A 42,033-nucleotide genomic window follows, 5' to 3' on the forward strand; every position below is an offset into this window, starting at 1 on the left:
CNNNNCCCGGATCTCGCCCGCCGGTACCGGGTGCCGATCGTGGTCACCGGCTTCGAGCCGCTCGACCTCCTCGAGGGCATCCGCCGGACCGTGATGCAACTGGAGGAAGGCCGCCACGAGCTGGACAACGCCTACCCGCGGGCCGTGCCGGCGGCGGGCAACCCGGCCGCCATCGCGATGCTGCGGGACGTCTTCACGGTGACCGACCGTGCCTGGCGCGGCATCGGGGTGATACCGGACAGCGGCTGGCGGCTGTCGGCGGCCTACCGGGAGTTCGACGCCGAGACTCGCTTCGCCGTCGGCGACATCCACACCGCGGAGTCCTCGGTGTGCCGTTCGGGGGAGGTGCTGCAGGGCCTGATCAAGCCGCATGAGTGTGCCGCCTTCGGGACTCGCTGCACGCCACGGACGCCGCTGGGCGCCACGATGGTGTCCGCCGAGGGCGCCTGCGCGGCCTACTACCTCTACCGGCGGCTCGGCCAGCCGGCCGCGACGGCCCCGGCGGACAACCAGCCAGCGCGGGAGGTGGCCCGTGTCTGACCTTGCCGACGCCGTGGACGCCGTGGACGCCGTGGATGCGGAGGATGCCGTGGATGCCGTGGACCTCGCCGCCTGGACCTGTCCCGCGCCGCTGGCGGATTCCCCCACGATCGTCATGGGGCACGGCGGCGGCGGCGCGATGTCCGCCGAACTCGTCGAGCACCTGTTCCTGCCGGCCTTCCGGGGCCCGGCCGCCGCGACCGAGCTGGCCGACGCCGCCGTCGTCGCGCTCGGCGGCGCGCGGGTGGCCTTCACCACCGACTCCTTCGTCGTCCGCCCGCTGTTCTTCCCCGGCGGCTGCATCGGCGATCTCGCGGTCAACGGCACCGTGAACGACCTGGCCATGGTGGGCGCGACCCCGTGCTACCTGGCGACCGCCTTCATCCTGGAGGAGGGCACCGAGCTGGCCGAACTCGCCAGGGTCGCCGAGGCCCTGGGCGCGGCGGCCCGGGTGGCCGGGGTCCGGCTCGTCACCGGGGACACGAAGGTCGTCGACGCCGGTCACGGCGACGGGGTCTACATCAACACGACCGGCCTCGGGCTGGTTCCCGACGGCGTCGACATCAGGCCGGGACGGGCCCGCCCGGGTGACGTCGTCCTCGTCAGCGGCGAGATCGGAGCGCACGGGGTCGCCGTCCTGAGCTGCCGCGAGGGGCTGGAGTTCGGCACGCAGGTCCGCAGCGACACCGCGCCGCTGAGCGGCCTCGTCGCCGCCATGCTCGCCACCGGTGCGGACATCCACACGCTGCGCGACCCCACCCGCGGCGGCCTCGCGGCGACCCTCAACGAGATCGCCCGCGGCGCGCAGGTCGGCATCGCCGTCACCGAACGGGCCGTCCCGGTGGCGGCGCCGGTCGCGGATGCCTGCAGCGTCCTCGGGCTCGACCCGTTCGCCATCGCCAACGAGGGGAAACTCGTGGCCATCGTTCCGGCGGCGGACGCCGATCGGGTACTGGAGGTGATGCGGGCGCATCCGCACGGCCGGGACGCCGCCGCGATCGGCACCGTCACCGAGGACAACGCGCCGATGGTGGTCGCCAGGACCGGGCTCGGCGGAAGCCGCGTGATTGATCTGCCGATGGGCTCGGAGCTTCCGCGTATCTGCTGAGACGCCACCGCGGCCGCGCCGGTTGCGCATCGCGAGGTACGCCGACCGGGAAAGGGCCCGGACGGTCGAGATGGGGAAACGTGGCCCGGTGGTTGTTTCTCGAGGAAGTGGTTGTGGCGGCGAAGAATGCGTCGCCGGATCGGCGATGAAGCCCGTGCGGCGCCACCTGGGCTGGCGGCCGATTTTCGCCGCCTGGTGTCGGGCTCGGTGGGTCGGGGTCCGCCTGGTGCGGCGGCGGGTATGATTGGCGGCCTGGTCCCGGTTCTGCCGTGTGGCGGTTGGGTGGACGGGGGCGTCATTGTCGAGATGATGGTCTTTCTGGTGCTGTTGAGGTGAGTCGTGAGTACAGGTAAGGTCCTTCGGTTCGATCACGTGCGGGGTTACGGTTTCATTGCCCCCAGTGACGGTGGCGACGATATTTTTCTGCACGCAAACGACCTGCTCGTCGAGAAGAATCTCGTCGTTCCCGGAACCTTCATGGAGTTCGAGGTGGAGGAGGGGGAGCGTGGCCTGAAAGCCAGTTCGGCGCGTATCGTCGGTTCCGCTTCCCCGGCTCCCTCCGCCGCACCGCGGGTGGCCGTGCACGCCGATGATTCCGACGGGCTCTGTGACGTCCTTCCGGTGGGTGAACTCACGCAGGAGGTGACCGAGACGCTGCTGCGGGTCGAACCCACCCTTACCGGGACGCAGATCATCCGGATCAGGAGTGAGCTCATCCGGATCGCCGAGAAGTACGGCTGGGTGGAGAACTGACCGGTGCGTGCGCCGGCGTCACAGCTCGGCGGTGCCTGACAGGCAGGTGACCGTTGCGCCGGCCACCCAGACCGTGCCGTCGGCGTCCGTCGAGAGGTGGATCCGGCCGGCCCGGTGCAGCACGGTGCCCTGGCTGGCCGTGTAGGGCGCGCTCGCCCGTCCGGTGCCCAGCAGCCACTGCGCGAGCGAGGCGTTCAGGCTGCCGGTCACCGGATCCTCGATCACCGCGTCGCCCATCGGCACGAACGCCCGCACCTCGAACGCCGTCGCCGAGCCGGGCGGCCACGGCCCGACCACCCCGAGGGGCAGGTCGACGCCGCGCGGTCGCAGCGCCAGGACCGACTCGGCATCGGCGAGCAGGACCGCGACCCAGCCCGGGCCGTTGTCCACCCATTCGGCCGCGACGACATCGTCGGGGGTGATACCGAGCATCGTGCTGATCCGCGCGACAAGCGGGGCCTCGACCGGCCCGGAGCGACGCAGCGGCGGCGCTGCGAAGGCGAGTCCGTCCGCCGTCCGCCGCAGGGGCACGAGGCCCACCCCGCACTCCTGGACGATCTCCGTCGGTCGAGCCGACGCCGGCCGCTCGGCCAGCCACGCGTGGCAGGTGCCGAGCGTGGGATGCCCGGCGAACGGCAGCTCGGACGACGGGGTGAAGATGCGGACCCGGTAGTCGGCCGCCGGTGAGGTCGGCGGCAGGACAAAGGTGGTCTCCGAAAGGTTCGTCCAGCGGGCGAACCGGCGCATCGCGTCGTCGTCGAGCCCCGTCCCGTCCAGCACCACCGCAACGGGATTGCCCTGATAAGGGGTGGCGGTGAACACGTCCACCTGACGAAACGGGCGGCTCATCCGCCTTCCCCCGGTCGTTCCCGGTCGGCATCGGCGTCGGCGTCGGGCTGCCCGGCGCCGGGGCCCGGGTCGAGGCCCTTGTGCCCGGTTCCCGGGTGCCCGATCGCTGTGTGCCCGGGTGCCGCGTGCCCGGGTGCCGCGTGCCCGGTTGCCGCGTGCCCGGGTGTCACGTGCCCGGGTGTCGTCGTCGGCCGCTGCGGCTTGCTGCGTACCTCCACGCCACCCATCACCGCGATCGCCCGGATGCGCACGACGGGCGTCCCCGGCCGCCGCGGCGTGTCGGCGACCTTGACCGAGCGGCCGCCCATGACCGACACGCCGGTCACCTCGACCTCCACCCCCTCGGGGACGATGATCTCGATGCCGCCCATCACCGCGACCGCCGTGATCAGCAGTGTGTCGGTGGGAAACGCGATCTCCCGCAGGTCCAGCTCGCAGCCGCCCATCACGGCGACGGCACGGGTGTGCCGGCTCGGCCGCCACCGCCCGGTGCGCTCGTTGCCGCTCATCACGGCGACCGTCCAGTCCACGCCGGCCGGCTCGCGCCGGGGCGGATCGAGCGCCCCGTCGAGTCCGACCGGGCTTACCGCGGCGGCGACGGCCGCGGTCGGGTCCGCGGGCGGCGACGGCTGGGCCACCGCGGCGAACAGGTTCGGCTGGCTTGGCAGGTCGATCGTCAGGGGGGTGAAGTCCGCGCGGGTCCGGGCGGCGTAGGCGGCACCGACCCGCTCGTCGTACTCGGTGAAGGTCAGCCGGCCCTCGGCGAGCGCCTGGCGCAGGAGCTGCGCGACCTCCTCCCGTTCCGCGTCGGAGACCCGGAGGTCCGGCGTCGGCGGGGGATCGGGGATCTCGGCGGTCATGCCCAGCAGCGTAGCCAGCGGGCAGACGAACCGGCAGTCCCCGGATGATCCCGCTGACCGTGGCCAACCCCTCGCCCCGCTCCGTCGGTGGCGATGTTCCCGTCACGAGCATTCGGCTTACGTGCTACTTTTCTTCCGCACCTGCGGAATAATGTGCCTCATCGGCTCCGCAGATTCGAATGTGGGTGCGGCCGGAGGGTGGGCGGGTCATCGAACGCGGACAGGGCGACGGCGTCGCGAATGACCTCCGGTCGCAGCGCCGGCGATCCGTCCACGGCGAGCGGGCCGTGCTCGGCCTGCTGCTGACCTGCGTCCTGCTGGCGTCCTCGGCCTACGGGGTGTTGCTGCTGCTCGGACCGTTCGTGAAGACGGTCGGCGGCAGCGAGGCGACCTACGGCGCGTTGACCGCCGCGGCGGCCGTGCCGACCGCCGTCGCGCTCGCCCTGCTCCTGCGGTTCCCGCGCACCGTGCCGCCGCATCTGCTGCTGGCCGGGTCGTGCCTGGTGTACGCGGGCGCCGCGGTGCTGATGACCGGGGTGCATTCCCGCAACGCCGCGCTCGTGGTCGCGGCAATCGTGCTGGGCACCGCCTGGGCGGTCACCTACACGGCGGCGCCGATGATCGCCTCCGATCTTGCCACGGACCGCAACCGGGCCACGCTCATCGGCTACGCGACCGGGACCATCCAGGCCGGCTTCGGCATCGGCCCCGTCCTCGGCAACGCCCTGCGGGACGCGGGGCTGAGCTACCAGCAGGTGTTCGCCGTCGGGGCCGCCCTCGCGGCCGCCGCAGCCGTGCTGGTCGTCCCGCTCACCGTCGAGCTGCGGCGCCTGCCCGGCGGCGGGTCGGCCGGCCCGCCGCGGGATCCCGCCGACGAGGAGCCCCTGCCCGAGTCTGAGCCAGGTGGCCCAGGTGGCCCAGGTGGCCCGGGTGGGCCTGGCCGCGCGGCGGAGACCGGCTGGCGCGGCGCGCTGCGATCACCCAGCGTGGTGCCGCTGGCGATGGTGCTGCTGAGCGCGTGTGTGTTCACCACCATGAACAGCTTCCAGACCACCTTCGCGGACAGCCGGCATCTCGACTTCGACGTCTTCTACGTGACCTACACGGTGGCGGTCATCGCGGTGCGCCTGGGGCTTGCCCGCATCCTGCCCGACAGCGCCTCCGACCGGGTGGTCGCCGTGACGACCGTCGGCATGACCGCGGCGGCGGTGGCGTTCGTGTTCGTCGGATCGAACCCGGTGCTGTACTGCCTGGCGTCGCTGCTGCTCGGATGCACCTATGGCCTGGGCCTGCCGGCCTTCCAGGCCCGCGCGGTCAACCTCGCCGGACCCGCGGAACGCATCCGGATGCTGCCGATGGCGGGCCTGCTGTTCGAGGTCGCGATCCTCGTCTTTCCGCTCGTCGCCGGCGCGGTCGTTCACTCCTCCGGCTACCGGGGGCTGTTCGTGCTGCTTATCGTGATCACAGGCGTGGTGATGGCGCTCGGCCAGGTTCGCGGCCGGCCCCGGCCCGAATCCCGGCCGGCAGGCGGCGACGTACCCGAGGCCCGCGCACCCGAGCACGGCGCCGAGGCGGCGGCGATGCCGGCCACGAGTCCATCGGAACACTGAACCAACCACGGCGCAGGGGGACGGATGTACTTCTCCGCGAACTACGGCGAGGCGCGGCAGCGCTTTCTCGCGGCGGCCCGCGATCGTGGCGCGCACCTCGAGTCGTTCCCGCTCGGGGAGTTGCGGGGCGCCCGGGGCGAGCCCCTGAGCACGGACGTGGCGCGCATCGGCGCCAGCCGTGGGCGGTCCGTGCTCGTCCTGGTCAGTGGCACCCACGGCGCGGAGGGATTCGCCGGGTCGGCCTGCCAGCTTCGGGCCCTGCACGAGGCCGCGTGGACGGGGCTGTCGGTCGTCCTGGTGCACGCGCTCAATCCCTTCGGCTTCTCCCACCGCCGCCGGGTGAACGAGGACAACATCGACGTCAACCGCAACTTCGTCGACCACGCGGCGCTGCCGCCGGACAGCGGCTATGGCGCGCTGCACCCCACGCTGCTGCCCGCCGACTGGGAGGGGCCCGCCCACGCCGAGGCCGACGCCGCGTTGCTGGCGCACGCCGGCCGGCTGGGGGTGCGGGAGGTGCAGCAGATCGTCACGTCCGGCCAGTACACCCACCCGGATGGCCTGTTCTACGGCGGATCGGCGCCGTGCTGGTCCCACCGGACCTGGCACACGATCATCGGCGAGTACCTGACGGGATACGAGCGGGTCGCCTACATCGACCTGCACACCGGACTCGGCGACCGCGGCGCCGCCGAGCCGATCTTCCGCGGCGGCGTGGACCCGGGCGCCCCGCGGCGGGCCCGGGCCTGGTATGGCGACGCGTTGACGAACTCCGAGGAGGGGACGTCGAGCTCGACGCCGATCGGCGGCAACTCCGCCCGTGCCCTGCTCCAGGACCTCGCCGACGCGGAGATCACGGCCATCACCTGCGAGTTCGGTACCCAGGACGGCCTGACCGTGCTGCGCGCCCTGCAGGCGGACAACTGGCTCTGGCAGCAGGGTGGCTCGGTGCAGCAGGCTGGCTCGGTGCAGCAGGCTGGCCCAGCGGATCAGGATGATCCGGAGCGGAGCGGTCCGGATCCCGAGCAGGTTGCCAGGATCGGGCTGCTCATGCGTGAGGCGTTCGACCCGCCGGACCCGCAGTGGCGCACCGACGTGCTCGACCAGGGGACGGCCGTGATCGCCCAGGCGGCAGCCGGGGTCCTCGCCGAGTCGATCGGGGGCTGACGGGTCGGCGCGCGCTGCCCCGGCAGCCCGCGCCGCACCGCCGCACCGCCGCGGCCGTCCTGCCCGCAAACCTGGGTTCCGGACAGATTGCGGCCAGATCGTGCCGAGGCTTCGGTACGGTTTTTCGGCCTGAAACCGTACCTACCCCTCGGCTCGATTCCGTTCATCTCTGATCACGGGGAGCTACGGGGGTGTGGTGGCTGGTGGGCTCGCCCAAGTCGGAGGAGACGCCCGCCACTCGATCGCCGACAGCGGTTTCGGCCGGGAATGCTGGAGCCCGATGACGGTCGGAGACCGGGCGGACCGGAATGAGTCTCCAGCATCTGCTGGCCGCTACGCGGCATCGATCTTGATGTTCCGCGGAACCGCGCCGCCCGCCATGGGGCGATCGCGACCCGCCAGGGCGACTCCCACCGATACAACTCTCGAGCGGCGCTCTACGCCACGACCAGGTCGTGCTCGGCGCGGGCCACGGCGGGCGCGTCGGCGGCGGGAACGAGGCGGTGGTGCAGCCGCCCGTCCGGGAACAGCGTGGTGACCAGGCAGAGGTCCGCCCGGTGGCGCAGACCCCGGGGACGCAGATCACGCGCCGTGTCGGCGAGCACGAGATGGGCGACGGGGCCGCCGGCCGCTTCGACGACGGCGCCCCCTGCCGCGACGACGCCGGTTGCCGCGGTGGCGCCGGTCTCGGAGACGGTGATGGTCTCCGGGACGGTGACGGTCTCGGGGACGGTGACGGTCTCGGGGACGGTGACGGTCTCGGGGACGGTGACGGTCTCGGGGACGGTGACGGTTTCGGGGACGGTGACGGTTTCGGGGACGGTGACGGCGTCCGAGCCGAGCTCGGCCAGCTCCGCCTGCGTCGCCCGCACCAGGTCCGGCTCGCCGGCCCAGACCGTGCCCGTGCCGTGCACCAGGACCGCGGCGGAGCTTGTACGGCCGGCGGCGACGACCGAGTACACCTGACCGTCCGGTAGCAGGGAACGGCAGCGGATCTCCACGCCGTGCCGCTGGGCCCAGGCGACGGCCGAGTGGTGCAGCACCTTCGCGCCGTGCCGCGACATTGTGATCATCGTGTCATAGTCGACCGTGGCCAGGGTGCGCGCGTCCGGCACGAGGCGTGGGTCGGCGGTGCAGATCCCCGGCGAGTCGGAGAAGATCTCGCAGGCCGGGGCCCCGACGGCGATCGCGGCGGCGATCGCCGACAGGTCCGAGCTGTTGCGGCCCAGCATGATCGGCCGCCCGTGGCCGTCCACGGCCTGCCCACCGGGGATGACGAGCACCGTCCCAGCGGGCTCGACGAGGCTCGCCAGCACGCTGCCGTCGATGCTGCGAAGGTCCGCGCAGTGCGGCTCGCCGGCGCCGACGAAGCCGGTGTCGGCCGCGGTCAGCGCCACCGCCGCGAGCCCGGCGTCGCGCAGCGCCGCCGTCATGAGCGCGACGTTGACCGTCTCGCCGGTCATGAGCGCCGCAGCGAGCAGGTCACGGTCGGGATCGGGGCTGACCGCCCGCAGGGCCGTCCCGAGCCGGTCGGTCTCGCCGGCCACGGCGCTGACGACGACGATGGCCCGGGTCGGCGCGCCGCCGGGCGAGGCGGACCCGTCGGCGCGCAGCCGGTCGGCGACGTGGCGGGCGATGGTGTGGTGGGCGCGGGGCGCCGCGAAGGCCGCCCCGCCGAACTTCAGAACGACGACGTCCCCGAGCCCCGTCAAAGCCCCGGTCACCGTCACATCTCCTGGCCCCATCAGAGCCAGGACTTCCCGGCGGCCAGGCTCACGATCTCCAGTGCGTTGAGCGCCGCGCCGACGGTGAGGTTGTCGGCGACGACCCACAGCCACAGGGCGCAGGGGTCGTCCTCGTCGGCCCGTACCCGCCCGACGTGCACGAGCCGGCGTTCGGTCGGCGACGCGCAGACCGGTTGCGGCATCGGGTAACCGTCCGCGGGGTCGTTGCCGTACACCCGCAGGCCAGGGGTGGCCCGCAGCGCGGCAAGGGCGTCGTCGGGGCTGACGGGGGCGGTGAAGCTGACGTGCACCGCCTCCGAGTGGCCGTTGACGACGGCGACCCGAACCGCAGTCGCCGCGACCCGCAGCTCCGGCATACCCATGATCTTGCGGGGTTCCCGGCGCAGCTTGCGTTCCTCGTGGGAGTGTCCGTCGGCGTCGCGCAGGCCGATTTCGGGAATCAGGTTGAACGCCAGCGGCTGGCCGAACTTCCCGGGCCGGGCGGCGGCGGGGTCGGCGCCGTCGAGCAGCGCCCGGGTGGTGTCGGCGAGCTCCTCGAGTCCCCGCAGGCCGCCGCCGGAGGCGGACTGGTAGCTGGACACGATCACCCGGTCGATCTCGCCGAGCGCGCGCAGGGGGTGCAGCGCCCGCACGAGCTGGATCGTGGAGCAGTTCGGGTTGGCCACGATGCCCCGGGCCGGGCGCGAGTCCAGCGTCTGCGGGTTGACCTGGGGGACGACGAGCGGGACGTCGTCCTCCATCCGGAACGCGGAGCTGTTGTCCACGACGAGCGCGCCCGCCGCAGCGAAGACCGGCGCCAGCCGGGTGCTGATCGGCGCGCCGGCGCTGAAGATCGCGATGTCGACGCCCGCCGGATCGACGTCCTCCAGCGCGACGACCGGCTCGATCTTCAGGTCCAGCCCCTGCTCGGCGCCGAGATCGCGGCCCGCCGAGCCGGCCGACGCGACGGGGAGGACCCGGCCCACGTCGGGCAGGATCCCCCCGTCGAGCAGGGCCAGGCACTCCCGGCCGACGACACCGGTCGCGCCGATGACGGCGATGTCCACTGCGCTTCCCCCCTCTACTGCGCTTGCCTCATCGGGTGCGCTTGCCTCGTTCAGTGCGTCACGGGTCCACCGGCGTCACGGGTCCACCGGCATCACGGGTCCACCGCGTCGCGGGTTCAGCCGGAGCCGACGGCGCTCTCGTCCGCGAACTGCGCGTCGAGGTCCACCCAGCCGCCGTCGACGAACAGGACCTCGCCGTTGACGTAGGTCGCGGCGTCCGAGGCCAGGAAGACCGCGGGGCCGGCGATCTCGGCGGGCCGCGCCCAGCGGCCGACGGCGACCTTCTGCGCGTACGCGTCCGCCCAGGCAGCGCTGGAGCGGATCGGCACCGTCAGCGCGGTCTCGACCGGGCCCGGAGCGATCGCGTTGACCCGCACGCCGGACTTCCCGAGCTCGGCGGCGAGTACGCGGACCATCTGCGCCAGGGNCGCCTTCGTGCCCGCGTAGATGACCTGGCCGGGTTCGACGGCCCGGCTGCTGATGGACGAGATGACGATGATGCTGCCGCCGCCCTGCTTCGCCATGATCCGTCCGGCGCCGCGCAGGACGTGGAAGCTGCCCCGCAGGTTGACGTCGGTGACCGCNGTGTAGTCGTCGTCGGTGTAGTCGATCAGGGGCTTGCGGATGTTGATGCCGGGGGTGCCGACGGCGATGTCGAGCCGGCCCCGGTCCGCGACCACGCGGGCGAACAGGTCGTCCACCTCGGCGGAGACACGCACGTCGACGGTGGACGCCTTCGCGGTGCCGCCGGCGGCGACGATGGCCGCCACCGTCTCCTCGACGCCGGTGGTGTCGACGTCAGCGCATTCGACGACGGCGCCCTGTTCGGCCAGGGCGATCGCGATGGCCTGGCCAATGCCCGACGCCGCGCCGACGACGGCCGCAACCTTGTCTGTCAGTTCCAGCATCTACAGCTCCCGAAGCCTCGGTCTCGTGATGGGTCCGCCGTGGTCGGCGGGTGAGAGGGGCGGCGCGGCCGGATCGGCCGGGGTGGCGGCGCCCGGCGCCGACCGTGTCGTGCGGCGGACGAAGTTGTCGACGATCGCGTCCACCGTCGCCGTCTCGCGGATGTGCACCACGCAGAGGATGCGGTCGCCGGGCACGGTGTGCCGCTCGAAGTGCTCGTTGACCGCCGCGTCGTCGCAGCGCGGACGGCCGCGGTAGAGCCCGCGCGGGACGCCGATCCCGGCGATGCGGCCGCTGGCGGGGTCGAACGGTGCCCCCGGGGCGAGCGTCGCCGCGATCTCGCCGGCCAGCCGGGTCACGTCGGGGTCCTGGTCGACAGGACCGACCTCCGGGTACATCACGGCGCCAGGCAGCCGGCCGTAGGCCCGCATCGCGCAGTAGGCGACCGGGTTGTAGGTACGCAGCGCGGACAGCAGCGGGAATCCGCCGGCGGCGACGACGTCCTCGAGCAACGCCAGCCAGCTCGTGCTGAACACCGGGCCGCGGCGCACCCGGGCGTCGACGAACTGCACGCCGATGTGCAGGAACCGCTCGCCGGCCGCGGTCGCGGTCCAGCTCGCGCCCAGGGCGGACACCGGCTGGCCGCTGGCCCGGTCGACGCCGACGATGAGATGGTCGGCCTCGCGGAACAGCTCGGGGCGCGCGGCGAACAGCTCCGCCATCCGCAGATCGGGCAGGGCCGCCGCGAGCCCCTCCTGTAACCAGCGGTCCTCCGACGGACTGAGCTCGCAGTCCCCGGAGAACCGGACGACGGCATGGCCGGCCGGGGCCCCGGCCGGGGCCAAACCGGCCGGGGCCCCGGGCGACGCGGCCGACGGCGGTACGGACATGATCCCCCCCGTCTCCTCCGTACGGTGCCGTCAGGCTCAGGCGAACCGGGCGGCGATGCTGCCCGCCGCCTCGAGTGCGCCGCTCGCGGGGGCCACCACCGCCTGGTACAGCTCGATGAAGTAGGCCACCCACAGGTTCGCCACCGTCTTGACGTGCGCGATGACCTTGGCCTCGTCGTCGGGCGAGCCCACCAGCGAGGTCAGCACCCCCCAGACGAAGTCGGCGTGCTCGTCGGCGATGTCGGTGCCGACGTGGCGCCGGGCGCCGGCGAGCTTCTCCCGGCCGAGCTGGTCCTCGAGGTTCTTCACCCACGACGGCTGGGTCTTCGTCGTCGTGTACTCGACGAAGTAGACGCTGCAGAGCAGGGCCAGGGGGGTGCCCTCGAACTCCATGCCGTACTGGAGATAACCGGTGAGCAGCTTCGTGGCCTGGAACGGTTCGGTGGCGTAGATCTCCGCCTTGGTCACGCCGACCTTGCCGAGGTCCCCGGCGAACCACTCGTCGTGGAGCATCTCGTCCTCGACGTAGTGCGCCCACGCCGCGCCGCGCACCGGATCGCGCTTGGTGAAGTAGCCGATGGCGAGCGCGTCGATGGTGCGCTTGCGGCGCAGCCGGAGGATGGTCTCGATGTTGTGCCGCTTGTAGTACGCCATGTTGATCTCTTCGCCGCGGGCCTGGTGGTCCGCGTACGGGATCTCGGCGTAGAACTTCTCGATCATCGTGTCGAGCATGGTGTCGACCTGCGTGCGCAGGTCCGTCAGGTCGGCAGTGCGGGCGGCGGCGGCCGCCCTCGGGTCCCCGTACCAGGTGCGCGGGTCGTCGGTCATGGTTGGGCTCCTTCCCGTTTGGCGGTGTGCGGCCGGATCGCCGGGGCATCGGCATGCCCGCGGCGGGCGGCGTCGTGGTGCGGGTGGCCGTCGGCCCGGTCAGCAGCCGCAGGTCGGGGTGCGCCGCCGGCGCATCCGCCGCGCGGCGGGGCCGGCGAGCCGGGTCCCGGCGGGGTCGGACAGGACCGTGTCGGCGCAGGTGAAGGTGAGCGCGTAGCGGGTCGTCGGGGTCAGCCCGAAGCCGAGGTGGACGATCCCGTCGGCCGCGCCGTACATCTCGTTCATCCCGCAGTTGCCCGGCTGCTGGTCGAACACCGGGTTGAGCCCGATGCCGAACTCCCACACGACCCGGTAGGCGTCGTCGGCGGCGAACAGCTCGCCCAGCGCGTCGACCGCGCGCTTGCCCGCGGCGTCCACCGCGTGGCAGTCGGTGACCATCCCGTCGGCGAGGTCGAGCACCACCGTGGCCGTGCGCAGGACGTCCAGGTCGTCGAAGAGCCGGGCCTGTTCGGCGAGCACCGCGGGGTCGTCACCGCGGTGCACGATGGGGGCGCCGCGCAGGGCGATCTGCCCGTCCAGCCCCAGCCGGCGGCTCGTGTCGAACCGGTAGAGGTCCGTGGGGACGGCGCTGGCCTCGCCGGCCGGCGCGATCTGCTGCTCGCCCGCCGCCAGCGCGCCGGCCTGCTGGTTCCACTCGTAGTCGCCGGAGATGACGAAGCGGGCCGAGGCGTGCCCGGCGAGGTCCGCCAGCTTGACGTGGTCGGCCTCGCCGAGCGCGGCGAACAGCCGGTCGGCGCGGGTCTCCAGATCGGCCGGGTCGGTCTGCTCGACCACCGACAGGAAGTAGGCGACCTGGGCGTCGGTGACGGGCGTCGAGCCGCAGGGCATCACCGCGATCCGCCGCTGCGGCCCGACCACCGCGGGCTCGGGGGAGACGAGGAAGCGGTCCGGGCACACGACGAACACGTCGGCGTCGGCGGGAATGCGCTGGTCGCCCAGGGCGTCCTGGAGGCTCTCGTCGGCCTCGAGGGTGCGGTGCACGACGCTGCCGTAGCGGCTGCTGGGCGCGAGGGTGAAGTCCGTGGCCCGGTCGGCCTGGGTCAGCAGGCAGAACGTCGAGTGTGGGCCGGTGAACTCCCGATGCAGGTCGGGACGCACGAGGAACTGTGCCATGGGGACCACCAGGGGGCGCGGCGCGAGAGGACTGGTTTGGCGGGACAACCGAAGAGATCGACCGGTGGTGGTGCGAACGTCGGCCGGCAGAGCAGCCTGGGGGCGCGGCCTGGTCGGGGTGGGTCGGCCCGGTCCAGCCGACCCACCCCTTCTCAACGGCATTAGCCGAGGAGGGTGCCCAGGTAGCGGTCGTTCTTCTTCACCTGGATCTTCTTCTGCGCGACCTTCTCCACAGTGATCACCTCCTTCCGTCAATCCGTTGGAATGCGGTGGACAGACGAGAACGTTCCTCGTCCGGACCGATCAGTTGGCCAGGCCGACCGGACTCTTGAGGGGCATCGCGGACGGGATCCGCGTGCCGAGTAGGACATCACCCTGGTCGTTCGTGACGAACGTTCCCGGCGAGATGATGTCGAGATGGTACTGCGTGAACGGCGTAAGCCCGATTCCCCAGTGCAGACAGCCCTGGGTGGACCCGTAGACCTCGTTCATCGCGTGATTACCGGGAAGCAGGTCGAGAGTGGTGTTCAGCGCGTGGCCGATCTCCCAGACTATGCGGTACCGGGAATCAACCTGGAAGAGCGCCTCGAACATCTCCACAATAGCACGGCCGGCGGGCTCGGGGGAAGTCATTTCGGTGATGAGACCGTTTTCGACCCGGGCCACGACCGCGTACTCGTGCAGCGGCCAGAGTTCGCTGTGGATGCGTTCCTGGTCGCGCCGGGAGAATGACGGCGTGCCGGAATGCAGGATCGGGTAGCCCTGGATCACGATCTCGCCGTCCAGGGGTAGCCGGAGATAGTCCTCGAACTCCCGGATCTCGATGGGGAGCACACTGATCTCGCCGGCGGGCACAATCTGCTGCTCGCCCCAGCCGACGAGACCGGCCTGCTGGTTCCACACCAGCTCGCGGTCGAACAGGCGCAGGGTCGCGACCGTGCCGTGGCGCGCGTCGCGGTACTCCAGCGTCTCGCCGCGCTCGGCGAGCTCGAAGAAGCGGTCGGAGAAGTCCTCCTGGGCCTGCGGATCGGTGGCCTCGATGCAGCGCAGGAAGTGCCGCAGCGTCGCCCGGTCGGTCGGGGTCGAGTTGCAGGCCATCCCGAGCAGCTTGCGGCGGGGTCCGAGGACGTCCACCGGCGGCGACTGGAAGAAGCAGTCGGGCGACATGACCAGCACGTGGGCCTGCTCCGGGACTTCCTCCCGCATGAGCCGGGCGAACTCGTCCTCGCCGCCGCGGAACTCCAGGATTCGGTAGTCCAGGTACGGAGCAGTACGGACGAGTCGGATGTCGTCCAGCAGGGAGGCGTTCGTGACGAGGCAGAACACGGTGTCGGTCGGATCCCCGAACTGCCGAATCCTGGCGGGATCGACGACGAGCTCGGACTCGGGCATCTTAGTGCTCCTCCTGACGCGCACGGGCCTGGGCGTTGGATGCCGCGGGGCCGGTGGAATGTCGGGCGAGGCCGGGCCGGTTCGAGCGCCGGAGGATGGTCCCGAAATGGTCCCGGGAGGCCTCGTGAAGACGGTGCGCTGGTCCGCTGAGTTCCGTGCCAGCGATATTTCACGGTGACGGTGAATGTCGTGGGCGGCGGCGCCCGACGCAACCCGTTGACCGGACGGATTGCCGCGCCTGCCGCTATGGTCCGTGGACCGGAACGGACCGACAGAGTGAAACTATAACGTGCTGGTAGGTGCGCGGGAAGATGTTTCCGGGAAATTCCCTGGCGGGTGGCCGGATTACTCCGGTCACAGGATTGTCCTTGGGTGGATTGCGGAGCACCGGCGGCGGGGGCAGGGCCGCGTGATCCGGGCCCGGGGAGGACGGGCACGGCGTGCGGGTTGGGCGGGTCGGGCGGGTCGGGATGCGGGTTCAGCGGCGGAGAAGAGGGGCCGACCGGGGCGCGGGGATCGGGACGCAGGTCCGCACCTCGCGGCGGTCGTGGCCGGGTGGCAGGGTCACGCCGGTGACGTGGACGGGCACGCCGTAGAGGTCGCTGAGGCGCTCGCCGGTCACGACGTCGTCGGGATGCCCGTCCGCGATGACCACGCCACCGCGCATGAGCACCGCCCGGTTGGAGTAGGTCAGTGCGTGCGACGGCTGGTGAGTGGTCATGATCACGGCATGCCCCTCCCGGGCCAGCTCGGCGACGACGTGCAGGGTGCGCACCTCGTTGCCGTAGTCCAGCGCGGCGGTCGGCTCGTCGAGGATGAGGATTGCCGCCTGCTGGACGAGTGCGCGGGCGAGCAGCACGAGCTGGCGTTCGCCACCGGACAGCGCGGCGAACGAGCGGTCGGCCAGGTGCGCGATCCCCAGCCGGTCGAGCTGGGCCAGGGCGCCGCGGCGGTCGGCGGCACCCGGTGCCTCCAGCATGCCGAGGTGGGGCGTGCGCCCCATGACGGCGATGTCGAGCGCGGTGAACGGGAACGGCGAGGAGGTGCTCTGCGGGACGTAGGCCACCCGCCGGGCGAGCTCCCGCGGCGCCAGCGTGCCGATGTCCCGGCCGGTGATGCGCACCGTGCCGCGCTCGGGCCGGAGCAGGCCGAGAAGGCAGCGCAGCAGCGTGGTCTTGCCGGCACCGTTGGGTCCGAGCAGGCAGCAGACCTCGGTCGACCGCACGCTCAGCGAGACGTCGGTGATGCGGTGGCCGCCGCGTCCATAGCCGAAGGACAGCCCCGTGACCTCGACGTCCGCCGGGTCGCTCACAGCCATTGACGACCCGCCTTTGCGAGCAGGGCCACGAAGAACGGGGCGCCGATGAGCGCGGTGAGGATGCCCAGGGGAAGGTCGAGCGAGGAGGCGGTGCGGGCGACGTCGTCGACGGCGAGCAGGTAGCCGGCGCCGATGAGGGCGGTCACCGGCAGCAGCCGGTTGAACGACGGCCCGACGGTGAACCGCGCCAGGTGCGGGACGACGAGCCCGACCCAGCCGATGATGCCGGCGACGCTGACCGCGGTCGCCGTCATGAGCGTCGACGCGCCGATCGTCAGGGCCCAGATCCGCGTGCGGTTGACCCCCAGCGACCGGGCCTCGTCGTCGCCGGTCGCGAGGACCGTGAGCTGCCAGCGCACCGCGTACAGGAGGGTGAGGCACACCGCGACGATGATCGCGGGCACGATGAGGCCGTGCATGCTGGCCCGGGCCAGGCTGCCGAACAGCCAGAAGGTGATCTCCGGCAGGGTCGTCTCCGGGTTGGCGAAGTACTGCACGCTGGAGATGAGCGCGTTGAACATCGCGCCGATGATGATGCCCCCGAGTACCAGGATGATCAGCGATCCCTTCCCGACCACCCGGGCGATGATCAGCGACAGCACCGCGGCGAGCAACCCGCAGCCGAACGAGATGATCTGCAGCAGCGTCGTGTCCAGGCCGATGAGGATCGACACGGAGGCGCCGAAGCCGGCCCCCGCCGCCACCCCGAGGATCTCGGGGGAGACCAGCGGGTTGCGGAACATCGTCTGGTAGGCGGCGCCGGAGGAGGCCAGCGCCGCCCCGACGAGCAGCGCGGCGAGGATCCGGGGCATCCGGATGTCCATCACCACGGCCCGGTCCTGCCCGGCGACGGAACCCTCGATACCGAACAGCTCGTGGGCGAGGACGCGCACGACGGTGGCCGGGCTCAGCGCGTACCGGCCCAGCCCGAAGGAGATCACGACCAGGACGAGCAGGCCCACGGCGAGCAGGACGACCCGCAGGTGATCGCCGAGCGTCGCGCGGACCCGTGCGGTCGCCCGGGCACCAGGCCCGCTGCGGCCCCGAGTCGTCAGGCCGCCACCCGTGTCGCCGCCCTCGCCGACACCATCCTGTTCGGTCACCGTGAGCGGCCCTGTGCCGGCCGAGCCTGTGCCGGCCGGATCCGTGCTGGCCGGATCCGTGCCGGCTGGATCCGTGCCGGGCGGATCAGCGCCGGCTGGATCCGTGCTGGCCGGGACCGCGGGGCGGGTCATGAGGTCACCCTCCGGATCGCGGGCTGCGCCAGCAGGGGTGCCACCTTCGCGGCGAACATCCGCACGGTGCTCTGCTGCAGGGCCAGCGACGCGGTGCCGCTGAACGACGGGCGCAGGTTCACCCGCTGCACGCCGAGCTCGTCGCGCAGCTCGGCGAACCGGCGGGCGACCGTCGTGGGCCCGCCGATGACCGCCGTCTCGTCGTGGAAGCGGAACGGGTCGAGGTCGGACGTCCCGACGGACTGGTGGCCGTGCTCGTCGCTGCCGAGCGCGGCCAGCCGCCGGGTCAACCGGACGACGATCGGGGTGGCGCGTTCCCGGGCGGCGGCATCCGACTCGGCGACGAGGCAGAACCGTTCCACCCGGACGTCGCCGGCCTTCCCGCCATGCGAGGTGTAGACCTCCAGACAGGCGGCCAGGGAGGCGATGGTCTGCACGGCGGACAGCAGCAGCCCGTAGCCGCGGCTGGCCGCCCAGACGATGGCCTCGTCGGTGTGGGCGGCCACCTCGATCGGCGGGTGGGGNTGCTGGGCGGGGGTCGGCTCCACCCGGAACTGCGCGCCGTCGGCCGTGCGCGTCCGGCCCCGCCAGTAACCGACGAGCGTGTCGAGGGCGTCGGGCAGGTCGACCTGGGGCGGGCTGGCGCCCTGGTCGGCCCTGGTGTCCTGGTAGGCCCTGGTGTACGGGGCGATCGGCCAGCCGACCCCGAGGGTGACCCGACCGCCGGAGAGCCGGTCGAGCGTCGCGAGGTCGGCGGCCAGCCGGATCGGGTCGTGCAGGGTGAGGTGCAGGGCGGTGAAGCCGATCCGGATCCGGCTGGTCGACGCGGCGACGGCGGCGGCCAACGGGATCGGCGAGGAACGGGCTCTCATCGTCCGGGAACCAACGGAACTGAGGTGGCCGTCGGTGAACCACAGGCTTTCGTAGCCGAGAGTCTCGGCGACGCGGGCCAGTTCCACCGTGGAGGTGGAACCGGCCCCGTCCAGATCGCCGCGCCCTCCGGGCAAGCCGAATCGCATGGAGATGGTCATCACTGCGCCGGCGGGCGCGGTCCCTTCGGTCCGAGTGTGGTGCGGTTACCGAGTGTGGTGCGGTTACCGAGTGTGGTGCGGTTACCGAGTGTGGTGCGGTTACTTGCTGCCGACCTGGAGGATCTGATCGAGATCCGCCTCGGTGGTGTGGTAGTTGAAGAACTTCTGGTAGAAGTTCCGGGTCTCGGACCGGATGTCGACGTCGGTGAACAGATCGGGGTGCAGCACCTTAGCCGTCCACTGGATCTGCAGGGCCTCCTCCGGACCGAACCGGTCCCACGGGTAGAGACCCTGCGGGTTGAGGTAGACCCGACCGGCCTTGACCGCCTTCAGGTCGGCCCATCCCGGCGACTTCGCCAGGTTGTCGACGACGGACTGGGCGGAGTTGGCCGCCAGGCCCTGGTCACCACCCGGTGTTTCGATGATCAGCACGTCCGGGTTCCACTGCAGGAGCTGCTCCATCGACACCGTGACGTGCGTGCCCTTGACCCCACTCGCGGAGTCGGTGCCGCCGGCGATGTTGATCCAGCCGTCGATGAGGGACTTCCCGCCGTCGACGACCACGGGTGGGTAGCTGGCGATGTGCACGACGCTCGGCTTCTCGGTCGCCGGCAGCTTCGCCAGCCGCGACTGGACCATCGCCAGCTTGGCGTTCACGTAGTCGCTGAATTCCTTGGCCTTGGCGGCGGCGGCGCCGCCGTACACCTTTCCGGCGAGCTGAATGGATGGAGCCAGTTCCGGGAAGGTGTTGAAAGCCATGTTGACCGCGGGTAGACCGGCCTGCGTGAACGGCGTCATGGTATCGCCGCCGCTGATCGTGGAGACGACGTCCGGCTTGAGCTTGAGAAGCTCCTCCATGTTCACCTTGCCGCCGTTCCGGAAGAGCTCCGGAAGGTCGTTGACGCCCGGGTAGACCTTCCGCAGGAACGGGATCGTCTTGACATTCTGGGGGATGGCCACCAGCTTGTCGCCGACGCCGAGCATGATGTCGGTGACGGTGTGGGCGGGGAACTGCTCGGCGATGCGGTCGATCTTCAGGGGAACCGTCGTCTTCTCCCCGGTCATGCTGGTCACCACCTGGGTGGTGGGTGCGGGCGGGCTCGCGTCCGAGGAGGAGCTGCCGCAGCCGGCGGCCAGCGCCGCCACCGCGGCCGCCACTCCCAGGGCCAGTGCCTGCCGGGACGCGGCGGGCCGGAACAAGGCGCGGGTCTCCGGCCCGGGCGTGCTCGGGTGACCGCTTCTCGGGCGACGCTCGATGGACGGGAGATGAGGCGAGCCGTGGGGGCCGCTGCGATGGGTCGGCAAACCCATCATGATGCGTCGCGAAAACACTGCCGAGCGTGATACCACGTTCTTCCCCCGCCGGGCGAATAGATGCAAGGAAACAAAAGGTAATTACCTGCACACGGACGGTGTGTGCGACGGTGTCAACCGCGAACGAGCGGGCGATGCTTCGGCGCACCTGGACTCCGCGGAAGCGGCTGAAATGCACCATAGCCCCCGCATGTGCGCCTGTCACGCGGACGCGAACCCTGATCTGCGGAACTAGCCGGACTGCTGCCGAGCGGAGGCGGGGTTCGGGTGGCTGCGGTGCTGGTCCGCGGCGGTCCTGGCGATCGGCGGCGGCGGGCCGGATCGCGCGAAATATTTCTCGGATTCGGATCGAGGGGGAGATAACGTGCGGTCATCAGCTCCATGGACCGAAGATCTCGCGTCTCGCGGCCGACTCGTGGCCGTCGTCCCCGGTGTGACGGCCGGGTGGCGCGTAACAAATTCGTTTTTTCCGAGTGCGCTGAACGTAACGTGCACGGCGGGATGGCCCGGGATATGTTCGATCCCGTTCTCGTCCGGCCAGGACAAGACGGTCACCGGTGACGGCGGGCCCGCTCGTCCGCGCGCACGGGCCGGCGGGGCCGTTCACCTCCGCGCCTGCGGCCCACGTCCGCGCCTGCGGCGCACCCGCGCACCCTGCGGCGCACCTGCGGCCAACCCGCACGGCCCAGCCGCCGGGTGTTGCCACCCCCGGGCGCGAGTCAGCCGGCGGTGGGCTGAATGCCCCAGGTGCCGCCGACGGTCTCGGCGGGATCGAGGACGCGCAGGCCGTCCCCACTGTTGAACGCGTTCGCCGGGCAGGTCAGCGGTTCGACCGCGATGCTGCGCCGCCGCTCCTGCGGGCTCAGCGTGTCCCCCGTGAAGACCTGCACGTACGGCCAGGTCTCGTCCATCCACACCGTCACCGAACCGCCGCCAGGTGCGCCCAGCCGCACGCGTGCCCGCCCGTCCGGATCGCGGGAGAGGCCCGTGTAACAGGTGTCCAGGGCGAGGGAGCCGATGGGGCGGGGCAGGCGGAAGTCGACGGGCGCGCCGGCGACCTCCCGCGCGCCGGTGGGAATCGAACGGTCGTCGGTCTCCAGCCACGTCGCCGCCGGGACGGTGAGTTCGACGTCGTCGGCCCGCACCGCGGCGCCGTCCGCCCCGACCGTCGTCAGGTAGGGATGGGCGCCCATCCCGACGGGCGCTGGCTGGCTGCCCAGGTTGGTGGCGGTCATCGTGACGGTCAGGCCGTCGTCGCCGAGGTGGTATTCCGCGGTGAAGCTCACGGTGAAGGGGTAGCCGCTCTGGGCGCGCAGGATGAACGAGGCGCGGACCGCGGCCGGGCCGAGGCGGTCGAGTTCCCAGGCCGACCAGCGGGTCAGCCCGTGGCTGGCGTTGCCGAGCGCCACCTCGTTCACCGGGAGCTGGTGGGTGGTGCCGCCGAACGTGTAGCGGCCGTTCGCGATCCGGTTGGGCCAGGGGAGCAGCAACTGCCCGCGCCCGCGGCTGGCCATCGCGTCGGCGCCGTAGCCGTCGAGGACCGGCGCGGCACCGATCCGGTACTCGCGCAGCCCACCGCCGACCTCGGTGATGGTCACGCTGCTCTCTCCGTGCACGAGCTCCATCTGCCGCCCGGACGGTGCCAACGCGCCCACCACGTCCACCGCGTCCTCCTCCTGCCGGGCACCGCCGACACCGGCCGGGTCGGCGGCAGGGTGGCCCTGCATCGAGCCGGGGGCGCCCTCCGCCTCAAGTATGGGTGCCGGCGGACGGTCCGCCGGCACAGCACCCGGGTTCCACTAGGGTCGACGGCGTGGAGACCTGGGATGCGATCCGTGCTCGTCGTAACGTCCGCAGCTACCAGGACCGGCCGGTGCCGGCCGAGGACCTAGAGCGGATCCTGGAGGCCGGGTGGCGTTCCCCGTCGGCGTCGAACCGGCAGCGGTGGGACTTCGTGCTCGTCACCGACCGGGCGGTGCTCGGCGAACTGGCGACGATCTGGCGCGGCGCCGGTCACATCGCGAGTTCGGCGGCGACGATCGTGCTGGTGCTTCCCGAGCCGGAGTCGGAGCGCTACCGGCTCATGGACGAGTACGACCTCGGCCAGGCGACCATGCTGATGCTGCTGACCGCGACGGACCTCGGCGTCGGTGGCGGGCACTCGGCCGTCGGTGACCAGGAGGCCGCCCGCCGGATTCTCGGCGTGCCCGCCACCCACCGCGTCGCCTACATGATCGGCCTGGGCTACCCCGACGACGGGCCGCTGCGGCCGGTGGAACGCCTCGACCGCCGCCCCTACGACGAGGTCGTCCACCGCGGACAGTGGTAGTCCACCGCGGTCGGTGGTAGCCGACAGGTTGCGGCCGGTGGCGAGTCGGCGGCGGTCAGCGGCGGCCGGCGGCGAGTCGGGCGGCGATCGTCGGGAACAGGGCCAGCGCGTTGTCCCGGGCGATCGTGCGGCGGGCCGCCGGGTTCAGCGCCGGGTCGGCGAGGAACGCGTCGCGGCCCGCGAACACGGTGTCGGCGGGTACGGCGTTGTAGTCCGAGCCGTACAGGATCCGGTCGACCCCGATGGCGGCCAGCAGGGAGGGCGTGCTGTACGGGGACATGGGCCCGGCGGTGTCGACGAAGAAGCGGCGCAGCGTCCGGTCGACGGTGGCGAGGTCGGTGCCGTAACCGAGGCTGCGGGTAAGGGCGAGCCGGGCCGCCTGGTACGGAAAGTAGCCACCACCGTGGGCGAGGATCCACCGTATCCGTGGATACCGTTCCAGCACCCCGTTGACGACGAGCTGCACGGCGGCACGGGTCGTGTCGGCCAGAAAGTCGGCGACGAACGCCGGAACGGCGATGCCGGTCGCGCCGGGCAGGTTGAACGGATGCACCAGGGCCACCGCGTCACGCGCGTTCAGTTCGGCCATCACCGGCTCCAGCCCGGGATCCCCGAGATAGGTGACGCCGTCGTGGGCCATGAGCAGGACGCCGTCGGCGTGCAGGTCGTCGTAGGCATGGCGGATCTCCGCGACGGCGATCTGCGGGGTGGCCCGGGGAACGTAGGCGAGCAGACCGAACCGGGTGGGATGGCCGCGGACCACGTCGGCGATCGTGTCGTTGGCGAGCCGGGCGAGCTGCGCGGCGAGCGCGGGCGTCGGCGTGAACTCGCTCGGGATCGCCGCGGACAGCACGGCCGTCGCGATGCCGCCGCGGTCCATCGTGTCGAGCGCGGCCGGCAGGGACCAGTTCGCGAACGGCGGTCCGCCCACCGGCGGTAGCTGGCCGTGTTCGACGAGCCAGGCGCGCACCTCGGCCGGCATCGCGTGATGGTGGACGTCGATCCGCCCGGTCGCCCCGGTTCGGGCGTGATCGGCCGTGCCGGCCTCGGTCGTGCCGGTCCCGGTCGTGCCGGTCCCGGTCGTCGTCGCCGCCGTGACCGGGGCCGCCGCCGCGGCGCCCGCTCCGGCGACGACCGCGGTGCCGGCCCCGGCGACGACAGCCGCGAGGCCGACGGCGGCCCGCCGGCTCGGCCCGCGACGCGGGCCGTCGTCCGCCTGGCTCCCGCCTCGTCCCCCGATTTCACTGGACATTTCCGCTCCGCTCTGTGTGGTTCTGCCCGCGTTGCGGGCATTACAGCGCACTCGCCACCGGCGGCCTGGTGGCGTTCACCGAAAGCCGTCGAAATATCGATTCCTCGACCGGTGGAGACCTGCGCGTCGATGTTTCCCGGACCCGAACCCTCCTGGTCGGCGCGCATGACGAGTCGGGGAGCGGGTTGTCGGGATTCGACAAGAATTACTTTAGGATCCGCCTGCGGATGGGCGCGGAAAATGTCGCCTACGGTACGCGTCACCAGCCTTCAGTGGCCATCTCCGTGATTACGAGGACGGGTTTGGCGGCATCTGGGCAACTCGCCCGCATTGAGGCGATTGCGGCGTCGGGACGCGTGGATGCCGGCGCGGCGGCCGCTGCCCTGCTCACCGGACCACAAGGCTCGGGAGAGGCGGAGGCGGCGCCGGCCGGCCGATCTGTCGGACGATCCCGTGCGCGCGGGCGACGGCCCGACCGGTCACTCGGCGGGGGGCCCGTCCGGGACCGTGGGATAGGGCTGCGGCACTCTGGTCGATTCACTACTCGGCGCGTGGCCACGACTCGACTCGCCGAGTAGTGACCGGAGCTCCAGAAGATCATCGATCAGTTTGGTTGTTGCCGCGTCGCGAGAAAGTCGTCGCAATTCATTCAGTATCGCGTCTGTTTCCTCGACGGTGGGAAACTCGCTGATCGAGGCGACCATCGTGACAATATCGGTCATAATACCCGCCACCTTTGTGATCCGCTGATGAGATCAGCCCCGGCACGTCGTTGGGCGGGACGCGACAAAATAAGGCCATACCCCGATGCGACGGGGTTCACTCCTCGTTCAGGCCGCCGGTGCCGGCCACCGACCGTGGATCTCAGCTGGCCGCCGGGGAATCCGGCCGCCCACCCGGCGGCGCCGCGGTCGCCGAACCGAAGGCGGCGCCGTCGAAGGTGTCGATGCGGGTGAAGGCGCCGACCGGTTGGCGGGTCAGCCGGGTCGTGCGCCGCGCCGGGTAGCCGAGGGCCAGCACGGCGGCGATGCCGTGGTCGGGCGGGATGTGCAGCAGGGCGGCCGCCGCGGGCTCGCGCCGGGCGGCGAAGGTGGTCAGCGTCCCGCCGAGGCCGGCGTCCCGGGCCGCCAGCAGGATGTTCTGCGCGAACGGGTAGATCGACGCGCCGCCGACGACGCTCTGCCGGTCGAGGTCGACGTCGGTCACCGCGAGCGCGGTGAGCCGCACGGCGAGGACGAGCAGGACGGGCACCTGGTCGAAGGCGTCGACGAAGGCACTCGGCGCCGGGGTGCGGGCCGCGGCGTCGAGGTCGATCGCCGGCCCGTGCCAGCGGCCGTCCGGGCCGGGCGCGAACGGCCGCACCCCGGCGCGTCGCTGCGCCACGTACTCCCGCCAGCCCTCGCGGACCAGGTCGCGCAGCCGCCGGCGCAACTCGGGGTCGCGCACGACGAGCACGACCCACGGCTGCTGGTTGCCGCCGCTCGGGGCGAACCGGGCGGCGTCGAGAACCTGTTCGAGCACCTCGTCCGGCACCGGCTCGCCGGTGAACTCCCGCACGGCACCGGCGGTGCGCATCACCTCAAGCAGCTCCACGCCCGGGAGCCTAGCCGGGCCGGTGGGTGGCCGAGGGGCTCGCAGTCGGCGGTCAGTCGGAGCGGCGGCGGCGCAGGGTGAAGCGTTCCAGCAGGGTGTAGGCGGGCGGGGGGGCGCCCGCCTGGACGCGAGGAGCGTGGTGGTAGCTCACGGTGATGGTGGTGGGGCCGCCGGGGCGGCTGCCGGGATCGAGGTCGAACACGGCGATGCCGTACGGGTGCCCGCTGGCGTCCGGTCGGGCCGACCACACGGCTTCCTCGACCGCGTCGGCGGGCGACTTGGTGTAGGCGCCGGTGGAGGCGTTCCGAGTGATCTCCGTCCGCCTCGTGATGACCTTGCCCTGCCGGGCGCCGGTCGGGGTGGCGCCGTAGCTGTCGGTGGGGCCGCTGGTCCCGCCGCCGCCGAGGACCAGGTAGACGGTGCCGGCGTCGGTGTCGAAGGTGTCGGCGGTCGGGTCGGTGACGACGGGCCGGGGTCGCAGCGTGTCGACGGTCGCGCCGCCGGCGACCTCGGTCCCGCGGTCGCGGTCGAAGCCGCGGACCGGGAACGTGCGCTCGTAGTCGTGGTCGTGCCCGGAGACGACGAGGTCGACCCGATAGCGGTCGAACAGCGGCAGCCACGCCTGGCGCAGGCCGAGGTCCGAACCGTTGCCGGTGGCGGAGCTCGACAGCGGGCACTGGTGCGTCTGGACGATGATCCAGTCGATGGTGCGGTCGGCCCGCGCGGCGGCGAGGGTGTGTTCCAGCCAGCGGGTCTGCAGGTTCCCGCCAGGGGTGAGCGTGCCGTTCGGGCCGGCGGCGAGCGGGCCGGTGTAGAGCCGGTTGTACTGGCTGTGACCGGCGGGGATCGTCGCCGCGCCGTTCGGCGGGACGACGTCGGTCGCCGCGAAGGCGCCGCCGTCCTGGTAGATGACGTCGTCGGCGTCGAGGGAGATGAACAGCGCCGAACCGACCCGGTAGCTGTAGAAGTTGCCGGCCAGGCCGCGGATCCCGTTCGACGGCAGGCTGAACCGGGTCAGATACGACTCGTAGCCGTGCGGGCCGTTGCCGAACTCGATCTCGTGGTTGCCCAGCGCCGGCATCCACGGCCGGTTCGCCGCGGAGCGGGCCACGTTGACGCCGAAGTCGCGCCATACCGCCGGCTGCTGGGCGAACGTGAGGTTGGCGTAGCACAGGTCGCCGTTGAGCAGGTGGAACAGCGGCGCGAAGCGTTCGACCGCGTCCACGGCGTGAAACGCGTTGGGGGAGGAGATGGTCCACGCCTTGTCGGTGGCCAGGTCGCCGTAGCTGGTGAAGCGGAACGGGAACCGGCCACGGCGGGCGGTGGTGAACGTCCCGCCGGGGCCGCCGGGGCCGCCCGTGGAGGACCCGGCCGCGACCGGACCGTCGGCGGTGTCGACCCGGTAGACGTAGGCGGTGCCCGGATCGAGGCCGCGCAGCTTCGCGTGGTACGTCACGACGCGCTGGCCGCCCAGGCCGTCGACGTAGGTCCGCTCCTCGGCGTCGACGAACCGGCCGAACCCGCCGGCTGCGGTGCCGAGCCGCACCCGTGGCCGGCGCACGGCGGTCGGTGACACCCAGGACACCGTCACGGCCGTCGCCGGGTCGTCGCCCCACCCCAGGTGCACCTGCTCGGGGGCGGTGTCCGGGCCGGTGCCCGCGAAGGCCGGCTGCCGCCACAGGGTGGGACCGGCGGCGACGGTCAGCCCGCCGCCGATCGCGGCCGTGCGCAGCAGGGTGCGGCGGGACGGACCGGCCGACCCGGTCGTGGGGTTCGCGTCCATGGGCCGTGATGCTGTCGCGTCCGGCGGACGGTGAGCGGTCGGGCACATGGCGACAACGGGACCATCAGGTGAACCCGGCCGAACGGTGCATCGGGTCGACGGCGGCTCGAAGCCGCCGCGGATTCCCTCGGTGCGCCGGCCGCGGCGTTGCTTCCCGTCAGGCATTCATGGGCAATCGGACACCTTTCGGTCATGAGGCGGTCACCGTCCCGTGGTCGGCCCCTGCGTTTCCCCGGCCATGATTGCGACGATGTTCCGGGGGAGGACGATGTTCCGGGGGAGACCGCATGGGCGGCGGGCCCCGGCGGCCGCCGTCGCGCTGGCGCTGATCGGGGCGATGATCGGGGCGCTGATCGCCGGCTGCGGCGGCGATGGCGACGAGGGGGCGCCCGCACCCGTCAGCCTGAGCTTCGTGTCCTACAACTACGGCACGCCGGACCTGGGCGGGCAGGGCACTCAGCAGCTCATCGACGGCTTCGAGGCGGATCACCCGGACATTCGCCTCGTCGCCTCGGGGGCCACCTCCGGAGATGTCCTGACCAGGGTGCAGGCGCGGACCGCGGCGGGGGACCCGCCGGACATCGCGCAGATCGGCTGGAGCAAACAGCCGGCGGCGCTGGCCAGCCTGCCGGTCGTGCCGGTCGCCGACCTGGCCCCGCCCGCCGAGGTGGCGGCGGCCACCGCCGGGATCCTGCCGCCGGCGCTGGCCGCCGGCAGCATCGACGGCAGGCTCACCGTGATGCCCTACACGCTGTCGACGCCGACGATGTTCTACAACGCGACGCTGTTCGAGCGGGCGCACCTGGATCCGGCGCGGCCGCCGGCCACGTGGGCGCAGGTGCGCAGGGCTGCGCTGGCCCTGGCGACGCTCGGCGACGGGGTTCAGGGCGTGTATGTCGACGCCGCCAACCCCGCGAAGTCGGACTTCCTCACCCAGTCGCTCATCAACAGCAACGGCGGGTCGCTGCTGTCCGCGACGGGCGGGCCGCAGCTCGCCAGCCCGCCGGCCGTTGGCGCGCTGGCGATGCTCGGCGACCTGACGAACTCGGGCGCGCAGCCGAGGATCGTCGAGACCGACGCCCTGAGCCTGTTCAAGGCCGGCAAGCTCGGCATGCTCGTGACGAGTACGGCGGTGCTCGCCAGCCTGCACCGGTCGGCGAAGGGATCGTTCACGCTGCGCACCGCCGGACTGCCGGCCTTCGGCGACCAGCCTGCCCGGCCGACCTACTCGGGCTCCGGGCTGTACGTGCTGACCAGGGACCGCCGCAAGCAGCAGGCCGCCTGGCAGTTCCTGAAGTACCTGACCAGTGATGCCGGCTTCACCGTCATCACCGCGAAGATCGGTTACCTGCCGCTGCGGCAGTCCACGGTCGACGGCCGGCAGTTCCTCGGCGAGTACCTGATGACCTCCCCGGAGATCCTGCCCGCCTTCCGCCAGTTCACCAGCGTCGCCCCGTACCAGCCGCTGCGCGGCCCGAACGCCGACCAGGCTCGGCAGATCCTCCAGGACGACCTCGTGAGCGCCGTGATGCTGGGCGGCGCCGACCCGGCCGCGACGGCGGCGTCGGTCAACGAGCGGCTGGTGAAGCTGCTCGGCGCCGCGTAGACCGCCTGCCTCGGGCCGGGTCGCTGGCGTAAAGTCGGCGCTGCGTCGCCCGCGAGCAGCAAGGAGTGCGCATGCCCGGACTGCTGCACCTGGACTCCTCCGCCGATCCCACCGGTTCGACGACGCGGGCGCTGACCCGGACCTTCGCCGACACCTGGCAAGGGCTCGGCCCGCAGCACACGGTGACCTACCGCGACCTGCACGCCGATCCGCCGCCGCATCTCAGCGACGCCGCACTGCACTGGGCGCCGCGGCTGCGCCGTCCGGGGGAGACACCCGATCCGGCCGCCGCGGCGACGCAGGAGCTCCTGCTCGCCGAGCTGCTCGCCGCCGACGTGCTGGTCATCGGCGCGCCGATGTACAACTGGTCGATCCCGTCCACGCTCAAGGCGTGGATCGACCAGGTGCACGTCCTCGGCGTCACCGCGCCGTTCGACACCCGGGAGCAGCCGCTGGCCGGCCGCCCGGCCGTCGTCGTCTCCGCCCGCGGCGCGCAGTACGGCCCCGGCAGCCCGACGGCGGGCTGGGACCACGCGGTCCCGCCCGTCGAGCTGGTCCTCGGCCGCTCCCTCGGGATGGCGGTGACGGTCGTGTCGACCGATGCGACGCTGGCCTTCCGCGTGCCGGCGATGGCCGAGCTGCGCACCACGGCGAAGGCGGAACTCGACGCCGCCCACCGTTCCGTCATCGAGCTCGCCACCCGCCTCGGCCACCCTTCGCCGGGCGTCCCATCGCCAGAAACCCTACGTTGATGTCATGCGTTGCCCCGGTCGGTGCAGGTTGCGGCGATGTTCTCCCGCCTTGGTCGTGCGCTCGTCGGCTTGGTGCTGTTCGTCGCGACGGGCTGTGCCGCATCGGGAGGGGATTCCGCCGGCCCCGCCGGCCCCGGCCCCGGCCCCGTAACCGGGTCCGCGGCGAGTGGCGGTGCTGACGGGGCCTGGCGGCCAAGCCCGGGCCAGGCGTGGCAGTGGCAGCTGACTGGCAGCCTGGACCTGTCCGTCGACGTGCCCGTCTACGACCTGGACTGGGAGACGACCCCTGCCTCGGCGATCGCGCGGCTCCATCAGGCTGGCCGGCGCGTCATCTGCTATGTCTCCGTCGGTTCCTGGGAGGATTTCCGCCCGGACGCGAGCGACTTCCCCCCGACGTTGATCGGCAAGCCGGTGGACGGCTGGCCCGGGGAGTCCTGGCTTGACGTTCGCCGGCCGGCGCGGCTGGCCGAGCCGCTCGGGCGCCGGTTGGACACCTGCCGGGACAAGGGCTTCGACGCCGTCGAACCCGACAACGTGGATGCCTACTCCACGGACAGCGGCTTCCCGCTCACCGAGGACGACCAGCTTCGGTTCAACCGCTGGACCGCCGAGCAGGTGCATGCCCGCGGCATGGGGGTCGCGCTGAAGAACGACCCGGACCAGGTCGAGGCGCTGGTCGGCGACGTCGACTTCGCGGTCGTCGAGTCCTGTCTGACCTACGAGGAGTGCGACGCCTACGGTCCGTTCCTCGACGCCGGCAAGGCCGTCCTGCACGTCGAGTACACCGACGCCGGGCCGACGGACGCCCGCTGCGCGGTCCCCGGTTTCTCCTCCATCCGCAAGAACCGCGACCTTGACGCCTGGCGCCGCGCCTGCTGACCCGAGTCGGCCGCTAAAGCTTCCGGCTAAAGCTTCCGGAAGTCCCAGCTGGTGATCTTCTCGGGGGCGAGGCGAAGCCAGCCGTGGCGGCCGTCGGGCTCGGTCGTGCCGCCGCCGGCGTACTTGGCGGCGAACAGGCGCTCCGGGACCTCCAGTTCGGGGTGCGGCACGTCGGCGCGTGGCGCCTCGCCGACCGGGGCGAAGCGGCCGCGCAGCTCCACCCCGCGCAGCTCGCCGTAGCCGATCCCGGCATCGACGAGCACGGCGGCGCGCGGGTCGCGGGTGAGGTCGGTCCACCGCTGGCTGCGCACGATCGACCACAGCCACAGCGCCTGGTCGTCCCACACGAACCACAGCGGCGTCAGGTGCGGGCCGTCGGGGCCGGCCGTCGCCACCCGGCAGACCCGCTCCTCGGTGAGGAAGACGTCGATCTCCGCCCGTTCCATGGCGATCTTCCGGCCGCGTCGCTGTTCCTGCATGCGCACATCCCCTCGGGCGGACCGCGCTGGCCGCGGCCGGATCGGAAACATCGTTCCTGCCAGCCCAGAAGGCTATTCTGTGTCTCCAGCCGGCGCTGGTCATCCGGGCGGCGACGGGCCGGAGAGCCTGACGGGCCGGAGAGCCTGACGGGTCGGGAAGCTTGGCGGGTCGGGAAGCTTGGCGGGGCCGGGAAGCACGGTGGGACGGGGCGTGGAGCGGGCGATGACGGACCGGGACGCGCAACGGGTGGACGTCCGCCGCGAGGGCCACGTGCTGGTCGTGTCGATGCGCCGCGAGAACCGGCGCAACGCGGTCGACCGCGCGATGGCCGACGCCCTCGACGCCGCGCTGAACCTGCTCGACGACGACGACGACCTCTGGGTCGGCGTGCTCACCGGCACCCCGACGGTGTTCTGCGCCGGCAGCGACCTGACCGCCGGCGGCGACTACGTCACCGAGCGGGGCGGGGAGTACGGCGTGGTCCGCCGGCGTCGCCGCACGCCGCTCATCGCCGCGGTCGAGGGCCCCGCGCTCGGCGGCGGCCTGGAGATCGTGCTGGCCTGCGACCTCGTCGTGGCGGGTGCCGGCGCCCGGTTCGGCCTGCCGGAGGTGACGATCGGGGTGGTCCCGACCTGTGGCGCGCTGTTTCGCGGCCCGCGGGCGCTGCCGCTGAACCTGGCCCGCGAGCTCATCCTCGTCGGCGATCCCTTCGACGCCCGGCGCGCCTACGAGGCGGGCCTGGTCAACGTGCTCGCCGAGTCCGGCGGGGCGCTGGACGCCGCCCTCGCGCTGGCCGAGCGGATCTGCCGCAACGCGCCGAGCGCCGTGCGGGCCTGCCTCGCGGCCGTCGACGACGCCGTCGCCCCGGCCGCCGACGCCGCCGGCTGGCAGGCCACTGCCACCGCCCTCGACGCGATCCGCGACTCCGCCGACGCCGCCGAGGGCGTCCGCGCCTTCCTGGAGAAGCGCCCACCCGCCTGGACCGGTCGATAAGCCACCTAAGCCGCTCCCCACGGGAAGCGATGCCTACGGACGTCTCAGTAGTGGTACCGGCACTGGGCGATGCGGATCTGATCGTCGCTGATCTTGTAGATCAGTCGGTGTTCGTCGTTGATGCGGCGGGACCAGTAGCCCTGGAAGCCATGCTTGAGGGGTTCGGGTTTGCCGATGCCGTCGTTGCCATTCCGGGCTATGTCCTGGATCAGGACGTTGATGCGCTTGAGGATCTTGCGGTTCTCCGTCCGCCACCAGAGATAGTCCTGCCACGCGTTCTCATCCCAGACGAGCTTCACTCGACGAGATCGCGTACGGTGCCGGCACCGCTTTCGAGGCGGTCGATGGCGGCCAGGAGCCGGCGGGCGTTCTCGGGACTGCGCAGAAGGTAGGCCGTCTCCTTGAGGGACTGGTAGTCATCCAGGGAGACGATGACGACCGGCTCATGTCCGGCCCGGGTGATGACGACCTCCTCCCGGTCATCTGCCACCGCGGTCAGAACTTCGGCATAGCGTGCACGTGACTCTGAGTAGCTCATCGTCTTCACTGTGCCTCCCGTTGTACAGAAACTTGTACGTAGACGCGAGTGTACGTCCCCCGGCCAGCCATGGCGGCGGAAGCTGGCGGCTTCGGGGTGCCCGCCGGGCCTGGCCGCTGATGGTGGTGTCCGGCGTCGATCGCGAGGATGGTGGAAACCATGGGCAGCGGCGGTGGGGACCTCGGGGATGACGATGCCCGGCTGCGGGTGGGGGCGCCCGCGTCGTCGGCGGCGGGGCTGCCGGGGGTGGGGCACGCCCTGGCGCAGGCGTGGGAGCGGATGGGGCCGGGCCGGTCGGTGCGGACGCTGCGGCTGGTCAACCAGGACCACGGGTTCGACTGTCCGGGCTGTGCGTGGCCGGAGCCGGCGCCGGGGGAGCGGTCCGTCGTCGAGTTCTGCGAGAACGGCGCGAAGGCGGTGGCGGAGGAGGCGACGCGCAGCCGGGTGACGCGGGAGTTCTTCGCCGCGCAGCCGGCGTCCGACCTCGCCGGCCGCTCCGGTCACTGGTTGGGCAGCCGGGGTCGGATCGTGGAGCCGGTGTACAAGGCGCCGGGCGCGGATCACTACGCCCCGGTGGGCTGGGACGAGGCGTTCGGGATCGTCGCCGCCGAACTGGCGGCACTCGACAGCCCGGACGAGGCCGCGTTCTACACCTCCGGTCGCACCAGCAACGAGGCGGCGTTCGTGTGGCAGTTGTTCGCGCGGATGTTCGGGACGAACAACCTGCCGGACTGTTCGAACATGTGCCACGAGTCGTCCGGGGCGGCGTTGACCTCGACGATCGGGGTGGGTAAGGGGTCGGTGACGTTGGCCGATCTGGAGTCCGCGGATCTGGTGCTGGTGGTGGGTCAGAATCCGGGGACGAATCATCCGCGGATGCTCAGTTCGTTGGAACGGGTGAAGCGCGCCGGCGGCAGCATCGTCGCGGTGAACCCGCTGCCGGAGGCGGGGCTGCTGCGCTTTCGCAATCCGCAGCAGGCGCGGGGGGNGCTCGGGCGCGGCACGGCGCTGGCCGACCAGTTCCTGCAGATCCGGCTGAACGGGGACATGGCGCTGTTCCAGGCACTGTCACGCCGGCTGCTGGCCGCGGAGGACGCGGCCCCCGGCACGGTGCTCGACCACGCCTTCCTCGCCGAGCACACCAGCGGATTCACCGAGTTCGCCCACCATGTTCGTGGGCACCTGTCCGACGCCGACGTCGCCGCGGCGACGGGGCTCGCCGCCGCCGAGATCGACGAGCTGGCCCGTCGAGTGCTGGCCGCCGACCGGGTCGTGGTCTGCTGGGCGATGGGACTGACCCAGCACGCCAACTCGGTGGCGACGATCCAGGAGGTCGTGAACTTCCTGCTGCTGCGGGGGAACATCGGCCGGCCGGGGGCGGGGGTGTGCCCGGTGCGTGGGCATTCCAACGTCCAGGGTGACCGCACGATGGGAATCTGGGAGAAGATGCCCGACGCGTTTCTCGACGCGTTGGGTGCCGAGTTCTCCTTCGCTCCGCCGCGTGCGCATGGGCATGACGTGGTGGAGACGATCCGGGCGATGCGTGACGGTCGGGTGCGGGTGTTCCTCGGCCTGGGTGGGAATTTCGTCGCGGCCGGTCCGGATTCGGCGGTGACCGAGGCGGCGATGCGGGCGTGTCGGCTGACGGTGCAGGTGTCGACGACGTTGAACCGCTCGCACGCGGTGACGGGCCGTGCGGCGCTGATCCTGCCGACGCTGGGGCGTACCGAGGTCGACGTGCAGGCCGGCGGGCCGCAGCAGGTCAGCGTCGAGGACTCGATGGGCATGGTGCACGCCTCCCGTGGCACGCTGCCCCCGGCCGGGGCGGAGCTGCGCTCGGAGGTCGCGATCGTCTGCGGCCTCGCCGAAGCCACCCTCGCCGGCCGGGCGGACGACTCGGACGACTCGGTGGACTGGGCGGGATTGGCCGGCGATTACCGACGGATCCGCGGTCACATCGCCCGGGTGGTGCCGGGGTTCGAGGATTTCGATGCCCGGCTCGCCGCGCCGGGTGGCTTCCAGCTTCCGCATCCGCCGCGCGACAGCCGCACCTTCCCGACGCCGGACGGGCGGGCGGCGTTCACCGAGAACGTCTGCGACGTGCTGCGCGTCCCGCCCGGGCATCTGCTGCTGCAGACGGTGCGTTCGCATGACCAGTACAACACGACGATCTACGGGATGGACGACCGTTACCGCGGGGTCCGCCGGGGCCGCCGCGTGGTGTTCGTCCACCCGGACGACCTCGCCGCGCTCGGCCTCGTCGACGGCGTGCACGTCGACCTCGTCGGCGTGTGGACGGACGGGGAACGGCGGGCGGAGAACTTCCGGGCGGTGGCGTACCCGACCGCGCGGGGCTGCGCCGCCGCCTACTTCCCCGAGACCAACGTCCTGGTCCCGCTGGACTCCACCGCCGCCCGCAGCAACACCCCGACCTCCAAATCGCTGATCATCCGGCTGGAGCCGGCGCGCGAGCCGGTGGGCGGGACGCGCTGATGGGGCGGGCGACGGCGCGACGCAGGGTGACCCGGGTCCGGGCCGGGGTCGCCACGACGGTCCGCCCGGACACGGTGGTCGGCGAGGAACCGCTGGAGATCCGGGTCGGCGGGCGGGCGCTGGCGGTGACGATGCGCACCCCCGGCGACGACATGGATCTGGCGCTGGGGTTCCTGCTCGGCGAGGGCATGATCGCCGGTGCCGCCGACGTGGCATCGATGCGCTACTGCGTCGGGAGGGACGGTGCGTCTGGGAGGGACGGTGCGTCGGGGAGGGACGGCGCGGTCGACGCCGATGGCCGCCCGACCTACAACGTGCTCGACGTGGCGCTGGCCCCCGGGGTCGCCCCGCCCGAGGTCGACGTGACCCGCAACTTCTACACCACCAGCTCGTGCGGCCTGTGCGGGAAGGCCAGCATCGACGCGGTCCGGCTGCGCAGCCGGTTCACCGTCGCCGACGACCCGCTGCGCCTCGACGCGGCGACCGTGACCGGCCTGCCCGACGCCCTGCGGGTGGGGCAGCGGCTGTTCGCCACCACCGGCGGGCTGCACGCGGCGGCGCTCGCCGACGCCGACGGCGTGCTGCGGGCCGTGCGGGAGGACGTCGGGCGGCACAACGCGGTCGACAAGGTGATCGGCGCGGCGGTGCGCGACGGCCTGGTGCCGCTGGCCGGCCACGCGCTGGTCGTCAGCGGCCGGGCGTCGTTCGAACTGGTGCAGAAGGCGCTGATGGCCGGTGTGCCGATGCTCGTCGCGGTGTCCGCGCCCTCGACGCTGGCGGTGGATCTCGCCGAGGAGGCGGGGATGACGCTCGCCGGCTTCGTCCGCGGGGACTCGATGAACCTCTACACCGGCGCCCACCGGGTCGCGCTGGCCTGACCACCGCGGGTCGCCGCGGGTCGCCGCGGGTCGCCACGCGATCCCATCTCGTCCCGGCAGGGTTTTTCGACCGTGGGCAGGGCATTGGTGCGCTGATAGCACCGGATGGAGGCCAGTCGTGGCAGTGACGCATGAGGTCGAGCGGAAGTTCGCGGTGGACGAGATGTTCGCGCTCCCCGCCTTCGACGGGGTGCGGGGGGTCGCCTCCGTCGCCGACCCGGACGAGCGGCACCTCGACGCCGTCTACTACGACACCGACGACCTGCGCCTGGCCCGCAACCACCTGACGCTGCGCCGCCGGGAGGGTGGCGCCGACGAGGGCTGGCATCTGAAGATCCCCACCGCCGACGGGGCCCGTGACGAGATCGGCCGCCCGCTCGGCGAACCGTCGCAGATCCCGCCGGAGCTGCTGGACCTCGTCGCCGTGCGGCTGCGGGGTGCCTCGCTTCGACCGGTGGCGTCGATCACGACCGTCCGGCGCACCCGGCGGCTGCGCGACGCCGCCGGCCACGACCTCATCGAGGTCGCCGACGACCGGGTCAACGCGCGGACGATGGGTGAGCGCACCATCGTGTCGCGGTGGCGGGAGGTCGAGCTCGAGGCGCTCGACCCGTCCGGGGTGAACGTGCTGCCCGCCGCCAGCAAGGCCCTGCACCGGGCCGGCGCGAGGCCCGCGCCGTCACCGTCGAAGCTGCAGCGCGCCCTCGCCGTCGAGCTCGGCGGTCCCGACGTGCAGCCCGGCCCGGCCCGGCTCGCCGCCTCCGACAGCGCGGCCCGGGTCGTCCACGCCTACCTGGCCGAGCACACCGCGGCGCTGCTCGACCGCGACCCCGCGGTGCGTGTCGACGCGCCTGAGGCCGTCCACGACATGCGGGTCGCGGCCCGGCGGCTGCGCAGCACCATCCAGACCTTCCGGCCGCTGTTCGACGCCGAGCGGGCCGCCGAGATCGAAGCCGGCCTGCGCGAGATCGGCGAGGTGCTCGGACGGCCCCGCGACGCCGAGGTCCAGCTTGCCCGCTTCGCCGGCGAGCTCGCCGGGCAGCCCGGCGAACTGGTGCTCGGCCCGGTGGCCGCCCGCGTCCAGGAGGCGCTGCTCGGTGAGCGGCTGCGCAGCCGCGAGGAGGCGCTGGCCTACCTGCGCGGCGAGCGGTACTTCGGGTTCATCGAGACGCTGCTCGGCTTCGTCGCCGACGTCGGGCAGACCGAGCGGGCCCGGCGCCCGGCCGGCACCGTGCTGCCGAAGCTCGTTGCCAAGGTGGATCGCACGCTCGTCCGGCGGGTCGAACGCGCCCGGCGGGCCCCCGCCGGAGCCGACCGCGACGTCGCCTACCACGGTGCCCGCAAGGCCGCGAAGCGGCTGCGTTATGCAAGCGAGCTGATGGTGCCCGTCCACGGCGGCGACGCGGCGACGCTCGCGAAGGCGGCGAAGCGGATCCAGAACGAGCTCGGCGAGCACCAGGACTGCGTCGTCGCGCAGGCCCGGCTGCGCGAGTTCGCCGTCGCCGCGAACCTCGCGGGCGAATCCTCCTTCACCTACGGACTGCTCGCCGGGGACGAGCGGGCCCGCGCGGCCGCGACCCGGGCCGCCTTCGAGGCCACCTGGGCGCGGGCCGCGCGCCCCCGCCTGCGTCGCTGGCTGCGCCGCTGATCGGCACGCGGGGAGCACATCGCGGGGCGGTGCGCACGGTCTGCCGCCTGCCGATCCGGACCCTCGGGTCGGTCCGCGGCGGTCCGCCGGGGTCCGACCGTGCCCGTCGGATCAGGTCCGGATGGCTCGCCGGACGTGACGTTCGACAGGTGGTGTGTGCCCCGCCACGGATGTCCACTGGGTTACGGGCTCGAGTCGATCGCGTGCGGTCCACCTCGACGGCCCTGGACGCAAGGTTGGGAGGGGTGCGATGACGCGAGCTCTGGTGGCGTTCGGAACCGGGTGTGGCGGGGCCGGCGACCTGGCCGCGATGATCGGCGCGGCGTTGACCGCCCGCGGTCTCGAGGCAGACGTGCTACCGGCGCGGCAGGTGCGGGAGGTGGCATCCTACGACGCGGTGATCGTCACCGGTGCGCTGTTTGCCGGACGGTGGTCCTGCGACGCCCGTCGGCTCGTGCGCCGGCGCCGCGCCGGGCTGTCCCGGCTACCGGTGTGGCTGGTCACCAGCGACCCGCGCGGCGGGGGAGAGCGGAGCGGCGCAGGAGAGCCGGTGGGGTCGCAGCCGGCCGCGCAGGTCGCCGAGCTCGCGACGCTGATCGGAGCCCGGGGCATGGTGACCTTCGACGGCCCCCGACGCGCCGGCGCCCACCCGGCCGCCGCTGCCGCCCACCCGGCCGCCGCTGCCGCCCAGCCGACGGCGGGGACCCGGCGCCGCCCGGAGCAGCTCGCGGCGTTCGCCGACGCCGTGGTCGCCGCGGCCCCCCCGCGTGTCCTGCGGGCCGTGCCGGCCTGGGGACCCGGTTCCGGCGCCGGGGCCGGGGCCGGAAGCGGCTGGCGCAGCCATCGGCCGGCCCGGATGTGGCTGGTCGGCGCGGCCCCCCGACCCCGCCCGTCGTCGGACGTGGTCGCCGGCTCCGCCGACGACGCCGACTACTGGGTCACCGGATAAACGACGTCACCGCGGTGCCGGCGCCGGCGCGGGCCGGTTTTCCACGCGGACGGAAAACCGGCCGGGCGCGGTTAGTCCTTGGCGAGGATGATCTCCTCGCCGAAGCGGCGCACCGTCTCCTCGGACGCGGCGGGATCGTCGCCGATCACGTTGAAGATGAGCCAGTCCACGCCGAGGCTCTCGTATTCGGCGATGTCGGCGCGGACCTGGTCGACGTTCCAGCCCTGACGGACGTCGAGCAGGGACAGGACCCCGCCGAGGGCGACGGTGACCTCGGCCGGGTCACGCCCGGCGGCGTTCGTGGCGTCGCGCAGCCGGTCGATGCGCTCGCCGACGGCGGCCGAATCGGGCACGTGGGCGGTTCGGATGGTGCCGGCCAGCGTCTCGGTGGTGAGGGTGAGCAGGGCGCCGCCGCCGAAGCGGGCCGCCCGATCCAGGCCCCATCTGCTGTTCGCGTGTACCCACAGCGGCGGGTGCGGTCGTTGGATCGACGGCGGTCGCAGCGCGGTGCCGGACGTCTCGAAGCCGATTCCCCGGTGGGCGATCTCCTCGACGGCGGTGTCCGCGGTGAGGATCTCCAGCGCCTCGTCGAACAGCTCGCGCCGTCGGTCGAAATCGGCACCGGAGGCGCGGAACTCGCCCCGCAGATAGCCGGTGCCGACGCCGACGACGAGTCGTCCCCCGCTCAGCCGGTCCAGCGTGCGGATCTGGTGCGCGGTGAATAACGGATTACGGTAGGGCAGCACGGTCACCAGGGTGATTAACGTGATGTCCTCGGTCAGCGCGGCACAGAAGGCCAGGGACGAGAAAGGCTCGGAACTGCCCTCGCCGCCGGCGTTCGCCCATTTTGTGGATGGCGCCGGGTGATCCGTGAAGGCAATGCCGGACCACCCGCTCTCCTCGGCCGCACGCACCCACGGGGTGATGTTCCGCTGGTCCAGCACCTCGGGCCGCCACTGCGGATCACCGATGCCGTGTTGCACGCCGAATTTCATGGGTCTGCCTTTCGATCGTCCTGGTCACGCTGTTTCCTGCATCGTTCGGCAGGTGTCCGGGTAATGCGCGGCCCCATTGTCGGGTGGCTGCGCGGCGGACCAGATCAGCTTATGCCGGTCCGCGTCCGGATGCCCCGGCAGTCGAGCGTCAGCCCAGGTGGGGCCGCCGGACGGGGAGGATCACGGCTGCCCGTGGCGTTCTCGTCCGGCCGCCGCGCATTGACGCGTACCAGGTGTGACCGTTCCGGAAGCCGGGTTAGTGCTGCACGCCGATGGCCCGGCTCAGGAATTCGCAGATCGTGGCCATGACGGTTTCACTGTCGTTCTGTTCGATCCCGTCGCGACGTCGCAGAAGGACATTGTTGGCAATGTCCTGGATCATGACTGCATCGCTCGCCGGCCGGGTGTGTCGGAAGGTCCCCTGCGCCGCGCCGGCCTCGAGGGCCTGGATGAGTGGAGCCCTGTTCAGCTCCTGATGCCGCGCGAGCGTCTCGGCGTACCCGGCGACGCGGTGGAGCTCGAGCGTCTGCATGACGAGGGTCCGGCGATGCCGCCGCGGTTCGAAGGCGAGCTGGATGTAGAAGCGAATCCATTCGCCGATTGCCGTATACGGATCGGGCGCGCTGGCCAACCGCTCCGTGAGCTGGGCCGTCGCCCGTTCGCTTTCCTCTTCGAACATCGACAGCAGTAGCTGGTCCTTCGACTTGAAGTGCCGGTAGAACGACCGGGTCGAAAGCTGCGCCTCGGTGAGAATCTCGCTGACGGTGACGGAGCCCGAATCCGCGCGCGCCAGCACCCGGTAGGCCGCCCGGATCATCATCGAGCGCTCTTCCTCGGGCGCGTAGGCGAGCGGCCGGCCGATGCGGCGCCGGGGGGCGTCGGACTGCGACCCCTCGTCGGACGCTGTCAGGTCCTGCGCACGAGACATGGCAGCCCTGCCTCCTGCTGGGGGGCGTCGGCGTTCGTCGGACGGGGTTCGTCGGACGGGGTTCGGGACGCCCGATGCTATCGACCGCGTCGCCGGGGGGCGATCCGAACACCGGTGGGCCCCCTGGTTGTGACCCTCGACACCCCAGTGGCATCGCCGTCAGGTTCCCTGAACTGCGACGCAGGCCGTCCTGCTCGCCACCACCCGCCAGATCCTGACCACCCCCGAGGCCGAGGCCGCCGCCGTCTGACCGGCGAGCGGCGGTCGTCCCCGCACGCGCGGGGGTCTTCCGGACCCGTCCGTGCCGCGTCGGCGATGAACTCGTCGTCCCCGTACGGGCGGGGATCATCCTCGGGGGTCGGTGGCAAAGTTGCGAAGGATCTTGGCGAGTTCGGCTGGCTGGTCCAGAGGGATGAGGGTGCGGGTGTCGGCCACCTCGACCAGCCGTCCCCGGGGGAGGAGTTCGGCGAGACGGCGGCCGTGCTCGGGCGGCATCACCCGGTCCTCGGCGGCCCAGACCACCAGGGCGGGGCCGGTGAAGCTCGACAGGTAGGCGGGAGCGTCGAGCAGGAGCTCCCGCGCCGGGCGCAGCGAGCGCAGCACCCGCACGGTGTCGCGGCGGATGCCCCCACAACTCTCGCCGCGGCGCAGCAGCGGTTGCATCCACCGGGCGGTCGCGGCGTCCCCACGGGCCGTCAGCCAGCCGAAGGCGATCGGCGCGCGGCGCATCGGCCGCAGCCGCATCTGCTGCATGACCAGGCCGAACAGCGCCGGTGGCAGCGCACCGGCCAGGGCCAGCGTCCGCCCGGTCAGACCTGGCGGGATGTTGTCGAACGCCTCGCAGGAGACGAGCGCGATCCGGCCTACCCGCGCGGCGCCGTCCCGCACGACGAGCTGCACCAACGCGCCACCGGTGTCGTTGCCGACCAGGGTGACGTCGTGCAGGTCCAGTCGGGCGAGCAGCTCCGCGACGAGGCGGGCGAGTCCGGGTAGCGAGAGGTCGGCGTCGGGGTGCATGGGATGGCTGTGCGCCCCCAGGGGCAGGGTCGGGACCACGCACCGGTGGTCGGCGGCGAGCTCCGCGACCGGGCCGGTCCACAGCGAGGCGTCCATCAGCAGTCCGTGCAGCAGCACCAGGACGGGGCCGGGGCCGCCGGTGTCCTCGTAGTCGATCGTTCCGGTGGACAGCTCGATCTCTGCCATGCCGGCCGCCTTCCGCGTGTCCGGATCCTGCGCCCGGAGCCTGTGTCCGGAGCCACAGCTTCTACGTCTTGTAGAAGAAGACCACGCGCTTCGTCGTACGTCCAGTACGGACCGCATCCGCGTCGGGACCCGGTGGCGGGACGACGGTGGCGGGACGACGGTGGCCGGGTGGATCCGGTCGGGCCTGGCAAGCGGCTCGTACGCTGAGCGGATGGACCGTGACCCGCCCGGCGCGCGGGGCGCGCGTACCGTCGACCCCCGAGCCCCCCGCCAGAGTGTCCTGCGCGAGGCCGAGATCGTCGCGACCGCGCTGTCGATCATCGAGCGGGACGGCGTCGAGGGGCTGACGATGCGGCGCCTCTCCCAGTCCCTCGGGGTGTCGCTCGGCGCGACCTACAAGCACGTCGCGACCAAGGACGACCTGCTCCGCCTGGTCACCGCCGAGCTGTACACGCGGGTCCTCGACGCCGACACGCCCGACGCGGACTGGCGCCCCCGGCTGCGCTCGTTCCTGCTCCGGATGCACGAGGTGGTTGGAAGCTGCCGGGGCCTCGCGGCCCACCTCGCGGCGCACGCCGACGACCCCATCNCCGCCCGCCTCTACCACCCGTTGCACGCGGCGCTCACCCAGACCGGCTTCACCCCCGACGGCGCCGACCGGGTGCTGCGCGTGCTGTTCTTCTACACCTCCGGCGCGCTGCTGACGCCCGCGTCCGAGCCGGCCCGCGAGCGCGCCGCCGCCGACTTCGCCGCCGGCCTCGACATGGTGCTCGACGGCGTCGCCCACGCTCTCGCCGCCGAGCACGACCCCACGCCCTGATCCACCAGCCAGCGTCGCTCCGGCGCCGGCACGGCAGCCAGACGCATCCCCTCGGTCGGCCTACTCGCCCCCTCCAAATCCGCGCTACTCGTACGGGACGCGGCAAGGCTGGCGAACGTCCCGCGTCCCTACCGATGCAAATTGCGCCG

At 72.4% G+C, this 42,033-nt stretch carries 39 protein-coding genes and 4 pseudogenes; 16 read left to right on the forward strand and 27 right to left on the reverse strand.

Annotation, left to right across the window (positions count from 1 at the left end; all coding sequences use genetic code 11):
• Positions 1–5 precede the first annotated feature (5 nt).
• From FF36_RS38495 to FF36_RS19840, 3 genes are all read left to right on the forward strand, one after another.
• A partial coding sequence (locus tag FF36_RS38495; RefSeq protein ID WP_479686792.1) for a HypD family hydrogenase formation protein occupies positions 6–540 on the forward strand: 535 nt, incomplete at its 5' end.
• A complete protein-coding gene (gene hypE / locus FF36_RS19835) occupies positions 533–1,648 on the forward strand; it encodes a hydrogenase expression/formation protein HypE (RefSeq protein ID WP_479686793.1) in 1,116 nt (371 codons plus the stop codon). The genes FF36_RS38495 and hypE, both read left to right, overlap by 8 nt.
• 339 nt (positions 1,649–1,987) lie before the next feature.
• Entirely contained in the window at positions 1,988–2,401 is a 414-nt protein-coding gene (locus FF36_RS19840; RefSeq protein ID WP_044886618.1) for a cold-shock protein, read from the forward strand.
• 18 nt (positions 2,402–2,419) lie between these two features.
• On the opposite strand, the gene FF36_RS19845 is transcribed toward FF36_RS19840, so the two are convergent.
• Both FF36_RS19845 and FF36_RS19850 read right to left on the reverse strand, forming a co-directional pair.
• The gene (locus FF36_RS19845) at positions 2,420–3,250 is read right to left on the reverse strand and encodes a PhzF family phenazine biosynthesis protein (protein WP_044886619.1); all 831 of its coding nucleotides are present in this window, start codon (positions 3,248–3,250) and stop codon (positions 2,420–2,422) included.
• The gene (locus FF36_RS19850) at positions 3,247–4,110 is read right to left on the reverse strand and encodes a DUF1707 SHOCT-like domain-containing protein (protein ID WP_044886620.1); all 864 of its coding nucleotides are present in this window, start codon (positions 4,108–4,110) and stop codon (positions 3,247–3,249) included. The genes FF36_RS19845 and FF36_RS19850 overlap by 4 nt, the downstream gene beginning before the upstream one ends.
• A gap of 179 nt (positions 4,111–4,289) precedes the next feature.
• Between FF36_RS19850 and FF36_RS19855 the strand changes: the two genes are divergently transcribed.
• Together FF36_RS19855 and FF36_RS19860 are read left to right on the forward strand one after the other, a co-directional pair.
• Positions 4,290–5,720 carry an MFS transporter gene (locus tag FF36_RS19855; protein WP_044886621.1) on the forward strand — a complete coding sequence of 477 codons (1,431 nt, stop codon included), beginning with the start codon at positions 4,290–4,292 and terminating at the stop codon, positions 5,718–5,720.
• Positions 5,721–5,744: 24 nt separating this feature from the next.
• Positions 5,745–6,887 carry a M14 family metallopeptidase gene (locus FF36_RS19860; protein ID WP_044886622.1) on the forward strand — a complete coding sequence of 381 codons (1,143 nt, stop codon included), beginning with the start codon at positions 5,745–5,747 and terminating at the stop codon, positions 6,885–6,887.
• Positions 6,888–7,324: 437 nt separating this feature from the next.
• Here the strand turns inward: FF36_RS19860 and FF36_RS31635 are convergent, their stop codons facing one another.
• From FF36_RS31635 to FF36_RS19920, 15 genes and pseudogenes are all read right to left on the reverse strand, one after another.
• On the reverse strand, positions 7,325–8,611 hold the full coding sequence (locus tag FF36_RS31635; RefSeq protein WP_199865442.1) for an amino acid kinase family protein: 1,287 nt from the start codon (positions 8,609–8,611) through the stop codon (positions 7,325–7,327).
• Positions 8,612–8,631: 20 nt separating this feature from the next.
• Entirely contained in the window at positions 8,632–9,678 is a 1,047-nt protein-coding gene (locus tag FF36_RS19870) for an aspartate-semialdehyde dehydrogenase (RefSeq protein WP_044886623.1), read from the reverse strand.
• A gap of 116 nt (positions 9,679–9,794) precedes the next feature.
• Positions 9,795–10,105: SDR family NAD(P)-dependent oxidoreductase (locus FF36_RS38500; RefSeq protein WP_242422642.1), on the reverse strand; the 311-nt coding region annotated here is incomplete at its 5' end.
• Position 10,106: 1 nt separating this feature from the next.
• Positions 10,107–10,262, reverse strand: a pseudogene (locus tag FF36_RS38505) (SDR family NAD(P)-dependent oxidoreductase); the annotation flags it as partial.
• Position 10,263: 1 nt separating this feature from the next.
• Positions 10,264–10,586 (reverse strand): annotated as a pseudogene (locus tag FF36_RS38510) (SDR family NAD(P)-dependent oxidoreductase); the annotation flags it as partial.
• On the reverse strand, positions 10,587–11,474 hold the full coding sequence (locus tag FF36_RS19880) for a hypothetical protein (RefSeq protein WP_044886625.1): 888 nt from the start codon (positions 11,472–11,474) through the stop codon (positions 10,587–10,589).
• Positions 11,475–11,510: 36 nt separating this feature from the next.
• Positions 11,511–12,302, reverse strand: a complete 792-nt coding sequence (locus tag FF36_RS19885; protein ID WP_044886626.1) for a hypothetical protein — start codon at positions 12,300–12,302, stop codon at positions 11,511–11,513.
• Positions 12,303–12,401: 99 nt separating this feature from the next.
• The gene (locus FF36_RS19890) at positions 12,402–13,475 is read right to left on the reverse strand and encodes a hypothetical protein (protein WP_044886627.1); all 1,074 of its coding nucleotides are present in this window, start codon (positions 13,473–13,475) and stop codon (positions 12,402–12,404) included.
• A 303-nt stretch (positions 13,476–13,778) separates the two neighbouring features.
• Positions 13,779–14,867 (reverse strand): hypothetical protein, encoded by a 1,089-nt coding sequence (locus tag FF36_RS19895; protein ID WP_044886628.1) that lies wholly within the window; start codon positions 14,865–14,867, stop codon positions 13,779–13,781.
• Positions 14,868–15,345: 478 nt separating this feature from the next.
• On the reverse strand, positions 15,346–16,185 hold the full coding sequence (locus tag FF36_RS19900; protein ID WP_044886629.1) for an ABC transporter ATP-binding protein: 840 nt from the start codon (positions 16,183–16,185) through the stop codon (positions 15,346–15,348).
• Entirely contained in the window at positions 16,176–17,288 is a 1,113-nt protein-coding gene (locus FF36_RS19905) for a FecCD family ABC transporter permease (protein ID WP_242422645.1), read from the reverse strand. Before FF36_RS19905 ends, FF36_RS19900 begins: the two co-directional genes overlap by 10 nt.
• A gap of 128 nt (positions 17,289–17,416) precedes the next feature.
• Positions 17,417–17,944, reverse strand: a 528-nt coding sequence (locus tag FF36_RS38515; RefSeq protein ID WP_242422647.1) for an LLM class flavin-dependent oxidoreductase, incomplete at its 5' end; no start/stop codon positions are given.
• A gap of 1 nt (position 17,945) precedes the next feature.
• Positions 17,946–18,451: pseudogene (locus tag FF36_RS40985) on the reverse strand (LLM class flavin-dependent oxidoreductase); the annotation flags it as partial.
• A gap of 99 nt (positions 18,452–18,550) precedes the next feature.
• Entirely contained in the window at positions 18,551–19,651 is a 1,101-nt protein-coding gene (locus tag FF36_RS19915) for an ABC transporter substrate-binding protein (RefSeq protein ID WP_242422648.1), read from the reverse strand.
• 833 nt (positions 19,652–20,484) lie between these two features.
• On the reverse strand, positions 20,485–21,420 hold the full coding sequence (locus FF36_RS19920; protein ID WP_044886660.1) for an aldose 1-epimerase family protein: 936 nt from the start codon (positions 21,418–21,420) through the stop codon (positions 20,485–20,487).
• 158 nt (positions 21,421–21,578) lie between these two features.
• On the opposite strand from FF36_RS19920, the gene FF36_RS19925 reads away from it, so the two are divergent.
• Entirely contained in the window at positions 21,579–22,094 is a 516-nt protein-coding gene (locus tag FF36_RS19925; RefSeq protein ID WP_044886631.1) for a nitroreductase family protein, read from the forward strand.
• A 55-nt stretch (positions 22,095–22,149) separates the two neighbouring features.
• Here the strand turns inward: FF36_RS19925 and FF36_RS19930 are convergent, their stop codons facing one another.
• The 4 genes from FF36_RS19930 to FF36_RS19940 all read right to left on the reverse strand — a co-directional run bounded on the left by FF36_RS19930 (position 22,150) and on the right by FF36_RS19940 (position 26,722).
• Entirely contained in the window at positions 22,150–23,346 is a 1,197-nt protein-coding gene (locus FF36_RS19930; protein WP_082122071.1) for an amidohydrolase family protein, read from the reverse strand.
• Between the two features lie 479 nt (positions 23,347–23,825).
• Entirely contained in the window at positions 23,826–24,068 is a 243-nt protein-coding gene (locus tag FF36_RS33040) for a hypothetical protein (protein ID WP_083507262.1), read from the reverse strand.
• Positions 24,069–24,210: 142 nt separating this feature from the next.
• Positions 24,211–24,939, reverse strand: coding sequence for a nitroreductase family protein (locus tag FF36_RS19935; RefSeq protein ID WP_044886632.1), 729 nt, complete (start codon positions 24,937–24,939; stop codon positions 24,211–24,213).
• Positions 24,940–24,991: 52 nt separating this feature from the next.
• Positions 24,992–26,722 (reverse strand): purple acid phosphatase family protein, encoded by a 1,731-nt coding sequence (locus FF36_RS19940; RefSeq protein ID WP_044886633.1) that lies wholly within the window; start codon positions 26,720–26,722, stop codon positions 24,992–24,994.
• Between the two features lie 268 nt (positions 26,723–26,990).
• Here FF36_RS19940 and FF36_RS19945 point away from each other — a divergent pair, with 268 nt between their 5' ends.
• The 3 genes from FF36_RS19945 to FF36_RS19955 all read left to right on the forward strand — a co-directional run bounded on the left by FF36_RS19945 (position 26,991) and on the right by FF36_RS19955 (position 29,959).
• Positions 26,991–28,328 carry an ABC transporter substrate-binding protein gene (locus tag FF36_RS19945; protein WP_236706140.1) on the forward strand — a complete coding sequence of 446 codons (1,338 nt, stop codon included), beginning with the start codon at positions 26,991–26,993 and terminating at the stop codon, positions 28,326–28,328.
• Positions 28,329–28,399: 71 nt separating this feature from the next.
• Complete coding sequence (locus FF36_RS19950; protein WP_044886634.1) at positions 28,400–29,080, forward strand: FMN-dependent NADH-azoreductase; 681 nt, start codon at positions 28,400–28,402, stop codon at positions 29,078–29,080.
• A gap of 36 nt (positions 29,081–29,116) precedes the next feature.
• On the forward strand, positions 29,117–29,959 hold the full coding sequence (locus FF36_RS19955) for an endo alpha-1,4 polygalactosaminidase (protein ID WP_044886635.1): 843 nt from the start codon (positions 29,117–29,119) through the stop codon (positions 29,957–29,959).
• Positions 29,960–29,985: 26 nt separating this feature from the next.
• On the opposite strand, the gene FF36_RS19960 is transcribed toward FF36_RS19955, so the two are convergent.
• On the reverse strand, positions 29,986–30,438 hold the full coding sequence (locus FF36_RS19960; protein ID WP_044886636.1) for a pyridoxamine 5'-phosphate oxidase family protein: 453 nt from the start codon (positions 30,436–30,438) through the stop codon (positions 29,986–29,988).
• 223 nt (positions 30,439–30,661) lie between these two features.
• Here FF36_RS19960 and FF36_RS19965 point away from each other — a divergent pair, with 223 nt between their 5' ends.
• Entirely contained in the window at positions 30,662–31,432 is a 771-nt protein-coding gene (locus tag FF36_RS19965) for an enoyl-CoA hydratase-related protein (RefSeq protein WP_044886663.1), read from the forward strand.
• 44 nt (positions 31,433–31,476) lie between these two features.
• On the opposite strand, the gene FF36_RS19970 is transcribed toward FF36_RS19965, so the two are convergent.
• Both FF36_RS19970 and FF36_RS19975 read right to left on the reverse strand, forming a co-directional pair.
• Positions 31,477–31,731 carry a Txe/YoeB family addiction module toxin gene (locus tag FF36_RS19970; protein ID WP_044886637.1) on the reverse strand — a complete coding sequence of 85 codons (255 nt, stop codon included), beginning with the start codon at positions 31,729–31,731 and terminating at the stop codon, positions 31,477–31,479.
• Entirely contained in the window at positions 31,728–31,970 is a 243-nt protein-coding gene (locus tag FF36_RS19975) for a type II toxin-antitoxin system Phd/YefM family antitoxin (protein WP_255354322.1), read from the reverse strand. Before FF36_RS19975 ends, FF36_RS19970 begins: the two co-directional genes overlap by 4 nt.
• A 159-nt stretch (positions 31,971–32,129) precedes the next feature.
• Here FF36_RS19975 and FF36_RS38520 point away from each other — a divergent pair.
• The 5 genes and pseudogenes from FF36_RS38520 to FF36_RS19995 all read left to right on the forward strand — a co-directional run.
• A partial coding sequence (locus tag FF36_RS38520) for a molybdopterin-dependent oxidoreductase (protein WP_242422650.1) occupies positions 32,130–32,958 on the forward strand: 829 nt, incomplete at its 3' end.
• Between the two features lies 1 nt (position 32,959).
• Positions 32,960–34,463 (forward strand): annotated as a pseudogene (locus tag FF36_RS38525) (FdhF/YdeP family oxidoreductase); the annotation flags it as partial.
• Positions 34,463–35,341: a formate dehydrogenase accessory sulfurtransferase FdhD gene (gene fdhD / locus FF36_RS19985; RefSeq protein ID WP_044886640.1), complete on the forward strand. Its 879-nt coding sequence runs from the start codon at positions 34,463–34,465 to the stop codon at positions 35,339–35,341. The pseudogene FF36_RS38525 and the gene fdhD, both read left to right, overlap by 1 nt.
• A 118-nt stretch (positions 35,342–35,459) precedes the next feature.
• Complete coding sequence (locus FF36_RS19990; protein WP_082122073.1) at positions 35,460–36,989, forward strand: CYTH and CHAD domain-containing protein; 1,530 nt, start codon at positions 35,460–35,462, stop codon at positions 36,987–36,989.
• Between the two features lie 250 nt (positions 36,990–37,239).
• The gene (locus FF36_RS19995) at positions 37,240–37,938 is read left to right on the forward strand and encodes a flavodoxin domain-containing protein (protein WP_044886641.1); all 699 of its coding nucleotides are present in this window, start codon (positions 37,240–37,242) and stop codon (positions 37,936–37,938) included.
• Positions 37,939–38,009: 71 nt separating this feature from the next.
• On the opposite strand, the gene FF36_RS20000 is transcribed toward FF36_RS19995, so the two are convergent.
• The 3 genes from FF36_RS20000 to FF36_RS20010 form a co-directional block, all read right to left on the reverse strand.
• Positions 38,010–38,933, reverse strand: a complete 924-nt coding sequence (locus FF36_RS20000; RefSeq protein ID WP_044886642.1) for an LLM class F420-dependent oxidoreductase — start codon at positions 38,931–38,933, stop codon at positions 38,010–38,012.
• A gap of 256 nt (positions 38,934–39,189) precedes the next feature.
• Complete coding sequence (locus tag FF36_RS20005) at positions 39,190–39,861, reverse strand: TetR/AcrR family transcriptional regulator (protein ID WP_082122074.1); 672 nt, start codon at positions 39,859–39,861, stop codon at positions 39,190–39,192.
• Positions 39,862–40,206: 345 nt separating this feature from the next.
• Positions 40,207–41,064, reverse strand: a complete 858-nt coding sequence (locus tag FF36_RS20010) for an alpha/beta fold hydrolase (protein ID WP_044886643.1) — start codon at positions 41,062–41,064, stop codon at positions 40,207–40,209.
• Between the two features lie 211 nt (positions 41,065–41,275).
• On the opposite strand from FF36_RS20010, the gene FF36_RS38530 reads away from it, so the two are divergent.
• Positions 41,276–41,653 (forward strand): TetR/AcrR family transcriptional regulator (locus tag FF36_RS38530; RefSeq protein ID WP_242422652.1); only part of this gene is annotated, 378 nt, incomplete at its 3' end.
• Between the last annotated feature and the right edge of the window lie 380 nt (positions 41,654–42,033).

The sequence above is a fragment of the Frankia torreyi genome, assembly GCF_000948395.1.
Taxonomy (GTDB): domain Bacteria; phylum Actinomycetota; class Actinomycetes; order Frankiales; family Frankiaceae; genus Frankia; species Frankia torreyi.

Bases quoted from the DNA above. Each gene is read 5' to 3' on its own strand.
- FF36_RS19940 (WP_044886633.1), bottom strand. From the start codon at position 26,722: ATGGACGCGAACCCCACGACCGGGTCGGCCGGTCCGTCCCGCCGCACC.
- FF36_RS20005 (WP_082122074.1), bottom strand. From the start codon at position 39,861: ATGTCTCGTGCGCAGGACCTGACAGCGTCCGACGAGGGGTCGCAGTCC.
- FF36_RS19885 (WP_044886626.1), bottom strand. From the start codon at position 12,302: ATGACCGACGACCCGCGCACCTGGTACGGGGACCCGAGGGCGGCCGCC.
- FF36_RS19855 (WP_044886621.1), top strand. From the start codon at position 4,290: ATGTGGGTGCGGCCGGAGGGTGGGCGGGTCATCGAACGCGGACAGGGC.
- FF36_RS19900 (WP_044886629.1), bottom strand. From the start codon at position 16,185: ATGGCTGTGAGCGACCCGGCGGACGTCGAGGTCACGGGGCTGTCCTTC.
- FF36_RS19965 (WP_044886663.1), top strand. From the start codon at position 30,662: ATGACGGACCGGGACGCGCAACGGGTGGACGTCCGCCGCGAGGGCCAC.
- FF36_RS19890 (WP_044886627.1), bottom strand. From the start codon at position 13,475: ATGGCACAGTTCCTCGTGCGTCCCGACCTGCATCGGGAGTTCACCGGC.
- FF36_RS19960 (WP_044886636.1), bottom strand. From the start codon at position 30,438: ATGCAGGAACAGCGACGCGGCCGGAAGATCGCCATGGAACGGGCGGAG.
- FF36_RS19850 (WP_044886620.1), bottom strand. From the start codon at position 4,110: ATGACCGCCGAGATCCCCGATCCCCCGCCGACGCCGGACCTCCGGGTC.
- FF36_RS19860 (WP_044886622.1), top strand. From the start codon at position 5,745: ATGTACTTCTCCGCGAACTACGGCGAGGCGCGGCAGCGCTTTCTCGCG.
- FF36_RS19930 (WP_082122071.1), bottom strand. From the start codon at position 23,346: ATGTCCAGTGAAATCGGGGGACGAGGCGGGAGCCAGGCGGACGACGGC.
- FF36_RS20000 (WP_044886642.1), bottom strand. From the start codon at position 38,933: ATGAAATTCGGCGTGCAACACGGCATCGGTGATCCGCAGTGGCGGCCC.
- FF36_RS19950 (WP_044886634.1), top strand. From the start codon at position 28,400: ATGCCCGGACTGCTGCACCTGGACTCCTCCGCCGATCCCACCGGTTCG.
- FF36_RS20010 (WP_044886643.1), bottom strand. From the start codon at position 41,064: ATGGCAGAGATCGAGCTGTCCACCGGAACGATCGACTACGAGGACACC.
- FF36_RS19995 (WP_044886641.1), top strand. From the start codon at position 37,240: ATGACGCGAGCTCTGGTGGCGTTCGGAACCGGGTGTGGCGGGGCCGGC.
- fdhD (WP_044886640.1), top strand. From the start codon at position 34,463: ATGGGGCGGGCGACGGCGCGACGCAGGGTGACCCGGGTCCGGGCCGGG.
- FF36_RS19975 (WP_255354322.1), bottom strand. From the start codon at position 31,970: ATGAGCTACTCAGAGTCACGTGCACGCTATGCCGAAGTTCTGACCGCG.
- FF36_RS19845 (WP_044886619.1), bottom strand. From the start codon at position 3,250: ATGAGCCGCCCGTTTCGTCAGGTGGACGTGTTCACCGCCACCCCTTAT.
- FF36_RS19880 (WP_044886625.1), bottom strand. From the start codon at position 11,474: ATGTCCGTACCGCCGTCGGCCGCGTCGCCCGGGGCCCCGGCCGGTTTG.
- FF36_RS19955 (WP_044886635.1), top strand. From the start codon at position 29,117: ATGTTCTCCCGCCTTGGTCGTGCGCTCGTCGGCTTGGTGCTGTTCGTC.
- FF36_RS33040 (WP_083507262.1), bottom strand. From the start codon at position 24,068: ATGACCGATATTGTCACGATGGTCGCCTCGATCAGCGAGTTTCCCACC.
- FF36_RS19945 (WP_236706140.1), top strand. From the start codon at position 26,991: ATGTTCCGGGGGAGACCGCATGGGCGGCGGGCCCCGGCGGCCGCCGTC.
- FF36_RS19895 (WP_044886628.1), bottom strand. From the start codon at position 14,867: ATGCCCGAGTCCGAGCTCGTCGTCGATCCCGCCAGGATTCGGCAGTTC.